The sequence below is a fragment of the Pseudoalteromonas sp. B62 genome (genome assembly GCF_037162565.1).
GTDB lineage: Bacteria > Pseudomonadota > Gammaproteobacteria > Enterobacterales > Alteromonadaceae > Pseudoalteromonas > Pseudoalteromonas fuliginea.
This window is the reverse complement of record NZ_JARLVB010000002.1, coordinates 3,978,116-4,035,786: the sequence shown is the minus strand read 5'-3', so window position 1 is coordinate 4,035,786 and position 57,671 is coordinate 3,978,116. Positions and strand designations below refer to the sequence as shown.

The window sequence follows — 57,671 nt, the reverse complement described above, 5'->3', positions numbered from 1 at the left end:
AGCTCAGCACGGCCGATAAGCGCGCTTTATGGGCTTTAATGAGTGAACACCTTGATAAACTTTAAACCAGTAGACGAAACCGCAATACCTCAATTAATGGCAATAGAAACAGCATGCCATAGCCATCCGTGGACGTTAAATACAATGAGTTCGTGTTTAGGTGGGCGCTATTTTAATGTGGCCGCGTTTGAAAATGAGAATATGGTTGGTTTTTATATTGGTGAAAAAGCAGGTCCTGATTTTACGCTCATGGATATTTGCGTAACACCAAGTTATCAAGGCAAGGGCATTGCTAAGCAGTTGTTAGCTCAGTTTATTGAATACGGTGAGCAACAAAACGCTGAAAACTTATTTTTAGAGGTACGCGAATCTAACTCGCGAGCAATTGCGTTGTATGAGTACGCTGGCTTTATAGAAATGTCAGTGCGTAAAAACTACTACCCAAGCGACAACCCAGCTAAAAATGGCTTTGAAGATGCTATTTTAATGGGGATGGCATTAAGTTTAGGTTTCCAATAACAGCGAGCATGTGTTGTTTATACTTGCTTATTATTTATAGAGTTTTCAATAGCGGTAATTAAATCGGCTATAAGATCATCGCGAACTATTTTGTTATCATTTTTTAATGAATCTTCCAGTGCGCCTGCGCTGTGGTAAATATCGTCAAAGTTAAAGCACCCAGCACTTCCTTTAATACTGTGGGCAACATTTCGTAGTGCTTCCCAGTCATCAGAACGTTGATATGTTTTTACCTCATCTAAGTAAGTCGGCAAATTAGCTAAGTAGTTGTCTGCAATTTGTTGGAATTTTTCACTTTTTAATAAGTTATCCCATTTATTTTGGTTATCTTTTTCAAGGTGTAAATAACTCACTAGTACGTTTTCTAATGCGTCTTTATCAATCGGCTTACCAAGTGCTTTATCACAACCAGCCTCTAAATAAGTGCCTATATCATGGTTCATTACGTTTGCGGTTAATGCGATGATAGGGCCGTCGTACGCAGCGTGGCGTAGCATTTTAGTTGCTTCTAACCCGCCCATAACCGGCATTTGCATATCCATAATAATTAACTGATAGTCGTTAACTAGCGCCATTTCTACTGCTTGTGCGCCATTACTTGCTATATCGGGTTCTAGGCCCCACGTTTGCAGAAGCAGTTTTATTAGTAGTTGATTATCAGGGTTGTCTTCAGCCACTAAAATATTGGCATCAAAGTGGTTGGTTGCAAACGATAGTAGTGGATCTCTTTCTGGCGTTAATTGACTTTTATCTGTAAGTAATTGTAGTGCGGGTTTTCTGCCTGTTAAATGACACGACACGCTAATAGAAAACTTACTTCCTTTACCTATTTCACTTTTTAGTACTACATCACCACCGAGTAGTTGCGCCAAGTTTTTGGAAATACATAAACCAAGCCCTGTACCGCCAAATCGACGGGTAGTCGTTGCATCAGCTTGCTCAAATGGTTTAAATACACGCTTTATTTGATTTTCAGACATTCCGATGCCGGTGTCTGTGACAACAAATTCAAGCATTTTTCTTTTTTGATGAAAGTGTACACAAATAGAAACGCTGCCTTGCTCTGTAAATTTAACTGCATTATTCGCAACGTTAATTAATATTTGTTTTAAACGCGTAATATCACTGTATATGGTACGAGGCAGTGGTAATTCATAGTTTATATTTAAAGTAAGCTGTTTCTCTTTTGCTAAGGGTTCAATAATAGATTCAATATCATGTACGAGCTGTACTACATTGATAGGCGCTTGATCTACTGCAAGCTTTTCGGCCTCAATTTTAGATAAGTCCAAAATGTTATTGATTAGTTCTAGCAAGTGTTTTGAATTTCGTAAAATAGTACTGAGGTGCTGTTTATCGTTCGCTATTTTATCGTTGTGTAGTAATTGTTCTGTAAAGCCCATAATAGCAGTGAGCGGTGTACGTATTTCGTGACTCATATTTGCTAAAAAACGACTTTTAAGTTGATTCGCTTGTTCAGCTTGAGCAATCGCCAGCTCTAGTTGGCTGTTCATTGCCTCAAGTGCTTTGGTACGGCTTTCTACTTTATCTTCTAAGTGATGTTTATAATCTTCCAGCTGTTGTTGGTAGTGTCTTATCTGGTTAACCATGTGATTAAAATCGTTAAATAAAATGCCTACTTCATCATTTGTATGCGCAGGTAAATTCACCGATAAATCACCATCCCCAACGCGGTGGCTTGCTGCACCTAATAACTCGATAGGGTTGAGTAGTAAGTTACGCACAACCACAAAAATTAATATAGGCAGGGTGATCACCGAAATAAGAACAATTAAGCCTGTTATTAAACTAATAGCCTTACCAGATTGATAAAGTACAGCTTTAGGAATAGTAGAAACATAATAATAACCGCCACTCATTTGCACCGCAAAAATCATGCGCTCTATTTTATCTATACTTGATAGTTCGATAGTCGACAAGGTGCCAATATCAGCTAAATCATGTATTCGGTTTAGTTCGTATTCGCTAATGTATTGGCCGCGCATACTGTAATCGGAACTAAATAAAATTTTACCATCTTTGGTGAGTAGTAAATTAAGTGTATTGTTATAAGGCGCCTCTAAAATACTGGTATTGAGTATTGAAGGCTCAACATGGACAACGATAAAGCCTAACTGTTGAGGGCGTTTTAAATAGTAGTCAACACTATAAATTCGCTGAATAAAATACAAACTGGTTGTTCCGTCTGATTTTTGATCCATGAACTGTTGCTGGCTTAAATTACTTTGCAGTACTTTATTTAAAAAGGGATAACTTTTAGGGGCTGTAGTCAGATTGTTTGAATAATAAGCGTCGCTTTTTCCGCTTTCAGAGACTAAATTAATACTGACTATATCTGGATAGGCTTCGCTATAACTGGCAAATACATCCATTAAGGCACCTAGTTGGCGTGTATAACTGCCATTAGCTCGTACATCATTTGCTAAAAAGTCACTCAGTACGGGAGAAGTCGAGAGCAGCTTTGTAGTTGAGTGAAAAGAGTCTATATAGTTAAATACTTTTTGTTGTTGTTGCTCAACAAAACGACTCATTATTAGATCGGCTTGTTTTTGAGTGGAGTTAGTTACATTCGTGAGCGTGAAGCCCCCTAAAAATAATAGAGGCAATATAACAAGCGGCGTTATATACCATAATAATCGAATGCTTAACTTACTGGTTTTCATGACCAAACTACTTATCCTCCATGCAATTTATCAATAATATGCGTAACCGCTATATTACACAAGCCTGTAGGTGTCTTGATGGCTAATTTCTGTAACCAACCAAAGAAACTTACGTAAAATAATAAGGGGATGGGGAGGCGAGCTTTGCATTTTATTTTAGAACTCAACGGCCTTTAATAAAAAGATCAGTTAATAACTAACCATTGATTGTTTATAAGGCCAAGATCAGCGAAAATAGTTTTCAATTACGATTAACATAACGGATCGCATGTGAAGAGCCAATTTAGGGCTTTTCTGATGGTGTGTTGAGCTTTCGAGGTTGCTTTATACCAATTTTATTAAAAACATGATCATTCTAGCGTATTGAATAACTCACTAACTAGGTTAAAAAATTATTCATAGAGAACAACTCTATGTGATAATTTTCGCCTTGTTATTGCACTATTTACTTATCGCTATAATAGATCACCAATTTAATGCAATTGTTATTATTTAAGCCTTGAAAGCTCAGCATACTTAAAGTGGATAATATCCGTATACAAACTAAAAGAACTTTTTAATGGCAGATCAAAATCTCCTTAGCGAAATTAATAAACGACGAACCTTTGCTATCATCTCTCACCCAGATGCTGGTAAAACAACCATCACCGAAAAAGTATTGTTATTCGGACAAGCTATTCAACGAGCTGGTACTGTAAAAGGCCGTGGTTCTAACCAGCATGCTAAGTCTGACTGGATGGAAATGGAAAAAGAGCGTGGTATATCTGTTACTACCTCTGTAATGCAGTTTCCATATAACAACGCACTTGTTAACTTACTTGATACTCCAGGGCACGAAGACTTCTCTGAAGATACTTACCGCACATTAACAGCGGTAGATTCGTGTTTAATGGTTATTGATGCAGCAAAAGGTGTAGAAGACCGTACCCGCAAGTTAATGGAAGTTACACGCCTGCGTACCACGCCTATTGTTACCTTTATGAACAAATGTGATCGTGATATTCGCGACCCAATGGAAGTGCTGGACGAAGTTGAAACAGAGCTAAATATTGCCTGTGCCCCCATCACTTGGCCAATTGGCTGTGGTAAAGAGTTCAAAGGTGTTTACCACATTCATAATGACGAAGCTGTTTTATACAAAACAGGTCAGGGTCATAAAATTCAAGAAGTTCGTACCATTAAAGGTCTTGATAACCCAGAGCTTGATATTGCCATTGGTGAAGATTTAGCTGCGCAATTACGCGATGAGCTTGAGCTTGTTATTGGCGCATCAAACGAATTTGATTTAGATCTGTTTTTAGCCGGTGAGCTTTCGCCAGTTTATTACGGTACAGCACTTGGTAACTTTGGTGTTGACCACGTGTTAGATGGTTTAACTAAATGGGCGCCAACGCCATTACCACGCGAAACAGAAGACAGACTTATTGTTGCAACTGAAGAAAACTTTACTGGTTTTGTATTTAAAATTCAGGCCAACATGGATCCAAAGCACCGTGACCGTATTGCATTTATGCGTATTGTATCGGGTAAGTACAGCCAAGGCATGAAGATGAATCACGTGCGAATTGGCAAGCAAGTGAGCATTTCTGATGCGGTAACCTTTATGGCGGGCGACCGCGAGCGCGCAGCTGACGCTTACGCCGGCGACATTATTGGTTTGCATAACCACGGAACTATTCAAATTGGTGATACATTCACGCAAGGCGAAAAACTTAAATTTAGTGGTATCCCTAACTTTGCGCCTGAATTATTCCGCCGTATTCGTCTTCGCGATCCGCTTAAGCAAAAGCAATTATTAAAAGGCTTAGTACAGCTTTCTGAAGAAGGTGCTGTGCAAGTATTTAGACCGCTTATAAACAACGATTTAATTGTGGGCGCGGTAGGTGTACTTCAGTTTGATGTAGTTGTAGCGCGCTTAAAAGCCGAATATAACGTAGATGCTATTTACGAAGGTGTAAACGTAAATACAGCGCGTTGGGTAAGTAGCGACGATGTGAAAAAGTTTGAAGACTTTAAGCGCAAGTGCGAAAGTAATTTAGCACTCGATGGCGGTGATAACTTAACTTACATTGCGCCTAGCCGTGTAAATCTTAACTTATCGGTAGAGCGATACCCTGAAGTAACGTTTAGCCATACACGCGAAAACTAGAATCGACTGACTACAGTTAACTGAAAGCCTGCTTTGGCGGGCTTACAAAGGTAAAAAAATATGAATATTCGTACTATTTTAATCGAAAAAGCCGTTGCAGCTATGGTTGGTGCAGGCTTACCTGAAGATACAAACCCAGCAGTAACGCAAAGCACACGTCCACAATTTGGTGATTACCAAATTAATGCAGCAATGGGCGCGGCTAAAAAAATGAAAAGCAACCCACGTGAGCTTGCGCAAAAAATTATAGATAACCTTGATGTAAGCGATATTGCTCAAAAGACTGAAATTGCAGGCCCAGGTTTTATTAATATTCATTTAAAGCCTGAGTTTTTAGCGCAAAGCGTACAAGCCGCTAACAGTGATGCAAAGCTTGCTGTAAACGAGCACGCTAAGCCACAAAAAGTGGTTGTTGATTACTCATCACCAAACCTAGCTAAAGAAATGCACGTAGGCCATTTACGTTCAACCATTATTGGTGACTCAATTGTGCGTGCGCTTGAATTTAGAGGCGATACGGTTGTACGTCAAAATCACATGGGTGATTGGGGCACGCAATTTGGTATGTTAATCGCGCATTTAGAAGATCAAATTAGCCAAGGTGTTGATTTAGATTCTGTAGCACTTGCTGATTTAGAAACCTTTTATCGCGATGCTAAAAAACGTTTTGACGATGAAGAAGGCTTTGCAGATAAAGCACGTGACTATGTTGTTAAACTACAAGGCGGCGATACGCACTGTGAAAAGCTTTGGAAACTATTTATAGCCACCTCAGTTAAACACTCTGAAGAAGTATACAAGCGCTTAAATGTAACGCTTACTCAAGCCGATATTATGGCTGAAAGCGCATATAACGCAGAGCTTAACGATATTATTAGCCTACTTAAAGATAAAAATATTGCCGTTGAGTCGCAAGGCGCGCAAGTGGTATTTTTAGATGAGCTTGCCAACAAAGATGGCGAGCCATCAGCGTTTATCGTACAAAAATCTGGCGGTGGTTTTTTATATGCAACAACAGATTTAGCTGCATGTGACTACCGTTCAAATAAATTAGGTGCTGATCGCATCTTAATTTTTGTAGATGCACGTCAAAATCTACACTTTAACCAAGTAGAGCTAACAGCGCGTAAAGCTGGTTTATTACGAGACGAAACAAGCTACGAGTTTTGCCCGTTTGGCACCATGATGGGCGCCGATAACAAACCATTTAAAACACGTACTGGCGGCACAGTAAAACTTGCTGATTTATTAGAAGAGTCAATTAACCGTGCAGCCGCAAAACTAGCTGAACGTGAGTCTGATTTAAGTGATTCTGAGCGCAGCGAGATTGCCCGTAAAGTAGGTATTGGTGCAGTTAAATACGCCGATCTTTCTAAGCATCGCACCAGCGATTACATTTTTAACTGGGACAGCATGCTAAGCTTTGAAGGCGCAACCGCTCCTTACTTACAATATGCTTATACACGTATACGCAGTATTTTTCGTAAATCAGGCGTTGATGCAGCTACATTAAATTCAGATGTTGCAATTGTTGAGCCTCAAGAAAAAGCACTAGCACTTAAGCTACTACAGCTTGAAGAAGTCCTTGATTTAATGATCAGCGAAGCAACACCGCACGTACTATGTGGTTACTTATATGAGCTTGCAAGCTTATACATGACATTTTACGAAGCCTGCCCAGTACTTAAAGAAGGCGTAGAGCCAAGCGTGCGCGATAGCCGTTTAGTGCTGTGTAATTTGGTTTCAAGAACATTAGAAACGGGATTGGATTTGCTAGGTATTGAAGTTATGGAGCAAATGTAATCTGCTGCGTGTAGTTCGCTTTAGCTGCGTTGGTAAAACTATTTAGCCTAAGTCACATACAACAAACCGTATGCTCCTTGGCATAAATAGTTTTACCGCCTTGCTAGCACTCCTACACTTGCAGATATCTGAGTTGTGTAGTTTACGTTGTAGGTTGGGTTGAGTGAAACCCAACCCAACGATACACCTGAATCTTAATATTTGTTACTGCTCAACATCTAATGTTTTAAGCTCGCTACTCTAAGCTCTTTTCTAAGGCTTTATTTAAAGGATTTGTTATGAAACTCGAAGATATCCGCCGTGAATACCTGCAAGACGCGTTAAGCGAAGATAACTTGCAAGATGACCCATTCAAGCAGTTTGAAACATGGCTTGAGCATGCAGTAGCAAGCCAATTACCTGATCCAACAGCGATGGTTGTAGCAACTGTTGATGAAACCGGTCAACCTTCACAGCGCATAGTGCTTTTAAAGCATTTGGATGATAACGGCTTTGTGTTTTTTACCAATACAGGTTCGCGTAAAGCGCAAGAGCTTAAAGGTAATAATAAGATATCGCTGCACTTTCCGTGGCATCACATGGAACGCCAAGTTATTGTATATGGCGAGGCTAAACCATTACCAACTTCTGCTGTGGCTAAGTACTTTTTATCTCGTCCTAAAGAAAGCCAATTAGCCGCGTGGGCATCAGCGCAAAGTCGTCCGGTGTCATCACGAAAAGTACTCATGGAAACCTTTGCCAATATGAAAAACAAGTTTGCTAAAGGTGAAATTCCACTTCCCGATTTTTGGGGCGGATATTGTGTAGTGCCCACTAAAATTGAGTTTTGGCAAGGTGGAGCACATCGTTTGCATGACCGCTTTATATATCAGCGCCAAGCAGATAATAGCTGGCAAATTACGCGCTTAAATCCTTAATAAATAGATGAGTAAGTAACTGTGCAATTTATTGACTCTCATTGCCATCTCGATTTTAGTGAGTTTGATTCAAATCGTGAATCTCTCATAAGAGAGTGTGTAGCAAAGGGAGTTAATCAGTTTATTGTGCCAGGCATTACCCTTGCTCAATCGCATGCCCTCATAGAGCTCAAAGCAACCTATCCAAGTATAAAAATAGCGGCAGGGCTCCATCCTTATTTTTTAAAACAGCATGAAGAATCTCACATTGAAGCGTTGTTTGAGTTTGCAACTACAAATACGCATCAGCTGGTGGCCATTGGTGAGTGTGGGCTTGATAGAAGTATTGAAAACCTCTGCAAACAAACTTATTTATTTGAACAGCAAATAGAGCTATCAAACAAGCTTAACTTGCCGCTCATTGTGCATCATAGGCAAAGCCATGATTTAATTGCGCAATCGTTTAAACGTTGTAAGCCAAAAAATGGGGGGTAATTCATGCATTTTCAGGTTCAATCCAACAAGCGCAGTACTATATCAAACAGGGCTTTAAGCTAGGAGTAGGTGGTGTTATTACCTATGAGCGCGCAGTTAAAACACGCGCCGTTATTGCTGCTATCGAGCCAGAAAATTTAGTGCTAGAAACAGATTCTCCCTCAATGCCTTTAAGCGGCTATCAAGGTGAAGTTAACACGCCATTGCATATACCCGATGTATTTAATGCATTGTGTGATTTAAAGCCACACAGTAAGAGAGAGACGCTTGCTAAGCTACTTTATGATTCTTGCTCAGATGTTTTTTGCATGTAGCGATTAACCTGCCAACGTTTTAAGCCTCGCCCTAATTGCCACGTGAAAATGCAGGCAATCACTAGCATTAAAAGTACTTGGCGACCTAAATCATGAAAATGATTATGACTGTCGGCAATTGCTGCTCGTGTTAAATACGTAACTGACACAAACCCAAGTGGACGATCATCATCACTTATCACAGGCTCTACAAAGGGGGTTTTTAATTTGCTAATACCTGGTGTTGAATCAGGAAGTTGGCCAAAAATATGATGCGATTGCCAGTTATCGCTACTGGCTATTAAAATACCTTGTTGATCGTAAATAGTTGCCGAAAGTACAAATTCATCTTTGCTTATATCGTTACAAATTGTATTTAGCTGTGGTTTGTTTTTTTCGATTAAAGGTGTTTTTACATTCAAAGCCATAAACTTAGTTAAACTTTTTGCAGTGCTATCGGCACTATCATAAAGCAGTTGGTGGCTTTGGAAACTGCTACTGACAGCAACCCAACTTAGCAACACAAAACAGGCAGCCGCAAGTAACAGGCGCACAAGCCGCTTTCTTTGAGAAGCCGATATAGGATTTTTAAGATGGTTATTTTTCATAGTCACCGTATATGCTGCTGACAGGATTTTGATTTGATGTTACAACTAGCACTATAACCTTAAACCTCACCTGATGGCGAATTTAGCGCTAATAATACCTACATCAATTAGTTTATATCAGGAAAATAAAAATAAATACGGAGATCTCATGGCGCAAACGAGCATGGCACAGCTTAATACTGATCAATCATTATCAATGTTAACTTTAAATCAATGGTTTAGTTATCAGGATTGTACTTTTTTACCGCTTAATAATGTTCCAAATAAACAGCTGGGATTATTTAGTATCGCATTTGCAGGTGACTTTAACACAAGCCATGTGACTAGCATTATTGATTTTTTAGCTAAGCATAACCAAATAGTTACAGCTATATGCCAGTATCAACCTGATTTAGGGCTAGCCCCCGCACTGTGCTTTTATACGCAAAATGCAGAGCAAGCTATAAACCCGTTAGAGCTTCAAACGTTTTCAAGTACGCTTGATTGCCAGTTAGTACAAGTAGCCACACCTCCTAACCTTTATGAGCCTGGTTTGTTGGTTATGGATATGGACTCAACGGCGATTACCATTGAATGTATTGATGAAATAGCGCGTTTGGCCAATGTGTATGACGAAGTAGCGTCGGTTACAGCACTCGCGATGGCAGGTAAACTCGACTTTAGCGAAAGCTTAAATCAACGTGTCGCTAAACTGGCTGGTATTGAAAAAAGCTTGATTGAAGAGCTTAAAAATACATTACCACTCATGCCAGGTATTAAAGTGCTTTGCCAAATTTTAAAACAACATAACTGGTACTTAGCTATCGCATCAGGTGGTTTTGTACCGTTTGCAGAACGTGTACAAGCGCTTATTCATTTAGATGAAGTTCATGCTAATGTACTTGAATTTGAAGGCGATAAACTAACGGGTAAAGTACTGGGTACAATTGTCGATGCACAGCAAAAAGCGGTTGTTTTAGAGATGCTTCAACAAAAGCTAGGACTTGAAAAAATACAAACGGTTGCTATCGGTGATGGTGCAAATGATTTAGTCATGATGGCTAAAGCAGGCCTAGGTGTTGCTGTACATGGTAAACCTAAAGTAGTTGAGCAGGCACAAGCTGCTATTTGCCAAGGATCATTATTGCAATTGTTGTATATGTTGGCTATTCCGTTAGGAGAAGAGCCTACTTTTTAAATAGATTAGGTTAAACCGGTTAACGTAAGCGGTTTAACCAAATAAGTTTACGACGTCCCATTTGCTCAATTTGTTGTTGATTGAGGTCTAGGTGGCTAAGCGCTTCTTCAGTAATATCTACTACGTCACCTACGCCTGCTACAGACCATAATGCTTTTTCCAAATCTTTTGCTTTATGCATAGCGTATTGGCTTACATATTTTAATTCGTTAGATAAGTAATCGGTATCAGGACGTCCCGTACGTGATAAATATAAACGCATCACAAAAATTAGATCCGATTTAATACCTTGGCTAATTTGTTTCTCAAAGCCGCTGTAGTCTTCACCTAGAACACATTGGCTTGTAATAGCCTCTTTGATATCTCCTTTGCGGGGATCAAAATTAATAGCGATTGTAAATGCCAGAGGAGGATCTTGGCGGCTTCTATCTTTAATATGCGGCGAAATTACATTAATTATTTGCTCATCTGTCAATATACTAGATAAGTCTGTTTTATTACTCAGCAGCCCAAAGTTTTGTAAAATCACATGTAACGGGCTAGCGTATAAACCAAAACCAATGGCTCCCGTTTTAAAATGAGCAGCTTCTTTATGTAAGTATAATGGAAATTGACATACGCTTTTTGTAACCATGTTTCTAAGCGCGGTAGATAAGCCTTCTACTTTAGGTGCTTCTTCAGATACTTTAAGTTTGTCTTTGTTGTTTTCAATTAACTGAGTGAAAAAGGTAACGCCAGCATGAGGGAAGTCAGATACCCGACTTGCTTTTAAGTTAATGGTAGTAAACGATTTACCAATTGCCATTACTTCATATTTTAATTCACTAAGTTGGTGCTTTTTAGTTATTTTTTGCAAGTCAGGAAATGATAATAAAATAATGTCACCTTTTTTAAAGGTGATGGGTTGCTCGCACTCAAGTTGTAAGCCCATTACAGAAAAGTCACGCGTGTAGCCACTAAAGGTAATGTCACCTAAGGTTACTTTTGCTGCTGTTTTATATAGATAGCGCTTATGCGAACGTAAATTTACATATTCAAGTGCAACAATATCTAAATAAGGTGGTGTTTGATGTTTAGCATGACCAAAATGTTTAAGCTGATTAACAAGTGCTTTATCATAATTTAATTTTTTATACTGCTCTTGTTCTACAGCATTACCAATACTTGTTAAAACAACAATGTACTTTACATCTTTTACTAGCCCTTCAACGCGAGGCGAAGGCGGCTTATTAAGCTTTTCAATGTTTTCACCAGCACTATTGGGTAAAGAAAGTGGAATGTACGAATCGTCTGGGTGAGTAGGCATGATTTGAAGTTTAAAACATTGCCAACTTTCTTTTTGACTGCCAAAACTTAAAAATAAACTGCTCAACTCAGGCGTTTTTTCAAGTTCACTACGTGTTGCAGAATAATAGTAAATTTTACCTGAGGATACATGCGTAAAAGTATATAGATAATCTTCTTTAACGGCCGTTGTTTGCGTTAGCAATTGGGTTATACGCTGGTGATTGAGTACATTGTACAAGCAAGGGATTGCTCTTTCGTCAGTAAAATAGCGCTGAATAAAAATATTATTTTCTGTTGTTAAGCTCAAGCTTGGGTAATAGTGATCATCTTTTTTGCTTAAAAATACATATAAAGAAGTTACTCGCGGAATGTAATATTGCTCATAGCCTTTTGAAACGACAGCATCAAGAGTGTTATCAAGGTTGACTTTATAACGGCGTTTATTGCCATGAATAAAGCTCTTTAAAAAGCGATCAAATGCTTCATTATTTTCTACATAAGTACGCTTTAAACGAATGTGGTTGTATTCACGAGATATATTTTCCACAGCCACTACTTCGTATTGAATACCGTTTTTTAAGCCTAGCTCAAAGTCTTGCTCAAGCCCGACTAAACGCATTGCGATGAGTTGACCTTTCTTTAAAATATGGCGGGTAACGAGCTTTACTTTACAGCCACTAAGAGAAATGTCAGAGGTACTTGCCGCAATGTTTTTCTTGTCATCGTAGGTAATAGTGACTTTTATTGAGTAGTTCATCCGCTCTTCACGGCGACTCTCATAAGAGGCAAATTTAATGACATCTGTATCTAACGAGTCATCTAGTTCTGGTAATTCAGCCTTTTCTATAGCCTTTTTTTGTAACACACGATGATTATTCTCAGTATTCATTACTGCTTCGTAAACGGCTAACGTGTACTCACCATGTTGTTCTAAAGCTTTTTCAAAAACCTCAATGGCAGTATCATCCATAAAGTGCTGTTTGCCATTGTGCTCATAGGGCTTTACATGTCCGGTAACTAAACCGCGTAAATCAACAAATCGGGCAACAGGCTGAGATAAGCGTGACATCTCCATTTTCATCAAAAATTGTTCAGGCTTTGTAAGCTCTGCCGTTTTTGATTTGAAAATCATGTCAAACTTGGTGTTACCTAAATATTGTTTTAGCTCATTCACGAGGTCTTCGTGTTTGAGCATTATGTCATCAGCCATTTATAAAACCATCACCGTCTAATTGAAAAAGTAGGTATACTGTTGAGTCTATTTATTAAAAAAATAAACGTTAAACCATTCTATGTTATTAATATAGGTACGGTTATTTGAGTAACTACAGTTTAGCTCTTGTTATTATGTGTTAAATGCCATTTTTTTGGCAAGTTACTTTAAATTATTTCAAAGCAAAAAGTATGCCCTAAATTACAGGGAATAAAAACAGAATTGTATTTAATGATTGTGATGCTAGGTTTTTCACAGGTAAAAATCGTTGCTGAGAAAAAGCGTGGAATGGCAAGATAATCATTTAATAGTAAGTATTTTAAAAATTAAAGAATAGTAGGTAAGGTTATTAATGGCAAAAGCGGCAAAAGTAGAGTTTGTTTGTACTGAATGTGGCATGAACTACCAACGTTGGCAAGGTCAATGCCGCTGCGGTGCATGGAACACATTAGCAGAATTTAAACCTTCAGCAGGGCATAGTAAAAAAGCGGCAGTGCGAGCAAGTGTAGGCGGTTATGCTGGTGGTATTGGTGGCGGCTCTAAAAAAATTAATGACATTACTACAACAGAGGCTGAAAAACAGCTAACTGAAATCGGCGAACTCGATCGTGTGCTAAGCGGTGGTGTCACAACTGGGTCGGTTAATATAATCTCTGGCGACCCTGGCGCTGGTAAAACTACATTGCTGTCTGATTTAGTGGCTAGGATGTCACAGCGTATGCCATCACTTTACTGTACGGCAGAGGAGTCTTTATCACAGTTTAAAAACAGGGTTAACCGTTTAAAGTTAAACTACAACCCGGACGAGCTTTATTTACTTTCAGAAACAAGCGTTGAAACAATTATTGATGAGCTTGAGAAGAATAAAATTAAGTTTGCTGTAATCGACTCTATTCAAGCTGTTGTAACCGATACCGCTAATGGTAGCCCAGGCTCGCCTTCGCAAGTAAAGAGTGCCGCACAAGCATTGACTCAATATTGTAAGCAAAATGATGTCACCATGTTCATTATTGCTCATGTAAATAAGAATAACGAAATAGCTGGCCCGCAGACTTTGGTGCATATAGTGGATGCGCTTTTACATATTGACACCAACGATGGGCAAATTCGTACTTTGCGAGCCAATAAAAATCGCTTTGGTGATATTGATACTGTGGGCATTTTTAAAATGTGCGAACGCGGTATGTTAAGTGTTGATAACCCAAGCGAAATATTTTTATCGGGTTCAACCACCGATTCCCCTGGGTCTACAATTACTTGTATTCGTAAAGGAAATCGTAATTTATTACTCGAAATTCAATGTTTAACCACCGAAACTGAGGCGGAATTTCCGCAGCGTGTTTGCGTTGGTTTAAATATGAATCGTATAAAAATGCTGACCGGTATATTGCGCAAGCACACTAAAACTAAAATATTTCACGATACGTTTTTCAATATAGTAGGTGGTTTAAGAATTGATGAGTCAGAAACCTGTATTGATTTGGCGTTAGTTACCGCATTACTTAGTAGTTTAAATGAATTTGTTGTACCTCGTACCACGTGTATTATGGGGGAACTTAGCTTGAACGGCGATGTACGTCCAATTGATAGTGGTGTACCGCGCGTTAAAGAAGCAGCACAACATGGTTTTACTGAAATATTTATTCCATTTCGTAATTATCATAAATCCATGGAAGGGTTGGGTGCTAAAATTACCCCAGTAAAAACAGTGCATGAGTTACTTAGTTTAATTAACTAGCCAGCAAAAACGCTTAACCGGTAATGTTCATCAGTGTTACTCTTGAGTTAAGACCATTTTATATTAAGAATTAAATAAGGAGATAACATGAAAAAATTAGTTATAGTTGCCGCTATTGTTGCAGCAGGTGTTGGTGGTGTAAGTTATGCAAATTACGTAGCAACACAAGAAGTGCGTGCAGAAGTAGATAAGCAACTTGCTTTAGTAAGTGAGCAAACGGGCGCTATATTTAAATATGCTGGTTTATCAGCAAGTGTTATTTCAAAAAGCGTAGAAATAACAAATATGGAAGTAATAAGCCCTGAGGGTGACAATGTTGCTAAGATTCAAAGTATTGAAATAACGGGTTACGATCCGGATAATATTTCGCCTCATACATCGTTTGATGTAAAAAGCTTCCAGTTTGATAAAGACTTTGCCGCAAAATTACCAGCAGATACGAACGAAATGTTAGCATCGGCAAGCTATGACTTACACTCATCGCTTGATTACGACGAACAGTCGGGCAACAGTGATGTGGTTGTTAAATTAGATGCAAAAGATATTGTTAGTTTTAATATGGATATGGGCTTAGCTAATTCAAAAGCATTAATGGATGCGTCATTGGCTATTAGTAAGGCGCAACAAGAAGCCGGTAATCAACCTCTGACTTACGAGCAAGAGTTACAGCAGCAAACACTTGTTATGCAAGCAATGAGCAAACTGGAGCCGCGCAATGTTAGTTTTGCCTTAAATAATCAAGGTAAGCTAAAAGATTTATTATCAAGTGAGCTTGAAAAGCAAGGTATGACGTTAGAGAAAATGGAACTTATGCTACAGCAGCAGTTACAACAAGCTCCCGTAACGCAAGACATAGCTGAGGCTTTAACTAGCTTTGCTAAAGGTTTGAATTCATTTAGCGTATCTGCAAAATTACCTGAAGGTAAAACCATGATGGAAGTTAATCAACACATTATGATGCTAGTAGGGCAACCTGAAGAGCTCGTTAAGTTTATTAATTTAGAAGTAAAAGGTGATTAATAATCGCGTTGAGCTGTCAGTGAAGCGAAAAGGTGTTGATAGTTCAATTTAAATGATTTAAGCGTGAGTTTTACTCGCGCTTTTTTGTGCCTTGAGGTTTTTATTTTAAACGGTGTTATTTAATATATTTAGATATGTAAAGCGAGGTATAAAACCTCACCTACAAAATTATATATACCCAAGCGGTAGGTGCGATTTTACATCGCGCTCATGTAACGTGTTTTTAATATGTAAAAGCGAGGTATAAAACCTCACCTACAAAATTATATATACCCAAGCGGTAGGTGCGATTTTACATCGCGCACATGTAACGCGTGTTTTTAATATGCAAAAGCGAGGTGTAAAACCTCACCTACACACCTATATACACTCAAACAGTAGGTGCGATTTCACATCGCGCACATGTAACGTGTTTTTAATATGTAAAAGCGAGGTATAAAACCTCACCTACAAAATTATATATACCCAAGCGGTAGGTGCGATTTTACATCGCGCACATGTAACTTATGAGAAATACACCGCTTATAAAAAAACACCGCGCTTAAATTAAGTGCGGTGTTTTTATAAAACTGTAGTTATTGCTCAAAGAGCCAATCTCATTATTAATGAAGAATACGTGCTCTAATTGTACCCTCAACAGCGCTTAGCTCTTTAAGTGCAACTTCAGAGTGATCAGTATCTACATCAATAACAACATAACCAATTGCTGAATCTGTTTGCAGATATTGCGCGGCAATATTAATACCGTGCTGTGCAAACGCTTGGTTAATTTGTGTTAGTACGCCAGGACGATTGTGGTGCACGTGTAATAAACGGCTACGATTAGCAAGCTCTGGTAGCGATACCTCGGGGAAGTTAACCGCAGTAATCGTTGAGCCGTTATCTGAGTATTTAGCCAGTTTACCTGCTACTTCAATGCCAATATTTTCTTGTGCTTCTTGTGTCGAGCCACCAATGTGTGGTGTTAAAATAACATTGTCGAATTGACGCAGTGGCGATACAAATTCTTCATCGTTAGATTTAGGCTCAGTAGGGAACACATCGATTGCTGCACCACTTAGCTTTTTCTCGGTAAGCGCTTCTGCAAGTGCATCAATATCAACAACAGTTCCGCGAGAAGCGTTGATCAAAATAGATCCCTGCTTCATAACAGCAAGTTCAGCTGTGCCGATTAGGTTTTTAGTTTGCGGCGTTTCTGGTACGTGTAAGCTAATAATATCAGAGCGTTGTAATAGCTGAGTTAGGTTATGAACTTGTTTGGCATTACCCAGTGATAACTTATCTTCGATATCGTAAAACTCCACGTTCATACCGATATTTTCAGCCATAATACCCAGCTGAGTACCAATGTGACCGTAGCCAATAATACCTAATGTTTTACCACGTGCTTCAAACGAACCATTTGCTGTTTTTAACCAGCCACCACGATGAGCCGCTGCATTACGCTCTGGAATACCACGTAGTAAAAGCAGAATTTCGCCAAGTACAAGCTCTGCAACAGAACGAGTGTTAGAAAACGGTGCGTTAAATACAGCAATACCACGTTCGCGTGCGCTGTCTAGGTCAACTTGGTTTGTGCCAATACAAAAACAACCAACTGCAACGAGCTTTTCAGCGGCATCTAATACCGCTTCGCTTATATGAGTGCGAGAACGAAGGCCTACAAAATGTACATCTTTAATGCGTTCTTTTAGTTCGTCCTCAGGTAAGGATGTTTTAACGTAATCGATGTTGCTGTAACCGTTACGTTTTAGCGTTTCAACAGCGCTTTGGTGAACACCTTCAAGCAAGAGAATTTTAATTTTGTCTTTTGCTAACGATACCTTACTCATAACCTCATCCTATTTAATTTGAGGCCCATTTTTAGTGCCGATTATCACTTTATCAGCACCACGCATCGCAAATAGGCCGTTGGTAACTACGCCAACAATTGAGTTAATTTGTGTTTCAAGTTGTTTGGCATTGGTAATTTTTAAGTTAAATACATCTAATATAACGTTACCATTATCGGTAACTACGCCTTGACGGTAAACAGGGTCACCACCAAGTTTTAATAATTCTCGTGCAACGTAACTGCGCGCCATAGGGATAACTTCTACCGGAAGCGGGAAGTCACCTAACGTTTCTACTAATTTGGTGTCATCTACAATACACACAAATTGTTTAGCTACTGCCGCTACTATTTTTTCACGTGTTAGCGCTGCGCCGCCGCCTTTAATCATTTCGTTTTGAGCGTTTATTTCGTCAGCGCCGTCAACGTATACATCTAAAGCATCAACGTTATTAAGTTCAAACACTTCAATACCTAACGCTTCCAAACGTGCAGTTGAAGCTTCTGAGCTTGATACAGCGCCTACAATAGTGTCTTTTACTGAGCCAAGTGCATCAATAAAATGGTTAACCGTTGAACCTGTACCCACGCCTACTATGGTGTCTTTTTTTACAAACTCGAGTGCAGCCCAGGCAGCTGCTTTTTTTAATTCATCTTGTGTCATTAATGTGTGCTCATCTATATCAAAAGTATGCTGCTAGTATACAAGTTAACGTATTACCAGCAGTAGGTTTTATCTGGAGTGATAATAGTTTTAAGTGGTACATCCCACGACTCAATGGGTAACACGTCTACTTTTTGACATTCATGTGCTAAGCCAATAAGTTGTGGTTTTTGCCAATTTTGTTCGTGTAAACGCGCCAGTGTTCTATCATAAAACCCGCCTCCCATTCCTAGGCGATTACCTTGTTTATCAAATGCAACTAACGGCATAAGGAGGTAATCAAGCGCTGCTAATGGGCATATTTGAGAGCAGTTGAGCTTAGGTTCAAAGATACCATAGCGGTTTGCCTTCATGGGTGAGTTTTTTTCATAGCGCTGAAAGAGTAAATTAGTCCCATTGAAGGGGTGAATTACTGGTAGGTAAATGTGGTGATTTAGATTCCATAACTCTTTAATTAACAGTGAGGTATCTAGTTCTCCATCATTACTTAAGTAGATTGCTATATGCTCTGTTTTATTCGTTTTTTTACTTTTTAAATATTGAATAAAATTCATATATAGCGATTGCGCCGCTAAATTTTGTTGATTTTTTGACAAGTTATTACGTATTTCACGGATAGATTTTCTTATCTGCGCACGGTTATTATTCATTTGATGATTTCACTATGCAATTATAAAGAAAATAAGCTAGGAAATGCCAAATATACAGCCAATATAATAAGTAACGTCACGGCTGTTGCTATTAAAGAATATAAAAGCACATTACTGCGTTTTTTAGGTGTGCTTACTGACTCTTCATCAAGCAATAAATCGTCGTCTTGCCAATCGTCATCCTCATCTATTTCAGGATTTTTTGATTGCTCTTCTGGTAAGCGTTGTTCAAGTTCTTCGAGTTTTTCTTCAAGGCGAATTAAGCTACTGGTGATGTAATCAAGGGCATCAAAAATACGTTCATCACGTTGACTGTTTTGAGGCTGCTCAGTTGAGGTATTAGCTGCATTTGAAACTGCCTGCAACTTACTTTTAATGCCCAAACTAGCCAATAGTTTGGCTTGTTTTAGTGCTTTGTCTTTATGGCTCGGTGCAAACAGTGGCTTTCCTTTAAAAAAAGAGCTACTTTTTCTTCTGAGGTTTTTAGTTTATCTGCAAGGTTGATAGATGCAGCGTTACTGTCTATTCCATCAGCAAGTCCAGCAAATATAACGCGAAAATTGTCGGCCATTTAAGTACCCCTAAAGCTTTTTAATAAAAAGAGTATAAACCGAACTCCTTTATAAAGGCATCCATATGTAAAATTAAATTATTTTAACTTATGAGCTACTTTCTGTGCGATCACAAAATAAAGTCTGTGGATTAGGGCTTGTTGGCCTTTCAGGATTGAAATTTGTTCAATCTAGGGGCTGTTTAATCGCGGCGTGAGGTTTGTAAGCTAGTGGGCTCGGTAACGGCTCCTGCGCTGCGCTACTGGCTTACATCCATGTAAGAATAAGTAAAAACCGAGCAACAAAGAGTAAATTGCCTTAATATTTTTATTAATGTACCGTTATTTTAATTAAGTTTGAATTTATTCTGCTATTTATAATACATAAAAAAAGCGCCAATTGGCGCTTTTTTTGTATTTAGATAGTTACCTAACCAATTAAAGGCCAGCTGCTGCGCGAAGTGCTTCAGCTTTATCTGTACGTTCCCAAGGGAATTCGTCACGACCAAAGTGGCCGTAAGCCGCTGTAGGAAGGTAGATAGGGCGCTCTAAATCAAGCATTTGAATTAAGCCGTAAGGGCGCAGGTCAAAATGTTCACGAATAAGCTCAATTAAACGGCTTTCTTCCAGCTTGCTTGTACCAAACGTTTCAACGCTAATAGATGTAGGCTCTGCAACACCAATTGCGTAAGAAACCTGTAGCTCACACTTGTCAGCAAGACCAGCAGCAACAATGTTTTTAGCAACGTAACGTGCAGCGTATGCCGCGCTACGGTCAACTTTTGATGGATCTTTACCAGAGAAAGCACCACCACCGTGACGAGCCATACCACCGTATGTATCTACAATGATTTTACGACCAGTTAAACCACAATCGCCCATTGGTCCGCCAATAACAAAGCGACCTGTTGGGTTAATGAAAAATTTAGTTGCACTAGTAACAAGCTCTGCAGGAAGTACCGGCTTGATGATTGTTTCCATCACAGCTTCTACTAAATCTTTTTGCGAAATGTCTTCGCTGTGCTGAGTAGAAAGCACTACAGCATCAATACCTACAGGTTTGCCATTTTCGTATGCAAAAGTAACTTGAGATTTTGCATCTGGACGTAACCAGTTAAGCTCGCCGCTTTTACGAACCTCAGCTTGGCGCTGTACTAAACGGTGTGAGTAAGTAATTGGAGCAGGCATTAGTACTTCTGTTTCGTTACATGCGTAACCAAACATTAAGCCTTGGTCGCCAGCGCCTTGCTCTTCTGGGCTAGTACGGTCAACACCTTGGTTAATGTCAGGAGACTGTTTACCAATAGTGTTTAAAATTGCACATGAATCGGCATCAAAGCCCATGTCTGAATTTGTGTAGCCAATGTCACGAATTGTTTTACGTGTAATTTCTTCGATATCAACCCATGCGCTAGTCGTGATTTCACCACCAACCATAACCATACCGGTTTTCACGTACGTTTCACACGCTACGCGAGCATGAGAGTCTTGCTCTAGGATAGCATCAAGTACCGCATCAGAGATTTGATCGGCGATTTTATCCGGATGACCTTCAGAAACTGATTCAGAAGTAAATAAATGTTTTGCCATTGTATTTCTGCTCACAAATATTGCGCTTCACAAACGTCGGTATTAGCGCTAAAAAATTAAGGGGCGTATTTTATCGAAAACAAAACACCTTGCATAGTGTTTTTACGCCTAGACGTCTAAATAAAATTACGAATGTCGTTCTGGTCTTAAAAAATATTCATAATGCTCCCTTTTATGGGGTTTTTAATTGCACACCGCCCCCACAATAAGTAAGAATGGTCGGTATAACAGTATTCAATAAACTTGGATACATAAACGAATAATAAATACCCGTGCAAATACACATATAAAGGTAGGAGAATTCATGCCATCTCGCAAAGAACTTGCAAATGCTATTCGCGTCTTGTCAATGGACGCAGTACAAAAGGCCAAATCTGGTCACCCTGGAGCCCCTATGGGCATGGCTGATATCGCAGAAGTATTATGGCGCGATTATCTAAAACACAACCCAACAAATCCAGAGTGGGCTGACCGTGACAGATTTATTCTTTCAAATGGCCACGGTTCAATGCTTATCTATTCTCTATTGCACCTAAGTGGTTACGACTTACCACTGGACGAAATTAAAAACTTCCGTCAAATGCATTCTAAAACACCAGGTCACCCTGAATATGGCTATGCACCAGGAATCGAAACTACTACGGGTCCATTAGGTCAAGGGATCACAAATGCCGTAGGTATGGCCATTGCTGAAAAAGCGCTAGCTGCACAGTTTAACCGTGAAGGTCACGATATTGTTGATCACTTTACCTATGCATTTATGGGCGATGGCTGCCTTATGGAAGGTATTTCTCATGAAGCAGGTTCACTTGCAGGCACATTAGGTCTGGGTAAACTTGTTGCATTTTGGGATGACAACGGCATCTCAATCGATGGCGAAGTTGAAGGTTGGTTTACAGATGACACGCCAGCTCGTTTTAAAGCCTACGGTTGGCATGTAATTAGTGGTGTTGATGGTCACGACAGTGATGCAGTAAGTGCTGCAATTGCAGAAGCAAAAAGCGTTACCGATAAGCCATCACTAATTTGCTGTAAAACAATTATTGGTTACGGCTCACCTAATAAATCTGGTAGCCACGACTGTCACGGTGCACCACTGGGTGATGACGAAATTAAAGCGTCTCGCGAATTTTTAGGTTGGACTGGCGATGCGTTCGAAATTCCTGATGATATTTATGCACAGTGGGATGGCAAAGAAAAAGGTCAACAGCTTGAATCAAGCTGGGACGAAAAATTTGCAGCATACGCAAAAGCATATCCAGAGCTTGCAGCAGAGTACAAACGTCGTATTAATAACGAACTGCCTGGCGATTGGGCTGAAAAATCTCAAGCGTATATTGAGCAATTGCAAGCAAACCCAGCAAACCCAGCGTCTCGTAAAGCATCGCAAAATGCATTAAATGCGTTTGGTCCGTTATTACCAGAATTTATGGGTGGCTCAGCCGATTTAGCAGGCTCAAACCTAACAATTTGGGATGGTTCTAAAGGTTTAACACGCGATGATGCAAGCGGTAACTACATTTATTACGGTGTACGTGAGTTTGGTATGTCGGCCATCATGAATGGTATTGCCCTTCATAAAGGCTTTATTCCTTACGGTGCTACGTTCTTAATGTTTGTTGAATACGCAAAAAATGCCGTACGTATGGCTGCATTAATGAAGCAACCAAGCATTTTTGTATACACGCACGATTCAATTGGTTTAGGTGAAGATGGTCCAACTCACCAACCAGTAGAGCAAATTGCAAGCATGCGTTTAACGCCTAACTTATACAACTGGCGCCCGTGTGACCAAGTTGAGTCGGCAATTGCATGGCAACAAGCTATTGAGCGTAAAGACGGTCCTACATCGTTAATCTTTACTCGCCAAGGTCTTGAGCAACAAGCCCGTGACGCACAGCAATTAAGCGATGTTAAAAAGGGTGGTTACATCCTTAGCTGTGACGGCAACCCTGAGATTATTTTTATTGCAACGGGTTCTGAAGTGCAACTAGCACAAGATTCAGCAAGCGAACTACGCAGCCAAGGTAAAAAGGTACGTGTTGTATCTATGCCATGTACTGATGCCTTTGAAGATCAAAGCGCAGCATACAAAGAAAGCGTATTACCTGCATCAGTTTCACGCCGCGTAGCAGTAGAAGCAGGTATTGCTGACTACTGGTACAAGTACGTTGGTCTAAACGGCGCAGTAGTAGGTATGACGACCTTTGGTGAGTCAGCACCAGCTAATGAGTTGTTTGAACACTTTGGTTTTACAGTGGCAAACATTGTAAGCAAAGCAAACGCGCTTTTTTAATAGTATTTGATTAAATAAAGTAAGTAATTGAAAAGCCCGCACTGTGAAAAAACAGCGCGGGCTTTTTTGTTTGTAGGTCGTGTTTTAGCGCGTTAAAGGTATATCAAAAATATGACGCCATAAATGACGACCTACAATGGAGCAAAAAAGGTGCAATTCAACATTATAATACTGCGTTAAAAACTTTTGCTCTAACAAATAATTTAACGTAGTATTTTAACCCAGACTCATTTACAAGGAAGCAATATGTCTTGGTCTAAACTCAATAAAACTATCAACGCTCATTCTGTTATCCCTCTTGACGCGCTTAGCTGTCGAGATTTTGGTGTTAAACTCCCTATTAACTTCCCATTTAGTAAAGCTAAATTTACCTGCCAAGCTCTCGCTATGCTATCGCAGCTCAATGACTATGATTTAAAAATGGTGTGCGCCGATATCATTCAAATATGCGCTAATCCAAATGCTACAAACTCAATTAAGCATAGCCGTAACCCGTTACGCCGTTTATGGCGGACAAAATATCCATTTCGTAATTATCACTTTTTAATAGAGTACTCGCTTAAAAATAATTTTATAAATTTAGAAGATATACTTTTCGATAGGCAATTGCAGGGAGCAAAAAGTAACTTTGCTGCAGAGCGCACCATGCTTTATGAGGTAAAAAGACGAAGTAACCATACTTATGATAGGGCTATGGGTGAAGAAGAGATAGAAGAAGTCAAAGGTGCATGGGGAAATGTTCCAACAGCGACTACGCAAGTTAATACGCAGCATGCGGCGGTCAATGGTATGCAAAATGAGCTTACCAAAGCCACATGGCTAATGGGCACCCACCTTGATAGAGCCTATGAGGGCGATGGCATAAAAGCTTATACGCTGTTTCATAACCCAACAGATCGACCAAAGCTAGATTTGGTGGAATGTGCGTTTGATAAACGCTTAGGTACTAAATCCCATAACGCTCAACATTTAGCAGCTGTGCTGGCACAAAATAACCAGCAAGGTAAGCAGGTTAAATGGTTAGCACACAGTCAAGGGGCAATCATTTTTTGCGCGGCCCTAGAACACTATCGTATATATTATGGTAAGTCACTTACAGGCCAGCAACTCGCGGTGCATGGCTCAGGCTCAAATATCGAGCGTTTAAAACGCATTGCCCATAGTACCGGATTAAAAGTTGTTGCGGTGCGTAACAATCCCTATGACTTAGTGCCTAACCTAGCTGGCCGTAATGACTTATCGTCAAGCAGTCTTGTACGTTCGATGAAATTTAAGGGCTTAGTTACAGGAGATGATGCTGCAGCAAGCCCACACACTTTGCCATTTTTAGGTCTAGTCACTTACGCTGACCAACTGCAAATGCTTGGCTATAATGACAAGGCCGATGTAGTAAGAAATTTTATTAAAACTCTACCTCATACGGATGCACGGTTATGATCAAATTAGCTAAAGCTTTTTATCGTGGCTTTGTCGGTGGGCCCAACTTTGAAAATTGCGTCCACCATCGCCTCATTTTAGAAGATAAGCTACTTACAATTGATGTACCCAACAGTAATGTTGCCGCAGTTCAAAAGCCTATGGATATTTCATTTCCATATAATTCAAAGGTTTGGTTTAACCAGCATAAAAAAATTATCTATATCATGAATACGTTCATATGCTTACTAAAAATTGGATGTACTTACCGCCAGTAAGCTATTTGCCCAGTAATGAGTATGGCATGCTTAGTTGCCAACTAAGGATTAAACAAACCCAAAAAATAAATGTACAGGACTTTGAGCAACTCAAGCATTTTGTAATTGAATCATACGATAACTTCCATTGGGGACCTGATGGTGACAACACTAAAATTAAAAATGATACTACGTTAGAATCGAGTAAAAGAGCAAACCCATGGGTAGGTGAAGCTCTGAAAGAAGAAATATCAGGGCGGATTGAGGTTTACGGTCAACCGCCATTACCGGCGGCTAAAGAGATAATTATTAATAATCGCCAGTGGGTGTTTTACAAAGAGTGCAGAGGTAATGTTCTTTCTCGCCACGATTTTTATTGTTTACCATTAAGTGAACATGCTTTTTTAGAGATAAAATTTAACCATCGTGTTGATCGCTCTGATAAGCATAAAAAATGGGCTAAGCATGCACTTGAATCACAACAGCGGATTATGGAATCAATTAAGCTCAGTAATTTACCCCCGATCACGATAATTTAATTGCTGATAATTCTAAAAGTGTTTAATTTAGCTAAGGCTTTTTACCGTGGCTTTATTGGCGGGCCCAATTTTGAAAATTGTGTTCACCATCGCCTTATTTTAGAAGACAGACTACTCACTCTCGATGTACCGGATAGCAATGTCGCAGCTGTACCATCTACCATTGATGTGTCGTTTCCCTATAATTCAACCAGCTGGTTTAAACAACATAAAAAAAACTATTTACACCATGAATACGTGCATATGCTTACTGAAAACTGGATGTACTTGCCACCAGTAAGCTATTTGCCAAGTAGTGAGTATGGCATGCTTAGTTGTCAACTAAGGATTAAACAAACCAATAAAATCAATGTGCTTGATATCAGCCTATTAAAACATTTTGTAATTGATGAGTACGATGACTTTCATTGGGCCCCAGATGGAAAAAACACTAAAATCAAAAATGATACCACCTTAGAATCGAGTAAGAGAGCAAATCCTTGGCAGGGGGAAGCTTTAAAAGAAGAAATTTTAGGTCGTATTGAATCTTATGGAAAGCCGCCATTGCCTGCCGCTAAAGAGGCTGTGATTAATAACTGCCAATGGGTGTTTTATCAAGTAAAAAGGAATAATGCTCTCTCTCGCCATGATTTTTATTGCTTGCCACTGAGTGAACATGCTTTTTTGGAAGTAAAGTTTAATCATCGCGTTGACCGCTCAGATAAACATAAAAAATGGGCTAAGCATGCGCTTGAATCACAACAGCGAATTATGGAATCAATAAAGCTCAGTGATTTACCTCCAGATCACGATAATTTAATTGCTGATAATTCTAAAAGTGTTTAATTTAGCTAAGGCTTTTTACCGTGGTTTTATTGGCGGGCCCAATTTTGAAAATTGCATCTACTATCGCTTTATTTTAGAAGGTAAGCTATTAACCCTTGATATGCCTAGTAGTAATGTTGCTGCTGTACCTTCTACAATTGATGTCTCATTTCCCTATAATTCAACAAGTTGGTTTAATCAGCACAAGGAAGATTATTTCCACCACGTATATGTACATATGCTTACTAAAAACTGGATGTACTTGCCACCAGTAAGCTATTTACCAAGTAGTGAGTATGGCATGCTTAGTTGCCAACTAAGGATTAAACAAACTAATGAAATCAATGTACTGGATACCGTGCAATTAAAGCGTTTTGTGATTGAATCATACGATAACTTCCATTGGGGACCTGATGGCAGAAATACCGAAGTTAAAAATGATACCACGTTAGAATCCAGTAAAAGAGCAAACCCTTGGGAAGGTGAGGCACTGAAAGAAGAAATTTTAGGGCGTATTGAGACTCGAGGATATCCACCACTACCAGCAGCCAAAGAAGTTATATTTAACAATTGCCAGTGGGTGTTCTACCAAGTAAAAAGAAATAATAGCCTCTCTCGTCAAGATTTTTATTGTTTGCCATTAAGTGAACATGCTTTTTTAGAGGTTGAATTTAATCATCGTATTGATCGCTCTGATAAGCATAAAAAATGGGCTAAGCATGCACTTGAATCACAACAGCGGATTATGGAATCAATAAAGCTCAGTGATTTACCTCCAGAACACGATAATTTAATTACTGATAACTCGCAGGGTTTTTAACTTTCTCAAAGCCCGCCTTTAATAAAAGAGTTACTTTTAAAAGCCAGAAATATGCACACCTACAAGTAGTTGTTCCCAAAGTTAAGGAGCGTTATTTGTAGACGTAGAGCTTGCTCACGTGAGAGGCGTAGCTTCTAATTATTTAACATATCCTCTAAAAGCTAATATTCAATAAAAATAAGTTGTTGTTTGCCGTTATGATATTTTGACTTAATGTTTTTCGCTCCACTTCCTTGCAAGCTCATTATGTATCAGGCAATGTGACCGCAATTAAATATAAAAATTAGCAGGAGCTAAAAATGCCAAAGTTCGATAACGTAAGTGTAGTAAAAAAAGCCAATGTATATTTTGACGGAAAAGTATCGAGCCGCACCGTTATTTTAGGTGATGGCGAAGCGAAAACGTTAGGCTTTATGCAACCAGGTGAGTTTGTTTTTGATACAAACCAAAAAGAGTGCATGGAGCTTTTAGCGGGCCAATGGGATATTTTATTACCAGGTGCAAGTGAGTGGAAAACATTTAACGCGGGTGAATCGTTTAATGTTGATGCAAATGTAAGCTTTAAAGTAAAAGTATCTGATTTTGCTGACTACTGTTGTTCGTACACAGATTAACCAATCTTAGTTTAAGTTAAGTAGACGTCTGAAAGCCCATGTACAATGGGCTTTGCATAAACTTTGCACAACGCATGATTTAAATCACCAAAAGCCGCAAATAAACCTCAAATATCTCTCTTTTTCCTTGTGTTAATCTAAATAGCCCCCAATACTATTTATGAGGTAACAAATAAAAGGATACCCTATGAAAATTAATCTTTCTGGTCACCATGTTGAAGTTACTGACTCTATTAGAGAGCACATCAACGAAAAATTTTCAAAAATCGAGAGCCACTTTCCATCGCTTATTGCACTCGATATTATTTTGTCTAAAGAGCATCATAAAATCCAAGCTGAAATTAGCACTAATTACGAAGGCACGCGCATATCGGTAAAAGGGGAAAACGAAGTTATGTACCCTGCCATTGCAAGTGCAGCTAAAAAACTCGATGCGGCACTAAAACATCGAAAAGGGCAGATAAAAGCAAACCTACACGAAAAGCCTGTTAGCACGACACCTGAAATCGCACACGAGATCATCCAAGAGATGGATCTTAAATAAAATTTAGTTCCAAAGTATTATAAAAAAGAGCCGTATGGCTCTTTTTTATTGCCTGTAATTTAGGTAAGTTATGCGTTCTTGCAGTTTATTAATCAAAAGAATTAATAAAAGCAGCGTACAACACACATATTTTGAGAAATTAATGCACACAACAAAAGCAGTATGGAAGTCTCGACTAGGTGCGCTTGGACCTGGAATACTCATGGCAACAGCCGCTATTGGCGGTTCTCACTTAGTTGCCTCTACGCAAGCTGGAGCAATATTTGGTTGGCAACTATTTTGGCTAATCCTTGTTGTTAATGTTTTAAAGTACCCGTTTTTTCGCTTTGGTATGGAATACACACTCGCGACTAAAAATAGCCTAGTGGAAGGGTATAAAAGCAAAGGCCCGTTTTATTTTTACAGCTTTATCGGTTTAAACATTGTAGCTGCTGTAGTTAATACCGCCGGTGTATTGCTGCTTACAGCAAGTTTGCTACATTACGCTCTACCTGTGGTTATTGAAGTAACCTTGCTTTGTTGGATGCTGCTAGGCGTATGTTTAGTTATATTGCTACTTGGGCACTTTAAAGCGCTAGATAACGTTGCCAAAGGCATTATGGGGCTGCTGACGCTCGCTACTTTGATTGCCCTTGCCATTGCATTTAGTAACGGCCCAATGGCACCTGCTGATTACATAGGGCCTTCACCGTATGAACTTGCCATGCTTAGCTTTATGGTGGCTTTAATGGGCTGGATGCCAGCCCCTATCGAAATATCTGCATTAAGTTCTTTATGGCTAAAAGAAAAACAAGCGCAACAAACAGTGTCTAAAAGCCAAGGCTTGTTCGATTTTAACGTAGGTTACTGGCTTACAGCAGGCTTAGCCTTAGTATTTTTTAGCTTAGGTGTATTAGTGCAGTACGGGCAAACCAGTAGTATAGAACTCGGTGGTGTCGCGTTTGCCAAGCAGCTTATTGATATGTACGCATTAACAATAGGCGAGTGGGCAAGGCCGTTTGTATCAGCAATCGCCTTTTTATGTATGTTTGGCACTACACTCACCGTGCTAGATGGCTACGCCCGCACGCTTAACGAGTCTCATAAGCTACTTGGATTTAAGCAATCAAAACACAGTCTAAATATTTGGTTAATACTGCAAGCACTTGCCGGTATGGCGGTTATTTTATTTTTTAAATCAGCCCTTGGCCCTATGCTTACGTTTGCGATGACGCTTTCATTTGTTACAACACCTGTTTTTGCATGGCTTAACTTTAGCTTAGTGCGCTCAGAGCCAGCTATAAAGCACAGCGTGTTACTGCGCAGCTTAACGTGGCTAGGCTTAGTGTATTTAATAGGCTTTGCTGTTGCGTTTGTAGTATGGAAACTAGCGGCCTAAATATAGCTATTTACTTTAGGGTTTTAAATAAAGCCTAAAGCATTAAATTCTAGAATTAAACGAGGTATAAATGGATATTCGAGTAGGTGAGCTTTCAAACCCAGAAGTTATAAAATTACTACAAGCGCATCATAACGATATGTTAAAACACTCACCCGTTGAGAGCGTACATGCACTTGATGTGAGCAAACTCACTCAGCCCGATATAACTTTTTATAGCTTATGGATTGATAATAATTTAGCGGGTGTTGGCGCTTTAAATGCACTAAATGCGACCGAAGGCGAAATTAAATCAATGCGCACCTCAAGCAACTATTTACGCCAAGGCATAGCGGCTAAGTTACTTACGCACATTATTGAGCAATCAACACTGCGAGGTTACAAAAAGCTAAGTTTAGAGACCGGCACGGCAAAGGCATTTTTGCCCGCACAAAAGCTTTACACTCAGTTTGGTTTTAAAAAATGCGAACCCTTTGGTGATTATGAGTTAGATCCTTACAGCTTGTTTATGAGTAAAGCGCTTTAGCTAAAGCAAGAGATACCTGCGCCAATCGTTTAAAATCTTTAATTGAATTTATACGCTATCTGCGTATACTTTAATGTATGAAAAGCCTATTTGTTGAATCAAACATATTCGAAAAGTACCGAGAGTTGTACTTGAGTGATGACGAGTATCGTTTATTTCAAGCAGATCTAATGGTTAACCCAAAACAGGGCGATGTTATTCAAGGAACAGGCGGCTTACGTAAAATACGAGTTGCGAGCAAAGGAAAGGGTAAGCGTGGTGGTTCAAGAGTTATATATTATTACTTGGACGATAAAAGACGTTTTTATTTGCTCACTATTTACAGTAAAAACGAAGTCACCGATTTAACAGCAGATCAGAAAAAGCAATTAAAAGAATTCTTAGAGGTGTGGCGCAATGAGCAAACGTGATTTATTTTCAGAATTAACTACAGCACTTGTGGACGCTAAAGCGCATTCACAAGGTAAGCTTACGTTACGTTCTCATGCAGTAAAGGATATCAACGATCTTGCTATCTCACCTGATGAAATAGTAAATATTCGAGAAACATTTAATATGTCGCGCGGTGTATTTGCAAACATTCTACATACATCAGCAAGAACGCTCGAAAACTGGGAACAAGGACGCAGCGCACCGAATGGGCAAGCGATAACTTTGCTAAAGCTTGTACAGCGTCATCCTGAGACATTGAACCATATAGCTGAGTTATAGAGCTTCGCACACTTTGAGATATGAAATAGATTTGAACAAGAGGGTAGGCAATAAATGGATGTTTCTGGCTTTTTAACTTTATTCGCGGTGCTAGCTGCAATAATCACCTTATTACCTGAAGATAAAAAATTAGAATTATCACTTAATCTTAAATCAAAAGTTACGTGTTCCATTTTTCTATTATTTTGTTCGTTTTCTACTTATTTCCTGCTTTATGATGTTTTTTCTGCTTGGGGAATAATAATACCTTTAAAATGGATAAAAGGCTTTGATCAAGAAAGTGCTTTACTGCTTATTTCGATTCTTTTTCTGGGGTATATCTTTAAATTGATTTTAGCTAAATCAATCAGAGAAAATCAGATACCTCACCTTATTGATGCAATTTCAAATGATATTAAATACGAACAAAAAATGAGCCTCATTGACTCCTTATTAAATAGAAATCTTTGTACTTTGAAACGTTATTTGATTAAGGAAACTTTATTTAAATCACTAAGGGTAAAGTTATTAAATCAAGATATATCAAACTACTTTAACGAACCATTGATTGCCCTCACCAATGAGCAGCCTAAACAAGAGTCATTGAGTGCCAAAAACTTTTTCAAGTACCACTTTCTTATAGTTCCCTTAACTAAATTTGAGCAACTTAGTAGATTAAGCAGCAGGCAAGAAAAATTAATTGAAGTACTGAAAAAAGAATTTTTCACCTCTAGAGTTAAAGCTCATATCCTGAAAAATAATCCTAGAGTTGCATTCGAACTCATTTCACTTACTGGAAATGACTTTTCAGAAGAGGATATTGAAATATTAATAAGTTCTTCACACTTTAAACATGAGTTAGAGACTTTCTTTGAAGATTACTATTTTTATGAAAATATTCTTGGATTTTCTCCTTTATTAGATGAGTCTATTGGAAATGCTGGTTTTATTGATAAATCTAAGTTTTTTGATCGGCTAGAAAGTATAGTAAAAACGTATATTTTAAATAACAAAAATCAACTTGTTGAGGCACATGAGTACATACCAAATGACTCATTTATAAAGCAAACACGATTAAATTTTTATATAGACTGCGTATTCCATTCTTCAGTTGAAGTAAGCAAAAAAGAACAATCATTTTCTTCTCGACATCCTAGCTGGGTACTAACAAAAATTGTAGAGCAATTGATTGAACTCTCTAACGAAAATGCAGCGAAGGTTCAAAAAATTGTGAATTCGAAAGCAGAGCTGGCTATTTCATATTTGAGATATTAAATAGCCAAATTAAAGTATTTGAACATATTTTTGAAAGCAAAAGCACTCAAAGCTACGATAATATACTGGAATCTATGGGGCATTCGTTTTATAAAATTTTCAAAGATTCTAATTCAGAAGTAATAAAAACATTTTCATTTGAACTTTTAGCAAGGGTATTTGTTAAATCCGAACAAAATGTTCAAATACTAGAAAGCTCGATTTATGGAGTTTATGGAAATGGCTTTAAATCATGTTTATTAGATTTTAGTATTTTAAAACCACTTTCCGTAAATAGTGGGAAAGGTTTTAACTGGGATATACTATCTAATAATCTGGTGAATTATTACTCAGAAAACGAATGTGTATAACAAAATCATATAGCTCAACTACTTCTAAGCACTATAGATTTAGAAGTAGTTGCTAATTTATTTTAACTCAGCTCTTTTATCGCTCTACTTATCCCATCTAAGCTCAGTGCATACATGCGGTTGTTCATTAACTCTTTTATAAAGCCAATCGATTGATAGTACGGCCAGTGTTCAACGGGTTGTGGGTTGAGCCAGGCGACTTTATCAAAGTGGTTTGTTATACGTTGTAACCATGCACTGCCGGGCTCTTCATTGTAGTGTTCTACGGAGCCGCCAGGGTAGGCTATTTCGTATGGGCCCATAGTGGCATCGCCAACAAATATTACTTTATAGTCGCTGGTAAATTTATTAATCAGCGTCATGGTGTCAATCACGTTTGAATGGCGGCGTGCGTTGTCTTGCCAAACGTGCTCGTATAAACAGTTATGAAAGTAGTAAAACTCTAGGTGTTTAAATTCGCTGTGAGCGGCGCTAAATAGCTCTTCGCAGGTGTGGATATAGTCATCCATTGAGCCGCCAATATCAAACAGCATCAATACTTTTACTGCATTGTGGCGTTCGGGTGCCATTTTTACATCAAGCATGCCGCCTTGCTTTGCAGTAGCGCGAATAGTCTCGTTTAAATCAAGCGTGTCGCTTGCGCCAGTGCGGGCAAACTTTCGTAACTTTTTAAGGGCGAGTTTAACTGTGCGCGAACTAATTTCTCTGTCGGTGTCGAGGTTTTTGTATTCTCGTTTATCCCACACTTTTACCGCTTGGCGGTTACGGTTGCCGTCTTGTCCTATACGCACGCCTTCTGGGTTATAGCCGTAGGCGCCAAAAGGTGATGTGCCACCAGTGCCCACCCATTTATTGCCGCCAGCGTGGCGTTTTTGTTGCTCTTCTAATCGCTCTTTTAGGGTTTTCATAAGCTCATCGAGCCCGCCCATAGCTTTAAGTTGGGCTTTTTCTTCATCGCTTAGGTTTTTTTCAAACTCTTTACGTAGCCAGTCTTCAGGTAAGTTGTGCTGTTGCTTTAAACTTTCGAGTAAATCAAGGTCGGCAATACCGCTAAAGTAGTCACTAAAGGCTTTGTCGAAACGGTCAAAGTGCGTTTCGTCTTTTACCATTATGGTGCGCGCTAAATGGTAAAACGCGTCTACGTCGGCAAATATAACGCCTTTTTTTAAGGCGTTAATTAAATCGAGTAACTCACGCAGGCTTACCGGTAAGCGGTATTCACGCAGTTTGAAAAAAACTGTACTAACATGTTAGCGACGACTCATAAACGCGAGTTTTTCGATTAGGCTTATGTCTTGCTCATTTTTGAGTAATGCGCCAAACATTGGCATTAAACCGCCTTTTTTAGCTTTATCGTGCAGTGTTTTGGCGTCTATGTCTTCAGCCATTAAAAGCTTTAACCAGTCGAGTAATTCGCTGGTGGATGGCTTTTTTAAGGCCGTTTGCTTCGCGCAGGTTAAAAAACACCTCAAGTGCTTGGCGTACTAAATCTTGTTTAACGTTAGGGTAGTGCACGTCAATAATTTGCTGCATTTCGTCGCTGCTAGGAAAATCAATATAATGAAAAAGCAGCGGCGTAAAAATGCGTCCGGCAATTCTTTTTCGTTATTTGATGTGATGATTACAATAGGGCGCTCTTTTGCGACAATGCGCTCGTTAGTTTCGTAAACATGAAACTCCATTTTATCAAGCTCAAGTAGTAAGTCGTTTGGAAACTCTATGTCGGCTTTGTCTATTTCATCAATTAAAAGCACTGGGCGTTTACCGTTGAGCTCTGCATATGTAAATGCCTGCCAAAGCTTACCTTTAACGATGTAGTTACTAATGTTGTGTACGCGCTCGTCACCTAGTTGGCTGTCGCGCAGGCGCGAAACCGCGTCGTACTCGTATAAACCTTGCTGCGCTTTAGTGGTCGATTTTATATGCCACTGAATAAGTGTGGTATCTAAACTTTTAGCCAACTCCTCAGCCAGCATGGTTTTACCTGTGCCAGGTTCTCCTTTAATTAAAAGTGGTTTTTCGAGCATAATGGCAGCATTTACAGCTTGTTTAAGCGCGCTACTCGCTATGTAATTGTCAGTTGAATTAAATTGCACGGTGTACCCTTGTCTGGTCTGAGCAGTAAGTTATTTTGTTATAATGCCATAGTTAAGCAGCAGGTCCAATATAAGCAAAACGCGGTATAGTTTTACCGTCTTTTTCAACAGTTTCTAAAAACATGCTTAATGGGCGCGCCCATATACCAAATTCACCATAAAGTGCTTGGTAAATAACAAGATGCTCCTCAGTTTCGCTATGTGTGGCAACGTGAGTAACTTTATATTGCGGGCCTTTGTAGTGTTGGTATATGCCTGGTTTTAGGGAAAGTGGTTTTATTGCTGTAGTCATGTTTTGATCTCTTGTATAATTTGGCTTTGCACTTTTAATGTTAACTAATTTGCCAATACTATGAACTATATTTCTTTAGATGATTACAAAAAGGCGTGGGTTTTTCGCCACAAAGATTTACCTGTATCTGATGAAGACGCAGCAAAAATAAAGCCTATGAGCGACGAGCGCGCAGCCGTACTTTGGACAACCATGGTAAGCCGTGAGTTTGATCATCCTGACTTTTTTGAGGACACCGATTGGTGTGGCCAAGAAAAAGCTTTAGCCAAGAAGTAGATTGGCAAGATGCGTGGGAAAATGGTGATGCGCTACCACCAGAAGCAATCTTAACGTTTTTAGATTGGGAAGCTAACACCACGGTTTATTTTTGTATGGCGCGCGATAATATTATCGAAACAACGTTTGATGTATTTAAACGCAATTGGCAAAACTTTATGTTTTTAGCTGATGGCAGTTTATTAATTGGTAAAAAGCGTAATACGGTTGTGCAATTTTTAGAATCAGGTAAAGCTAAATTAGGTGAAAAGCCAAGCGCTTAAATTAGTATGTAATGCTTAAAAAGCATTCAGTACTGTGCTATAAAACATTTACCTAAATGTTTTTGAGTAGAGCTATTGGTAGCGAAAAATCAGTCACTTGGTGCTCTGCAACAAGTTGAAATTTGGCAAACTGATGCGCAAAAAGTGTTATATGCACAATTGTGCAATGCATTTTATCAGCGTGAGGTTTTGCGTTTAGTCGCAGAGCCTAATGCTGATAAGCTACGTCGGCAGTTAAAAAGCCTACCCTATTATATTGAGCGAGCGGCAACGTTAGTTGCCAATGGTGACACACCTTTTACGTTGGACTCGCAAAATGGGTCTTGGCTTGAAAAGCAAAAACCGACACCACCCGATGTGAATGTTCAAGCTAATGAACTTTTTTATCAAACACATGCCAAAGTGGGGTTAATAGTGCCTGTTATATTGCATGGCTACGATCAGGTGCGCCTGAGAATAGACAGTATCGATCAGTTAGACGAAAATAAGCTGCATTGTAACGAGCTAGGTTGGTTTGATTTTTTAGGTAATGGGCTTGAGCAACAAAACGCTCAGTTAATAAAGCCAAGTAAGGTAAGTTTTACCGCAGCTTGTTGTGGGCATCAATGGCAGTTTTCAAAGCGCTGCTCACCACGGCTCTTATCACTACGCGAAATGCTTTTAGCGGGTAGTATTAATTGGCGCAATTTAAAGCGCCCTTTAGCTTAATAAAGTTAAGGTATTCGGGATTTAAAATAAGGAGTGTTAAATGCGATTTTTTCAAGCTTGCTTATTGTGCTTAGCACTGTTTGTGCAATATAGATTATGGTTTGGTCATAATGGCGTACAAGACTACACGCGATTAAAAGGTGCTGTCGCATCACACCAACACACTAACGAAAAGCTTATTAAACGAAATAAAGTGCTTACAGCTGATATAGAAGATTTAAAGCTTGGCCAAGAAGGTATTGAAGAGCGTGCACGCAACGAATTGGGAATGATTAAACCGGACGAAACATTTATTCGTGTTTTACCGGGCAAACAATATGACAAATAAACAGACTATTGCAGCAATTGTACCTGCTGCAGGTGTTGGCAGTAGAATGCAGCACAATGCGCCTAAGCAATACATACAATTAGCGGGTAAAACCATTTTAGAACACACCTTAGCTAAACTTTCTCAATTACCTAAATTAAGCACTATTGTTGTTGCTCTTAGCGACAGCGACCCCTATTTTGACGAGCTTTCATTCGTTGATAAACGCATTGTTCGCGCCAGTGGCGGAAATGAACGAGCCGACTCAGTGCTCAATAGCTTACTTTTTTAGCGCCCAACCCTCCAGCATGGGTGCTGGTACATGATGCTGCACGCCCGTTAGTTAATATTAGTGATATAGAACGCTTAATTGATGAATGCATGTGTGCTGACGAAGGTGGTATTTTAGCTAGCAAAGTAAAAGACACCATAAAACGTGGCCGCACACATGCCCTACAAACTGTGCCACGAGACGATTTATGGCAAGCACTTACCCCACAATTTTTTAAATATGACGAGCTTAAAAATGCACTTCAAAACGCATTAGCAAGTGGGGCAACTATTACCGATGAAGCCAGTGCTATTGAATGGGTGGGCAAACCGGTAAAGCTTGTGGCAGGGCGCAGCGACAATATTAAAATAACCACACCAGAGGATTTAGATTTAGCTGGGTTTTTATTACATAAACAACAAAACGAGAGTGCATTATGATACGAATTGGCCATGGTTTTGACGTACATAAATTTGGCGGCGAAGGCCCGTTAACTATTTGTGGTGAAAAAATTGATTACCCACAGGGCTTTTTAGCGCACTCCGATGGCGATGTTGCTATTCATGCATTATGTGATGCTATTTTAGGCTCCCTTGCTATGGGTGATATTGGTAAGCACTTTCCCGATACAGCTAGTGAGTATGAAAATATCGACAGTCGTATTTTACTTCGCCATGTGGTGGGCTTAGCTAAAGAGCAAGGTTATGTACTTGGCAATGGCGATGTGACTATTGTTGCGCAAGCGCCAAAAATGCTGCCACATATTCAAGCTATGCGTGCTAATTTAGCCAGTGATTTAAATTGTGACCTTTGCCAAATTAACGTCAAAGCCACTACCACCGAAAAGCTAGGCTTTGAAGGGCGCAAAGAAGGTATTTCGAGCCATGCGGTGGTTATTATGAGTAAAGAGCTTGCGAGTACAAAAAACGCATGAGCGATTTAAATTATTTATACGGTGCACCGCTTTCTAAAGCTGATTTTAAAACCACAGCTGAAGACTTTATGGTTGATGAAGACTTAGGTATAGAATTTACCGGCAGTGGCGAACACGTGTGTTTGCAGGTGGTTAAAAAGGCGAAAACACGCAATACGTTGCAAAGCTAATTGCGCAGCGTGCGGGTGTTTCACCGCGAGACGTAAGTTACGCAGGCATGAAAGATCGCCACGGTGTGTGCTCGCAGTGGTTTAGTGTAAAAGTACCGATTAAAAAGCCTATCGATTTTAGCGACTTGAATAGCGAGAGTATTTTTATTGTTTCGCAACAGCGCCACGACCGTAAGTTACGTACGGGCTGCCACAAAGGTAATAAATTTACTATTACGCTTCGTAATGTAACCAAGCCTCTTGATATTCTATGCCGTATTAACGCAGTACGCGCAGGTGTACCTAATTACTTTGGCGAACAGCGCTTTGGTCATGGTGGTCATAACTTAGTTATGGCTGAAAAAATGTTTGCCGGTGAGCGTATTCGCGATAAAAAGTTGCGCGGTATTATTATTTCAGCAGCACGATCGCATGTATTTAATCAGTTAGTGAGCCTGCGTGTAAAAGAGCATGGTTTAGCTAAAACAATGCACCGTGAAGTATTTATGCTCAGCGGCAGTAATGCATTTTTTGAAGATGCGATTAACGATGAAAACATTGAGCGATTAGCCACTGGCGATATTATTATGTCGGCACCTATGGTGGGTAAAAGTGAAAAAGGCTTAACCGAGCAAGAAAAAGTATGGCTTGCACCTTACCAAGCATGGTGCGATGGCTTGGGTGAACTCGGCCTTAAAAATGAGCGCAGAATGCTGCGTTTAATTCCGCAAAACTTAACGGTTGAGACCATAGATGAAACGAGTTTAAAACTGAGTTTTGGTTTGCCAAAAGGGTGTTTTGCAACCGCATTATTACGCGAGCTGGTGGATTATACAGATGCAAGCCCACGAGAGCGCAAAGAAAAGGATAATGGCATAAATGAAGATACTGTTAAGTAACGATGATGGCGTAAATGCCAAAGGCATTGCGGTTTTATATCAGGCGCTTATACAAATTGCAGAGGTAACCCTTGTTGCACCTGATCGCAACTGTAGTGGCGCGAGTAATTCTTTAACATTAATGAACCCGCTACGAGCGACGACACTCGAAAATGGTTTTATGTCGGTTAATGGCACACCTACAGATTGTGTACATTTAGGTGTAAATCAGTTGGTTGATGAAAAACCAGATCTAGTTGTTGCTGGTATTAATCATGGTGCCAACTTAGGTGACGACACGCTGTATTCTGGCACAGTGGCTGCCGCGACTGAAGGACGTCATTTGGGCTTACCTGCAATTGCGGTATCGCTTTGCTCACATAAAGGCGAGCATTTTGAAACAGCCGCTGCTGTTACCGTCAATATTATTAAGGGCTTGGCTTCGCATCCGCTTCCAAAAGATCAAATAATAAATATTAATGTGCCAGATATTCCACTAAGTGAATTAAAAGGGGTGCAAGTAACACGTTTAGGCGCTCGTCATAAAGCCGAAACCATGACCAAACAAACGGATCCCTGGGGTCGTGATATTTATTGGTATGGATCGCTTGGCACCGAAAGTGATGCAGGTGAAGGCACCGACTTTTACGCAATCAATAATGGCTATGCCTCAGTTACGCCATTAAGTGTTGATATGACCGCTAAAGATAGCTTAGAAGCGGTAGGAGACTGGCTTGCCGATTTGGAGATAAACCGTGCTCGCTAATTATACGCGCAGCGCCAAAGCGTTATCTGATTTACTACAGCGCGAAGGCGTAGAAGATACCCAAGTGCTTAGTGCTATTGCGAATATTCCGCGCCATGTTTTTATTGATGACGTGTTGCAACATAAAGCGTATGAGAATACAGCGTTACCCATCGGGCAGGGGCAAACTATATCGCAGCCTTATATTGTTGCCCGTATGACTGAGCTACTTCGCCTTGCGGGTGTTCGCAATAAAGTACTGGAAATTGGTACTGGGTCTGGTTACCAAACTGCAATTTTAGCTAAAACGTTCACTAAAATTTATTCAGTTGAGCGTATCAAAGCCTTGCAATGGCAAGCTAAACGCCGGTTACATCAACTCGATTTATATAATGTGTCGATGAAGCATGGTGATGGCTGGCAAGGTTGGCAGTCACAAGCGCCGTTTGACGGTATTATAGTGACGGCTGCGGCCTCTAAAGTGCCAAAAGATTTACTTGCTCAATTGGCTGATGGTGGCGTGTTATTAGCCCCTATTGGTGAAAGTGATCAAAAATTAATAATGGTTATTCGCAACGGCGACGATTACACAGAACATGTTATTGCACCAGTTAGGTTTGTACCACTGGTACCTGGCGATATTGAATAGGAATTCATTTTGAAGTTGTTTACTAAGTTATATGATATGGCCCTTGTATGGGCCAAGCATCGCCATGCCGAGCGTTATTTGGCTGCAATGAGCTTTGCTGAGTCTGTTTTTTTCCAATCCCACCTGATGTTATGCTTGCGCCTATGTCGCTTGCTCAACCTAAAAAAGCATGGCGCTTTGCAAGTTTTGCCACAATCGCATCGGTTGTTGGCGGAATAATTGGGTATTTACTCGGCTTTTGGTTATTTGAACCCGTTGTTGAGCCATTAATTGCACAAATGCACTGGCAAGAAAAGTTTGATGTCGCATTAAACTGGTTTAAAGATTACGGTGTTTGGGTTGTTTTTTTAGCTGGTTTTTCACCTATACCTTATAAAGTATTTACGATTGGCGCGGGTGTTTTACAAATGGCCTTTTTGCCTTTTTTAATTGCATCTGCCATCGGGCGCGGTGCGCGATTCTTTTTAGTTTCAGCTTTAATGAAGTGGGGCGGAGCTAAGATGGAGCAAAAATTACGTCAATATATTGAAACACTTGGTTGGGGATTAGTCGTATTAATTGCAGTAGCGTACTTTTTGTTGCGTTAAGCTTTATAAAATAACTTTTTTACATAAGGAGCTAAATACAATGAATAAACAATTTATGCGTTATGTTGCTTTATTTATTAGTATTTTGCTTTTTGGCTGCTCGTCTCGTCATGTTCCAGCACCAGTCAGCAGCCTAAATAATAATGTTAACTATTTAGATCATAAAATTAACATTAGTGGTAATAAGTATAAAGTTCAAAAAGGAGATACTTTATATTCAATTGCTTTTAGTGCAGGTCAAGATTTTCGTAAATTAGCAAAAAACAATTCTATTTCATCACCTTATGTAATATATCCTGGGCAAGATATCTCTTTAATACCATTGCAGTCAGAAAATAAAAAGTCGAAAAAATATACGAATTCGAGTAAAAAGTCTAGAAAAAGCATACAAAAAAATAACAAAAAATTAAAGAAAGAGCTTGATCAGCCAAAACAACGAGAGTATGTTCAAAAACAAGCCAGTAACAAAGTTAGTAATAAAAAGTATTTGTCGAGTAGTAAGGTGAAGTGGTTTTGGCCAGCAAAAGGTAAAATTACTAAACGCTTTTCTAATAAGGAAAACGGATACAAAGGCTTACAGATTACTAATAAAAAAGGGGCTTCAGTATTAGCCGCGGCACAAGGAACGGTGGTGTACGCGGGTAACGCACTTCGAGGTTATGGTAGTTTAATCATATTGAAACATAATGATGATTACCTAAGTGCTTATGCACATAACTCGAAATTACTTGTTAAAGAAAAGCAGAAAATTAAGGCTGGACAAAAAATAGCAGAAATTGGTAATTCAGAATCTTCGGTTACGGCACTTCGTTTTGAAATTCGCTACCGAGGGCAAGCTGTCAATCCTGCTAAATACCTACCCTAATTTTAAGGTATTGATAATTGCTCGGGAGAAGGCTTATGGCTAACGCAGCAAAATTTGACAAAAACATCACGAATGATGACAAGTTCGATGATACCACCGTTGAAGAAAACACATCGTTACTTGAAAAAGTAGATGACGAAGATATATTTGCCAAAGAAGAAGTAACAAAAAACCTTGACGCCACTCAGCTTTATCTTGGTGAAATAGGTTTCTCTCCATTACTGAGTGCAGAAGAAGAAGTCTTTTTTGCACGAAAATCACTTAAAGGTTGTGACGCCTCTCGTAAACGCATGATTGAAAGCAATTTACGCTTGGTTGTTAAAATAGCTCGCCGATATAATAACCGTGGACTTGCCTTACTTGATTTAATTGAAGAGGGTAATTTAGGTTTAATCCGCGCTGTTGAAAAATTTGATCCTGAGCGTGGCTTTAGATTCTCAACTTACGCGACATGGTGGATACGCCAAACAATTGAACGTGCCATTATGAATCAAACACGTACGATACGTTTACCTATTCATGTGGTTAAAGAGCTTAATGTTTATTTACGTACTGCTCGTGAATTAACTCAAAAGTTAGATCATGAACCCACTGCTGAAGAAATTGCTGAGAGCTTAGATAGACCCGTTGAAGACGTAACAAAAATGCTACGTCTAAACGAAAAAATAGCCTCTGTTGATATGCCAATCGGCGGCGAAAATGACAGTGTATTATTAGATATTATTCCTGATGAAAAAAGTGCAGGCCCTGAAGGCCAAGTACAAACGAATGATATAAATAAACACATTGTAGATTGGTTAGGTGAGTTAAATCCTAAACAACGCGAAGTGTTAGCACGTCGATTTGGATTACTTGGCTATGAGCCATCTACACTTGAAGATGTAGGCCGAGAAATAGGCTTAACACGTGAACGTGTAAGACAAATTCAGGTAGAAGCATTGCGTCGTTTAAAAGACATTTTGCAACAAGAAGGTTTAAGTACAGACAGCTTATTTAATCAGTTTTCGTAGCTAGTTAAATAGTTTAAGAGACTATTATGTGTGTTAAAAAGCCGAAGAATTTATTCTTCGGCTTTTTTTATGCTTGTAAATTAGATGACATAAATTACAACAATGCTTTTAGTTTATATAACAAATCGTGTGCTTGGCGTGGCGATAAGTTATCAGGGTCAATAGCTCCCAACTGCTCTTCCACTTCTGAAGATATATTTTGTGCAACTTCATTATTAAAAGTAAATGCTTGTTGCTCTGTATTTGGTGCAGTAACGCTTTGATGATTTTCGAGTAACTTAAGTTTTTGCTTTGCTTGTGCAATAACAGCTTTTGGCACACCCGCAAGAGCTGCTACTTGCAAGCCAAAGCTTTTACTTGCTGCGCCATCAAGTACTGTGTGCATAAATGCAATCGTGTCGTTATGCTCTATTGCATCAAGGTGCACATTTACCAGGCCTGTTGTTTGTTCAGCAAGTTCTGTTAACTCAAAGTAGTGAGTAGCAAATAATGTTTTAGCTGATATTTTTGACGCTAAATGATCGGCTGTTGCATACGCAAGCGAGAGCCCATCGTAGGTACTTGTACCGCGACCAATTTCATCCATTAATACCAAAGACTGCGCCGTGGCATTATTTAAAATAGTCGCTGTTTCGGTCATTTCTACCATGAAGGTTGAGCGACCTGATGCTAAATCATCGCTAGCACCAATACGTGTAAATATGCGATCGATATTACCAATTTTAGCGCTGTCAGCGGGTACATAACTGCCAATGTGAGCCATTAGTACAATGAGTGCTGTTTGGCGCATATAGGTTGATTTACCGCCCATGTTTGGACCGGTAATAATTAACATTTTACGCTGAGAATTTAATTCAACAGGATTAGCAATAAATGGTTCTTTCATTACTTGTTCAACAACAGGGTGACGACCTTGCTTAATGCTTATATTGTCGTTATCGCACAGTTCTGGTTTTGCATAATTGAGTGCAAATGCACGTTCGGCCAGATTATTTAATACGTCTAAATCAGCCAGTGCTGCTGCCATCATTTGTAACTGTTCAATATGTGGAGCAATAAATCTAAACAACTCCTCGTATAGCTGCTTTTCAAGCGCTAAGGCTTTTGATTGGCTACCAAGCACTTTATCTTCGTGCTCTTTAAGCTCTGGAATAATGTAGCGCTCGTTATTTTTAAGCGTTTGACGACGAATGTAGTCGGCTGGTACTAAGTGCGCGTTGGCGCGGCTTACTTCAATAAAAAAGCCATGTACGCGGTTGTAACCAATTTTAAGCGTACTAATACCCGTACGTTCTCGTTCTCGCAGTTCTAGTTGATCAAGAACATCGGTTGCACCTTTGCTTAAGTTACGCCATTCATCAAGTTCACTGTTGTAACCCGGGGCAATAACGCCACCATCGCGAATAAGTACTGGTGGGTTTTCTATTACAGCTTGCTCTAACAATGCTTGTAAATCAGGGAGTTCAGGCGAGTGCTTGATAATATCTGTTATACGAGGATCATTAGCATCACCTAACAAAGTATGCAGTGGTGCAAGTGCTTGTAGTGCACTGCGCAGACGCGTTAAATCGCGTGGGCGAGCAGTACATAAAGCTAGGCGGGCAATAACACGCTCTACATCACCAATCTCTTTTAATGATTCGTGTAATTCACCGCACAGTTGTACATCTAAAATAGCGCTAATTGCATTTAAGCGAGAATTTAGCTCGTCTTTATTGCGTATAGGTGTATGGATACGGCGCTTAAGTAAACGAGAACCCATTGGCGTTGCTGTTTTATCAAGTACCTGGGCAAGTGTATTTTCAAACCCGCCCGATAGATTAACGGTAAGTTCTAAATTTTTACGTGTTGCGGCATCTAAAATAACGGCGTGCTCGTTGTGCTCAAGCGTAATTGCACGGATATGCGGCAATGCAATACGTTGTGTATCTTTTACGTATTGCATTAGGCAACCTGCAGCAACAAGTGCGCTGTGGGCTTTATCAACACCAAAGCCGACTAAATCTTTAGTACCAAACTGATCGCATAATAAGTGTTGGGCCGTATCTAAGTCGAATTCCCACTCTGGGCGACGACGAGCGCCTTTTATATGCTCAATTAAATGAAAGTTTTCAAAGCTTTCGCTATACAGAAGTTCTGCTGGTGATAGGCGCTGAATAGTTGAGCTAAAGGCTTCGTCGGTGTTTACTTCAACTATGTTGAAACGACCTGAATTAATATCAAGGTAGGCAATACCGTATAAGCCTTTTTTACTTTGCCAAACACTGGTAAGGAGGTTGTCTTGTCGTTCTTGTAAAAGCGCTTCGTCAGAAATTGTACCGGGTGTAACTATACGTACAACTTTACGATCAACGGGACCTTTACTGGTTGCAGGGTCGCCAACTTGTTCGCAAATAGCGACTGATTCGCCCATTTGGACTAGGCGTGCTAAGTAGTTTTCTACTGCATGATAAGGTACGCCCGCCATAGGGATAGGATCGCCACCGGCTTTACCGCGATGTGTTTGCGAAATATCGAGTAATTGAGCGGCGCGTTTAGCGTCATCAAAAAAGAGTTCGTAAAAATCGCCCATACGATAAAACAATAAAATATCGCGATGCTCTGATTTTATTTTTAGATACTGCTGCATCATAGGGGTTTGTTGTTTTATAGTGTGTGGTGCATAAAGATCAAACGACATGTATTTACCCAAAGGCTGAATATGGAATTACATCAAGAGATTAAAACACTTGCTGCGCAATTAGGCGCTATTTTAACGGATAAATGCTTATGGATCACTAGTGCTGAGTCATGTACTGGTGGCGGAGTGAGTTATGCCCTTACCGATACCCCTGGGAGCTCGGCTTATATTGACCGTGCATTTGTCACTTATAGCAACCAAGCAAAGCAAGACTTATTAAATGTAAGTGCAAGTACATTAGCAAAGTATGGTGCTGTAAGCGAACAAACAGTGCGAGAAATGGCAGTAGGTGCTATTAAAGCAACAAACGCTAATATTGCGATAGCTGTATCGGGCATTGCCGGGCCTGGTGGTGCAACTGAAGGTAAACCTGTTGGACTTGTGTGGTTTGGCATACAAATTAATGATAAGTTGCTTACATTTAAACAAGTATTTATTGGTGATAGAGCTCAGGTTAGGTTACAAGCTATTGTATTTGCATTAAAAAATGTAATAGATGAGATAAAATAAAAAAATTAGCTTGATACTGTGATTTCATACAGTATACTTGGTTCCATTAGCTGGATTTGGAGAACAAAATGAACGATAACAAACAAAAAGCGTTAGACGCAGCACTATCACAAATTGAACGTCAATTTGGTAAAGGCTCAATTATGAAATTGGGTGATAACAAAGCGTTAAACATTGAATCTGTATCTACAGGCTCATTAGGTATTGATATTGCCTTAGGCATAGGTGGTTTACCTATGGGACGTATTGTTGAAGTGTACGGTCCTGAATCATCTGGTAAAACAACGCTTACTTTACAAGTTATCGCAGAAGCTCAAAAAGAAGGCAAAACATGTGCCTTTATCGATGCTGAGCATGCTCTAGATCCAATTTATGCACAAAAACTTGGTGTTAACATTGACGATCTTTTTGTATCGCAACCAGATACAGGTGAGCAAGCGCTAGAGATTTGTGACATGTTAGTACGTTCAAGCGCGGTAGACGTTGTTATTATTGACTCGGTTGCTGCACTTACACCAAAAGCTGAGATTGAAGGCGACATGGGCGACTCGCACATGGGCCTACAAGCACGTTTAATGTCACAAGCATTACGTAAGCTTACTGGTAATATTAAACGCTCTAACACGTTATGTATCTTCATTAACCAAATCCGTATGAAGATTGGTGTTATGTTTGGTAACCCAGAAACAACAACGGGTGGTAATGCACTTAAGTTTTACGCATCGGTACGTATTGATATTCGTCGTATTGGTTCTGTGAAAGAAGGTGATGAAGTTGTTGGTAACGAAACCCGCGTTAAAATTGTTAAAAACAAAGTAGCGCCGCCATTTAAACAAGCTGAATTTATCATCATGTACGGTGAAGGTATTTCTAAGCAAGGCGAGTTAATTGACTTAGGTGTTAAGCACAAAATTGTTGAAAAAGCAGGTGCTTGGTATAGTTACTGTGGCAACAAAGTAGGCCAAGGTAAATCTAACTCAATTAAATTTTTGAAAGAAAATCCAGAAATTGCAGATGAGATTGAAGGTAAGTTACGCGAAATGCTTTTACTAAAAGCAACTATTGAACCAGAAGATGGTGAAGATAAGTTAGGCGACGACGCAGACCTTTAAGCTGTATCAAAATGAGTTTCTAAGCTTGATTTGACCCGAGCTTTAAAAAAGCGCTAACCAGTAACGGGTGGCGCTTTTTTGTTATTAAAAACTTAAAGTATATAAGATAAAAACGACACATAGAAACGTGTCGTTTTTAATTCAGCTACAATAATTTGTTGTATTAACCAAATATACTTATAACTGCCAATTTACAGAAAGCGCGTAGTTACGTGGTGCGCCATAGTAACCTTGAGCCCAAAACAGGCTGTGTAAATACTTTTCACTCGTAGTGTTATTTACGTTGAAAGTGACTCCTACGTTTTCTGTAATCTTATAGTTAGCCATTAAGTCAAGCAAACCATAAGCATCTTGATTTGTTGTCACTGTAGCAAGGCCATTTGCATCACTTACTTGTACTCGGCTTATAGAACCTTGCCAGCGATAATTAGCACCAAATGTTAAGCCATCAATCATTGGTACTTGATAGGTTGCAGCCACTTTGAGCTGGTTTTCAGGTGTGTAATCTTTAACTAAATCATCACCGTCAATATTTAGATTACTAAAGCTAATACTTGCACTTAGATCGTCAGTAAGTCTTCCGCTAAGCTCTATTTCAAACCCGTCACTATCTATACCATCTGCAGCATAATAGCGCGTATCACTCGGTAATGAATTAGGAAGTGCTATAGCGAGGCCTTCTTGTTTTGCATCAAAATAAGCAAAAGTTACAAAAATTTGATCATCAAGTAATTGAGCCTTTACGCCAACTTCACTGCTTTTTCCTATTACAGGAGCTAATTGGTTCGCATTAATATCAAGCTCTGTTTGCGGAACAAATGTTTCTGTGTAACTTGCATAAGCCGATAATGATTCATTAAACTCATATACAGTACCGATGTATGGGATAACTTCAGAATCATTTCTAGTTTGAGCAACACCATAAGCAGCACCCTTTGTTTTCCAATCTGTGTAACGCACGCCAGCAAGTATACTTAGAGGTTCACTTAATTTAAGGCGAGTAGATATGTAAGCTGATTTTTGATCATGGGTTACTTCACTGCCATTAGGAGCATCAGCTAGCGTTGCTTCAGGGATTACACCATTCCAAACTTTAAGAGAAGGCATTTCTGGAAAGCCATTACCTGTAGTGTAATCGTAGAGAGATTGCTCTGTGTAATCCATCTTAGCTTGGCTAACACCAAAAGAAAGGTCATGTTCTTGGCCAAATAAGTCAAATTTACCCGTAGCGTATAAATCAAATAAGTCATGTTTATCGCTGTAATCATAACGGCTAGCATAACCAGTTAAACCAAGTTCTGTGTCTTTATCTGGAGTACCGAATACGTAAAATAACTCTGAATCTTGTTCGTTTTCGATGTGAGCATAACGCGCTCTAGCAACCCATGTTGCTGATAAATTTTGTTCAAGCGTTACATATACTTGCTCTGCGCTATTATCCCAGTAAGACCAGTCAGCAGCCGTGCTGGTTGATTCGTCGTAATCGGTTGCTGTGCCATCAGTATAAAATAGTGGTAAAGCACCCCAAAGTGGGCTTTTAGCATCTTTTTGTTGGTTAACGTAATTAACACTAAGTGATGTGCTATCGGTTAATTTACCTTCGTACGCTAAGTAAATAATTGTTTTATCTGTTTCGTAACGATCTAGGTATGAATCAGCTTTTTGTTTTGTAAATACGGCACGTACAGCGTGTTCGTCATTTATTGGTGTAGATACATCTAAATCTAAACGTTTTTTATCCCACGAACCATATGAGGCTGATGCATTCGCTTGTGTTGTATAAGTCGGCTTTTTTAAAACCATATTTACGGTGGCTGAAGGGTTACCAGCGCCCGTCATTAAGCCATTAGCACCGCGGACGATTTCTACTCGATCGTAAATTGAAGTATCAAGACTACCTTGAATTGACCCTGAGCTTTTAGGAATGCCTAAACCATCAACTAAAAAATTAGTAATTTCAAAACCACGGGCTTTAAAGTAGGTACGGTCGGTTTCTATTTGTTCTACCGTTACACCAGGTGTGCTCTCAAGCACTGAGTTTATATCATCTAATGAAAAGTCATCCATTAAAGCACGTGAAATCACAGAGATTGATTGCGGTGTTTCTTTAATAGTTAGGCCTAGCTTAGTCGCAGATTGTGCTTCTTCTGTTATGTAGTTCTTATGATGTTGGCCATAAACAGCTATTTTTTCGAGAGGTTCATCATTTGTAGTTGATTCATCTGCAAATGCATAACCAGATAAAATTAAAGAAGTAGCAAAGCTCAGCTTAGATAAACGCAAAATTTGAGGGGACGACATGGGTGTTTCCATTTGGTTCAAAAAGAAGTGCGTAATTTAATCTAAATGATATTGATTTGCAATTGCGTCAATGGTTTTTAACTATAATTATTCCGTTTTTTGGATTTTAGCGCCATAAATAAGGATTATAGGTACGGATTAATGAATTATTTAGAACTTAGTTGTACTTATTAAAAAAGCGGCCAAGGCCGCTTAAGGAAGTAATTAGATTTTTAGCTATTAAAAAGAGTATTTAACAGAAAATTGTAAACGGTCTAAATCACCATCAACGCCGCTTTCAGTTTCTCGCTCAGCATGCTTTAGTTCAGCGCCAAATGTTAAGCGTTTAACGGGGGAGTATAAGATATTTGCGCTGTAGCTTTGGCTTGATTCTGTAGGATCACCAGAGATAGCGAGTAAATCGGTATTGTTATCAGCAGAGAAGAAAGAGTATAAGAACGTTGAACGCCACTGACTGTTCCATTTATGCTGGTAAGCTACAAAACCTGATGTAGAATCAATAGCATCAAGATCATCACCATCAAGAACAGCTCCATGTGCTACGTTTAAGCCTACATAACGGCCTAAACCTTGCCCTTGGGTAAGCATAAATTTAAGGTTGTCTTCACCTAACTTAACCATACCTGATGCGCTAATGCCAAATGATGTTTCATCAGCGTCAATTTCACCGACTTTATAAGTAAGTTGACGTGCTAGTGCTGCAACAACGATGTTACCCCAATCAGCTTTGTGAGTATAACGTGCTGTAAAATCAGGTAGTGATGCATCATCAGTGGCAACACGTGTGCCGCCCGCTGTCGTAATTGTACTTTCTGGATTTTCTAATGAAAAAGACCATGCGCCAGTTGTGTATTTAATTTGAGATTGACGAACAAACACAGTGCCTTCAGCTGGGCCTACAAAGTCGAGTGTTTCTGCAAGAGCACCTACGTTTTGAAAGTTTGACCAAGTTTGACCAAATAACCAACCGTCATAAGTGATGAATGCATGTCTAATGCGTGGTGCGTATGAATTTGAAACGCGCTCGTTTCCACCGGCTGCAGACGCTAAAAAGTCAATTTCAATTTTAGTTTTTACCGTTTTACCGTTATCTAATAACGTGGCTGTACCAAAATTAAAACGAGATTGACGTGCGTGCATATCAAAAACTGCATCAGAGCTATTATCATCGCCAACTGTAAGTGTACTTGGTACGTAAAAATCACGACCAACACTTGTGCCTGCTGGTGCACCGGCTGAATAATCACTCCACATAGAGTCAAGTTTAATGTATCCGCCGTAAGTAAATTCGGTATCACCAACCTTTGCAACAGTTGCTGCGTATGTTGTGCTTGAAAGCGCGCAAAGAACAGCACTTGCTGCGAGTGTTTTTAATGGAGTAAATTTCATTTTGGTGTCCTTTATAGGCTACTTGTTTATTACTTTTTATTCATTTATTTTGTATTACTTGCTAAAGGTATTACTTACGAATAAAAAGTGCTTTTTTGCGTGACTTGTCATTACTAATACACATTCTATTTTTATTTGTTAAATAATAGATTAGTTAAGTTTTAGCAAAATTGTTTTATTATTGTACGGCAACACTGTTAAATATGTACGAGATATACTCAATTACCTATTGGTCTATAAGACTAAGGTTTAAGGTATAAGTAGTTTGCATTTACTTATATTTAACATCTTGTATTATTTATGTAAAATAATTAAACCAAGCCAATTATAAACTACAACTGAAGAATTTAAAGGTGTGTACAACTAAGGTCTAATACTTAATAAAGCACTGCTGAGTAATCCTTGATAAGAGCCCAAGGCAAGTAATTTAAATGGAGACTAAGATGTCACAAAGTATCTATCCAGTTCCTGCGCACATTAAAGACGCAACACTCATTGATAAAAATAAATATAATACGCTTTATAAGCAATCTATTGACGATCCAGAAAGTTTTTGGGATGAGCACGGCAAACGCCTCGATTGGTCTACTCCTTACACTAAAGTTAAAAACACCTCATTTGATAAAGGCCATATCAGCATTAAATGGTATGAAGATGGCTACCTTAACGCTTCTTATAACTGTATTGACCGCCACTTAAAGACAAAAGCCGATAAAGTGGCGCTGATTTGGGAAGGTGATGATCCTTCTCAAAGTGAGCACATTACTTATCAAAAACTTCATGATGAAGTGGCTAAATTTGCCAATGGCTTAAAAAAGTTAGGTGTTAAAAAAGGTGACCGTGTAGCTATTTATATGCCAATGACGCCTCAGGCCATTTACGCAATGCAAGCTTGTGCACGAATTGGTGCTATTCACTCTGTTGTATTTGGTGGCTTTTCACCATCAGCGATTGCCGACCGTATTAGGGATTCGGGCGCTAAAGTCGTTATTACTTCTGATGAAGGTCGACGTGCAGGTAATTGCGTACCATTAAAAGCAAACGTTGATGAAGCGGTAGCGCAAGATTCTGTAACCACAATTGAACATGTTATTGTGCACCAATTAACCGGTGGTGAAGTTGATTGGAATAAGCACGATATATGGTGGCACGAGCTAGTTGCTGACTTACCAGCACAGTGTGAGCCAGAACCAATGAATGCTGAAGATCCTTTGTTTATATTGTATACATCAGGTTCTACTGGTCAGCCTAAAGGTGTTGTGCATACCACCGGTGGTTACTTAGTTTACTCATCAATGACACATGAATACGTATTTGATTTAAAAGAAGATGATGTGTATTGGTGTAGTGCCGATGTAGGTTGGATCACAGGCCACAGTTACATAGCGTACGGGCCATTAGTAAACGGTTGTACTCAAGTTGTATTTGAAGGTGTACCTACCTATCCAACAGCTGGGCGTATGGGCGAAGTAGTTGATAAACACGGTGTGACTATTTTATATACCGCTCCTACAGCAATTAGAGCACTAATGGCCAAAGGTGATGAGCCAACAGCTTCGTCAAATCGCGATAGTTTACGTATTTTAGGTTCAGTAGGTGAGCCAATTAATCCAGAAGCGTGGACATGGTATTACGAGAGTATTGGTAAATCTAATTGCCCGATTGTTGATACATGGTGGCAAACAGAAACCGGTGGCATAATGATCACACCACTTCCAGGCGCTACTGATACAAAACCAGGTTCTGCAACACATCCATTTTTTGGTATTGCGCCTGCATTATTTGATGCCGAAGGTAGTACACTCGAAGGTGCTGTAGATGGTAATTTAGTTATTTTAGATAGCTGGCCATCGCAAGCGCGAACTGTTTATGGCGACCATGAACGTTTTGAACAAACTTATTTTAGCGCCTACCCAGGAGTGTACTTTACAGGCGATGGTTGTCGTCGTGATGAGGATGGTTATTACTGGATCACAGGTCGTGTGGACGATGTATTAAACGTATCGGGTCATCGCTTAGGGACTGCCGAAATTGAAAGTGCACTTGTATCGCATGAAGCTGTAGCTGAAGCAGCTGTAGTGGGTTACCCGCATGATATTAAAGGCCAAGGTATTTATGTATATATTACGCCTAACGAAGGTGTAGCGGTAAGCGATGAGTTAACCAAAGAGGTACGTAACTGGGTTCGTAAAGAGCTAAGCCCAATAGCATCTCCAGATATGATTCAGTGGTCACCTGGATTGCCAAAAACACGATCAGGTAAGATTATGCGTCGTATTTTACGTAAAATCGCTGCAAATGAGCACCAACAACTCGGTGATACGTCAACGCTTGCGGATCCTTCAGTTGTCGATGAACTAATCGAGAACAGATTAAATCGTTAAATGTGCGTTAAAAACTTGATTACAAGTTGATTCTAAACGTAGTATATCGGCTGTCAGTAAGGGTTTTAAACCTAACTGGCAGCCGAATTTATTAGGAGTGAACCATGAGTCAGTTTTTAATAGCGGACGACCATCCGTTATTTCGTGAAGCACTAAAAGGCGCACTGAGCGCAAAATTTGAAGGTTTAGCCGTTTTTGAATCATCCGATTTTGACAGCACATTGCAAGTGTTAAGCGAGCAAGAGGATCTTGATATATTACTGCTAGACCTTCACATGCCAGGTAATGGTGATTTATATGGCCTTATTCGTATTCGAGAAGAATACCCAAGCTTACCTATAGCCGTTGTTTCGGGTAGTGAAGACGTGAATATCGTTTCAAAAGTAATGGGTTACGGCGCTATGGGTTTTATTCCTAAATCGTCATCGTCTGATGATATTGCCAGTGCAATTAACCAAATACTTGAAGGTGATACATGGCTACCAAAAGAGTTAAAAAACAAAGTAGCTGAAATTGAAGGTGAAGATAGAGAAATAGCAGCGCAAGTTGCCTCATTAACGCCTCAACAATACCGAGTGCTGCAATATCTGCACGAAGGTTTACTTAATAAGCAAATTGCTTATGAACTACACATATCAGAAGCGACAGTAAAAGCACACATTACAGCCATATTTAGAAAACTTGGTGTGTACAATCGTACCCAAGCCGTTTTAATTGCCGCTAAATTAAAGCTCGAACCAATAGAGCAGGCATAATTTACATTTAAAAAGTTATTAGCTTATTTATGAGCAAAAAAATGCCAGCAACAATGCTGGCATTTTTTATATGTAGAATAATTAAGCAGTTGGAATAATGCTAAGAAAACACCACGGTTTTATTACCATTAATAAATAGCTTATGTTCTGAGGCAAGTTGAAGTGCTTTACAAAACACAGTCTTTTCAACATCTTTGCCCATTTTAGCCATCATTTCAGCGGTATTCGCATGTGTAACGCTGGTTACATCTTGCAAAATAATAGGACCTTCATCAAGCTCATTATTAACAAAGTGAGCGGTAGCACCAATAATTTTTACGCCACGCTCAAATGCTTGATGATAAGGTTTAGCACCTATAAATGCTGGCAAAAATGAGTGATGAATATTAATTATTTTACCTTCAAATCGACCCACAAATTCAGGACTTAAAATACGCATGTATTTGGCAAGGCCAATAATGTCAGGGTTGTAGCTGGCAATTAAATCGCCTACCTTTTCATCATGCTCGCTACGGGTTAACCCTTCGTGCGATACAACATGAAATGGCACACCAAACCCTTTAGCTAGCGGCTCTAAATCAGCATAGTTAGCAATTACAGCGAGTACTTCAATATTAAGAGTTTGTTCAAATTGCTTTAACAGCATACCACCTAAACAATGAGCTTCTTTAGTTGCCAATAAAACTACTTTAGTTTTTGCGCCGCAATGTAGCGCAAGTTTAGCCCCATCTGGCAACAATGCGCGTAGTTGATCTAAAAAGTCGCTTTGTGGCTCGCCTGTAAGCTCTGTACGCATAAAAAATCGCTGCGCGTCTTTATCTACAAATTCGTTGTTACGCGTAATGTTTAAATTATTTTTATGGCAAAGCCCTGTGATTTTAGCTATTAAGCCTACATCATCAGCACATTGGGTGGTTAGTATATAGCTCATTGTCCTCATTCTTACCCTGTAATTAATCCTTTCATTATTTGTGTTTTGGCACATAAAGCAAGGGCTTTGTGAACTAATCCAATATTAATCATGTTGTTGAGTGCAAAAGAGGTAATAAAGTTAAAAAGTATTGAATAGAGGGTAAAAAAATGCCACCTAAGTTACCAAGGTGGCATTAATAAAAATTATCTAGGTTTCAGGTTAATTAACTCTTGGGCTCGGGAGATAAGTTTTTTTCTTGTCTTAAATACCCGGCAGCTTCTTCATCATCTTTCGCTATCGCTTGCTGAGTAGGTATAGCGCGCGTTTGTTGGTTTAGTTGATGTATTTGTGACGCATTACCTAAATCGCGCTCACTGGTGATTGAGGCGATAGATTCGCGGTCTTTTAAGAACGCAATAACGTCTTTTTTGATTGCTTGTAATTGTCCTTCGTCTTTATGCATTTCCATAATATGGCGAGGATGCTCAAGGTTTTTCATACCTGTTGCAGCAAACGTAGTAGAAATAACACGAGAAACAATAATCCAAGGCGTTATGCTACTGCGTACTAAAGTATTTTCTGAGCGGGTGCTATCGTGAATACCAGTACCTGTTGATATTTTAGACTCAGTAAAGGTACCTTCGCATTTAAAGTACACAAGCAGTGATTCAAATTGCATTTCGGCAAAAAACAGATGAGCCGTGTTTGTTAGCAATTGTGCAAATGCTTTAATAAGTATACCTATTAGCAATAAGTGAAAGCTTGTCATTAATAGTTCACTAAATTGAATAACATGTTGGTTATTAAATGCTTGTTTAAAGCTATTGATATTTGCCGCATCAATGTAATGGTAAATATTAATAAACGAATACGCTAAAAACACAGTAAATGCTAACGCTACAATATAAAGTAAGTTACCGCTCACCAAAGCAAGTAATCTCGCGAGTGTAAAGTTTTTACCTAAGTCCATTGAGTGCAGTTTAGGCTGAATCTCTTGGATCATTTCACCTTTAAAACCGCCTTTACCTTCTATTTGTTCTTGAAGCTTAGGGTCTAATTCTCTGTAAACTCTGTTAGGTACTTCTTTATAGCGACGATTAGCCATTACTAGGTTATCGAGGTTTATGAAAATCTCGTCTGGATGAACAGACTCTTGCCAGTTTTCACGTAGTTCAGATACTTCAGCTGAAGGGGTAACTGAATTTAAACGCGCTTTGATCATGATAAAAGCAAGCGCACAGCTTAGAGTCGCTAATATAATAATTGCAATTAAGTACATTCCAGCATGAAGACTAGGCAGTTGCTCAAGCCAGCTATCTATTTCTTGTTTACTAATACGTTGCTCTTTCATCAACCATGACATAGAAAGACCAATAGCGATGGGTAAAATAAAAGATAACGAAATAATTTTTGCAAGCGCACCAGTTCCAAGTGATTCAATATTCTTTTCTGCATTTCGAGAGATAGGTTTACCTGTAGAACGCCACGAAAAAAGCACGTAAAACATTAATATTGCACTATAAACCGGAAATGCTAATTCCCCAGCTTCACCGGTAAAGCCCGACAAAGACACAAATGCAACAAGGCCATAAGCAATAAGAGCGACAAAGGTGCTTACCCATGAGCCAAATAATCGCTGGGCAACATTACGAATAGGATATGGTAGAAACAATAACTTAGGGATTAAGCTGTGAAGTAAGCGTGATAAAAACCATTAGGCTCTTTAAATGTACTGTTTTTACGACCAACCAGCATTTCTTCAAGTGATTGCGCTGTATAGGCTACTTCTTTTTGTTCTTCTTGAGCGGTTGATGCTTGCGATTTGCTGTAATTATAAGCAAGTGAAGTTGGGTGGTTTCTACCTACAAAGTATTTAAGTGTTGCATAAATACCTGCCGATAGTGAGCGAATGCCGAATGCTAAAATAAGCATGCCAAACACCATTAAAATCCAACCTGCGGTTGTATCTTCTTTCACAGAGCCTGCAGCAATAACAAGTAAACTAATACCAGCTATAGACTCAATGAGTCCTCTTAATGCTGTTACTTTACCTTCCAGTTTGAAGGGGTTTTTAGTCCAAGATCAATCGATCCATAATCAAAAGCCATTGAATTCTCCATTTAAACAGCACCCCAATTGCAGGGGACAAAGTGTAATTAATCTGAACTTAGGATAATAAATCTACCTCAAGTAGCTATTTTTAGCGCTAGGTGCATTGAGTTTAATCGTAATAGACTTGTTGCTGGCGCGTAAGTTAGACCTACTTTACGAAAACCTAAATAGAATTATTAATATATATTAAGTATTTATAATTGTTGTTGGTTTTTTATTATATATCAATAATCTTGTTCAGTTTAAGGTTATTTTAAAGTGATACATTTTATATTTCGACACATGCTTAAATATAACTGGAGGGTTAGTGAAGCTAATTTATGTAGACGATAATTTACCAGGGATCACTCGTAAACTTAAACATAAAAGTTGGCTTTACTTTGATCCAATCGGTAAGCAAATAAAAGAGCAAAATGTGATTGATCGTTTGAATGGATTGGCGTTTCCGCCTGCCTATAAAAACGCCTGGTTTTGCTCAGAAGAAAACGGGCATATTTTAGCGATAGGATTTGATAGTAAGGGGCGAAAGCAATACCGCTACCATCCTGAATTTAGGGCACAGCAAGAAGCAAAAAAATACCAAGCATGTGGAGTATTTGGTAATAAACTCCCTTTGTTAAGAGCGCGTTTAGAAACAGACTTACAAGGCGATGAGCTTAATATTGAACGTACTTTAGCGGCAGTTGTAAGACTTATGGATTTAGGTGCGTTGAGGGTAGGTAACGAGCGTAACGTAAAGCAAAATAAAAGTTTTGGCGCTACAACACTACGCACACGCCATGCAAAACTCACGGGTAAAAATATTCAGC

49 protein-coding genes and 7 pseudogenes (2 of these 56 running past the window's edge) are annotated in these 57,671 nt (G+C 39.3%); 39 read left to right on the top strand and 17 right to left on the bottom strand.

The genetic code is table 11. From position 1 onward, the window contains the following. Positions 1-65, top strand: partial view of a hypothetical protein gene (locus P4S71_RS22785; RefSeq protein WP_337151586.1) — the 3' end only. It extends 301 nt beyond the left edge of the window; 65 of the gene's 366 nt are visible here — the last part of the coding sequence; the start codon falls outside the window, past its left edge; its stop codon occupies positions 63-65. After that, entirely contained in the window at positions 52-519 is a 468-nt protein-coding gene (rimI, locus tag P4S71_RS22780; protein WP_337120782.1) for a ribosomal protein S18-alanine N-acetyltransferase, read from the top strand. The genes P4S71_RS22785 and rimI overlap by 14 nt, the downstream gene beginning before the upstream one ends. A 17-nt stretch (positions 520-536) precedes the next feature. Here the strand turns inward: rimI and P4S71_RS22775 are convergent, their stop codons facing one another. Next, the gene (locus P4S71_RS22775; protein WP_337151585.1) at positions 537-3,203 is read right to left on the bottom strand and encodes an ATP-binding protein; all 2,667 of its coding nucleotides are present in this window, start codon (positions 3,201-3,203) and stop codon (positions 537-539) included. 559 nt (positions 3,204-3,762) lie between these two features. Here P4S71_RS22775 and prfC point away from each other — a divergent pair. The 4 genes and pseudogenes from prfC to P4S71_RS22755 all read left to right on the top strand — a co-directional run bounded on the left by prfC (position 3,763) and on the right by P4S71_RS22755 (position 8,860). Continuing rightward, positions 3,763-5,352, top strand: coding sequence for a peptide chain release factor 3 (gene prfC / locus P4S71_RS22770; RefSeq protein ID WP_007377813.1), 1,590 nt, complete (start codon positions 3,763-3,765; stop codon positions 5,350-5,352). A gap of 60 nt (positions 5,353-5,412) precedes the next feature. After that, a complete protein-coding gene (argS, locus tag P4S71_RS22765; protein ID WP_337151584.1) occupies positions 5,413-7,155 on the top strand; it encodes an arginine--tRNA ligase in 1,743 nt (580 codons plus the stop codon). A gap of 278 nt (positions 7,156-7,433) precedes the next feature. Continuing rightward, the gene (pdxH, locus tag P4S71_RS22760) at positions 7,434-8,072 is read left to right on the top strand and encodes a pyridoxamine 5'-phosphate oxidase (protein ID WP_010553172.1); all 639 of its coding nucleotides are present in this window, start codon (positions 7,434-7,436) and stop codon (positions 8,070-8,072) included. 21 nt (positions 8,073-8,093) lie between these two features. Then, positions 8,094-8,860, top strand: a pseudogene (locus P4S71_RS22755) (TatD family hydrolase). On the opposite strand, the gene P4S71_RS22750 reads toward P4S71_RS22755, so the two are convergent. After that, positions 8,827-9,447 (bottom strand): AhpA/YtjB family protein, encoded by a 621-nt coding sequence (locus P4S71_RS22750; RefSeq protein WP_008137440.1) that lies wholly within the window; start codon positions 9,445-9,447, stop codon positions 8,827-8,829. The pseudogene P4S71_RS22755 and the gene P4S71_RS22750 sit on opposite strands and share 34 nt — an antisense overlap. 148 nt (positions 9,448-9,595) lie before the next feature. On the opposite strand from P4S71_RS22750, the gene serB reads away from it, so the two are divergent. Then, on the top strand, positions 9,596-10,624 hold the full coding sequence (gene serB, locus P4S71_RS22745) for a phosphoserine phosphatase SerB (RefSeq protein WP_007377808.1): 1,029 nt from the start codon (positions 9,596-9,598) through the stop codon (positions 10,622-10,624). A 19-nt stretch (positions 10,625-10,643) separates the two neighbouring features. Here serB and P4S71_RS22740 read toward each other — a convergent pair whose 3' ends face one another. Next, the gene (locus P4S71_RS22740) at positions 10,644-13,121 is read right to left on the bottom strand and encodes a PilZ domain-containing protein (protein ID WP_096793602.1); all 2,478 of its coding nucleotides are present in this window, start codon (positions 13,119-13,121) and stop codon (positions 10,644-10,646) included. Between the two features lie 355 nt (positions 13,122-13,476). Between P4S71_RS22740 and radA the strand changes: the two genes are divergently transcribed. Together radA and P4S71_RS22730 are read left to right on the top strand one after the other, a co-directional pair. Next, positions 13,477-14,862, top strand: coding sequence for a DNA repair protein RadA (gene radA / locus P4S71_RS22735; RefSeq protein ID WP_008137434.1), 1,386 nt, complete (start codon positions 13,477-13,479; stop codon positions 14,860-14,862). A gap of 87 nt (positions 14,863-14,949) precedes the next feature. Beyond that, the gene (locus tag P4S71_RS22730) at positions 14,950-15,882 is read left to right on the top strand and encodes a hypothetical protein (RefSeq protein WP_008137433.1); all 933 of its coding nucleotides are present in this window, start codon (positions 14,950-14,952) and stop codon (positions 15,880-15,882) included. A 602-nt stretch (positions 15,883-16,484) separates the two neighbouring features. Here the strand turns inward: P4S71_RS22730 and serA are convergent. The 5 genes and pseudogenes from serA to metK all read right to left on the bottom strand — a co-directional run bounded on the left by serA (position 16,485) and on the right by metK (position 21,167). Next, positions 16,485-17,714: a phosphoglycerate dehydrogenase gene (gene serA, locus P4S71_RS22725; protein WP_007377804.1), complete on the bottom strand. Its 1,230-nt coding sequence runs from the start codon at positions 17,712-17,714 to the stop codon at positions 16,485-16,487. 9 nt (positions 17,715-17,723) lie between these two features. After that, positions 17,724-18,377, bottom strand: a complete 654-nt coding sequence (gene rpiA / locus P4S71_RS22720) for a ribose-5-phosphate isomerase RpiA (protein WP_337151583.1) — start codon at positions 18,375-18,377, stop codon at positions 17,724-17,726. A 53-nt stretch (positions 18,378-18,430) separates the two neighbouring features. After that, positions 18,431-19,027, bottom strand: a complete 597-nt coding sequence (locus P4S71_RS22715; RefSeq protein ID WP_337151582.1) for a 5-formyltetrahydrofolate cyclo-ligase — start codon at positions 19,025-19,027, stop codon at positions 18,431-18,433. A 20-nt stretch (positions 19,028-19,047) separates the two neighbouring features. After that, a pseudogene (locus P4S71_RS22710) lies at positions 19,048-19,598 on the bottom strand (hypothetical protein). Between the two features lie 417 nt (positions 19,599-20,015). Then, positions 20,016-21,167: a methionine adenosyltransferase gene (metK, locus tag P4S71_RS22705; RefSeq protein WP_337151581.1), complete on the bottom strand. Its 1,152-nt coding sequence runs from the start codon at positions 21,165-21,167 to the stop codon at positions 20,016-20,018. Positions 21,168-21,471: 304 nt separating this feature from the next. Between metK and tkt the strand changes: the two genes are divergently transcribed. From tkt to P4S71_RS22635, 14 genes are all read left to right on the top strand, one after another. After that, positions 21,472-23,463, top strand: coding sequence for a transketolase (gene tkt / locus P4S71_RS22700; RefSeq protein ID WP_337151580.1), 1,992 nt, complete (start codon positions 21,472-21,474; stop codon positions 23,461-23,463). A gap of 246 nt (positions 23,464-23,709) precedes the next feature. Continuing rightward, positions 23,710-24,900, top strand: coding sequence for a hypothetical protein (locus P4S71_RS22695; RefSeq protein ID WP_337151579.1), 1,191 nt, complete (start codon positions 23,710-23,712; stop codon positions 24,898-24,900). Continuing rightward, entirely contained in the window at positions 24,897-25,157 is a 261-nt protein-coding gene (locus P4S71_RS22690) for a hypothetical protein (protein WP_337151578.1), read from the top strand. Before P4S71_RS22695 ends, P4S71_RS22690 begins: the two co-directional genes overlap by 4 nt. After that, positions 25,121-25,675: a hypothetical protein gene (locus tag P4S71_RS22685; protein ID WP_337151577.1), complete on the top strand. Its 555-nt coding sequence runs from the start codon at positions 25,121-25,123 to the stop codon at positions 25,673-25,675. Before P4S71_RS22690 ends, P4S71_RS22685 begins: the two co-directional genes overlap by 37 nt. After that, a complete protein-coding gene (locus tag P4S71_RS22680; protein WP_337151576.1) occupies positions 25,676-26,500 on the top strand; it encodes a hypothetical protein in 825 nt (274 codons plus the stop codon). Further along, a complete protein-coding gene (locus tag P4S71_RS22675; protein ID WP_337151575.1) occupies positions 26,475-27,299 on the top strand; it encodes a hypothetical protein in 825 nt (274 codons plus the stop codon). Before P4S71_RS22680 ends, P4S71_RS22675 begins: the two co-directional genes overlap by 26 nt. Positions 27,300-27,598: 299 nt before the next feature. Further along, complete coding sequence (ppnP, locus tag P4S71_RS22670) at positions 27,599-27,913, top strand: pyrimidine/purine nucleoside phosphorylase (protein ID WP_002958974.1); 315 nt, start codon at positions 27,599-27,601, stop codon at positions 27,911-27,913. A gap of 187 nt (positions 27,914-28,100) precedes the next feature. Further along, complete coding sequence (gene hpf, locus P4S71_RS22665; RefSeq protein WP_007376058.1) at positions 28,101-28,457, top strand: ribosome hibernation-promoting factor, HPF/YfiA family; 357 nt, start codon at positions 28,101-28,103, stop codon at positions 28,455-28,457. A 202-nt stretch (positions 28,458-28,659) separates the two neighbouring features. Then, complete coding sequence (locus P4S71_RS22660) at positions 28,660-29,835, top strand: NRAMP family divalent metal transporter (RefSeq protein WP_337151665.1); 1,176 nt, start codon at positions 28,660-28,662, stop codon at positions 29,833-29,835. Between the two features lie 70 nt (positions 29,836-29,905). Then, positions 29,906-30,361 carry a GNAT family N-acetyltransferase gene (locus P4S71_RS22655; RefSeq protein WP_337151574.1) on the top strand — a complete coding sequence of 152 codons (456 nt, stop codon included), beginning with the start codon at positions 29,906-29,908 and terminating at the stop codon, positions 30,359-30,361. A 77-nt stretch (positions 30,362-30,438) separates the two neighbouring features. Further along, on the top strand, positions 30,439-30,771 hold the full coding sequence (locus tag P4S71_RS22650) for a type II toxin-antitoxin system RelE/ParE family toxin (protein ID WP_039486712.1): 333 nt from the start codon (positions 30,439-30,441) through the stop codon (positions 30,769-30,771). Continuing rightward, on the top strand, positions 30,758-31,072 hold the full coding sequence (locus P4S71_RS22645; RefSeq protein WP_039486714.1) for a helix-turn-helix domain-containing protein: 315 nt from the start codon (positions 30,758-30,760) through the stop codon (positions 31,070-31,072). Before P4S71_RS22650 ends, P4S71_RS22645 begins: the two co-directional genes overlap by 14 nt. A gap of 54 nt (positions 31,073-31,126) precedes the next feature. Continuing rightward, on the top strand, positions 31,127-32,326 hold the full coding sequence (locus P4S71_RS22640) for a hypothetical protein (RefSeq protein WP_337151573.1): 1,200 nt from the start codon (positions 31,127-31,129) through the stop codon (positions 32,324-32,326). Between the two features lie 74 nt (positions 32,327-32,400). Further along, positions 32,401-32,676 (top strand): hypothetical protein, encoded by a 276-nt coding sequence (locus tag P4S71_RS22635; protein WP_337151572.1) that lies wholly within the window; start codon positions 32,401-32,403, stop codon positions 32,674-32,676. A 62-nt stretch (positions 32,677-32,738) separates the two neighbouring features. On the opposite strand, the gene P4S71_RS22630 is transcribed toward P4S71_RS22635, so the two are convergent. From P4S71_RS22630 to P4S71_RS22615, 4 genes are all read right to left on the bottom strand, one after another. After that, complete coding sequence (locus P4S71_RS22630; protein WP_337151664.1) at positions 32,739-33,902, bottom strand: vWA domain-containing protein; 1,164 nt, start codon at positions 33,900-33,902, stop codon at positions 32,739-32,741. Positions 33,903-33,926: 24 nt separating this feature from the next. Further along, positions 33,927-34,064: a hypothetical protein gene (locus P4S71_RS22625; RefSeq protein ID WP_337151571.1), complete on the bottom strand. Its 138-nt coding sequence runs from the start codon at positions 34,062-34,064 to the stop codon at positions 33,927-33,929. A gap of 96 nt (positions 34,065-34,160) precedes the next feature. Next, a complete protein-coding gene (locus P4S71_RS22620; protein WP_337151570.1) occupies positions 34,161-34,772 on the bottom strand; it encodes an AAA family ATPase in 612 nt (203 codons plus the stop codon). A 52-nt stretch (positions 34,773-34,824) separates the two neighbouring features. Continuing rightward, the gene (locus P4S71_RS22615; RefSeq protein WP_337151569.1) at positions 34,825-35,064 is read right to left on the bottom strand and encodes a DUF1653 domain-containing protein; all 240 of its coding nucleotides are present in this window, start codon (positions 35,062-35,064) and stop codon (positions 34,825-34,827) included. Between the two features lie 60 nt (positions 35,065-35,124). Here P4S71_RS22615 and P4S71_RS22610 point away from each other — a divergent pair. The 11 genes and pseudogenes from P4S71_RS22610 (at position 35,125) to rpoS (ending at position 42,706) form a co-directional block, all read left to right on the top strand. Then, a pseudogene (locus P4S71_RS22610) lies at positions 35,125-35,603 on the top strand (DUF2947 domain-containing protein). A 75-nt stretch (positions 35,604-35,678) separates the two neighbouring features. Further along, positions 35,679-36,311, top strand: a complete 633-nt coding sequence (locus tag P4S71_RS22605; protein ID WP_008135292.1) for a hypothetical protein — start codon at positions 35,679-35,681, stop codon at positions 36,309-36,311. Positions 36,312-36,351: 40 nt separating this feature from the next. Continuing rightward, a complete protein-coding gene (gene ftsB / locus P4S71_RS22600; RefSeq protein ID WP_007376067.1) occupies positions 36,352-36,639 on the top strand; it encodes a cell division protein FtsB in 288 nt (95 codons plus the stop codon). Next, a pseudogene (gene ispD, locus P4S71_RS22595) lies at positions 36,629-37,329 on the top strand (2-C-methyl-D-erythritol 4-phosphate cytidylyltransferase). The gene ftsB and the pseudogene ispD overlap by 11 nt, the downstream one beginning before the upstream one ends. Beyond that, complete coding sequence (gene ispF, locus P4S71_RS22590; protein WP_007376069.1) at positions 37,326-37,823, top strand: 2-C-methyl-D-erythritol 2,4-cyclodiphosphate synthase; 498 nt, start codon at positions 37,326-37,328, stop codon at positions 37,821-37,823. The pseudogene ispD and the gene ispF overlap by 4 nt, the downstream one beginning before the upstream one ends. Further along, positions 37,820-38,871 (top strand): annotated as a pseudogene (truD, locus tag P4S71_RS22585) (tRNA pseudouridine(13) synthase TruD). The gene ispF and the pseudogene truD overlap by 4 nt, the downstream one beginning before the upstream one ends. Continuing rightward, positions 38,852-39,616 (top strand): 5'/3'-nucleotidase SurE, encoded by a 765-nt coding sequence (gene surE, locus P4S71_RS22580; protein ID WP_007376071.1) that lies wholly within the window; start codon positions 38,852-38,854, stop codon positions 39,614-39,616. Before truD ends, surE begins: the two are co-directional and overlap by 20 nt. After that, positions 39,606-40,244, top strand: coding sequence for a protein-L-isoaspartate(D-aspartate) O-methyltransferase (locus P4S71_RS22575; protein ID WP_033028946.1), 639 nt, complete (start codon positions 39,606-39,608; stop codon positions 40,242-40,244). Before surE ends, P4S71_RS22575 begins: the two co-directional genes overlap by 11 nt. A 9-nt stretch (positions 40,245-40,253) precedes the next feature. After that, positions 40,254-40,831: pseudogene (locus P4S71_RS22570) on the top strand (YqaA family protein). Positions 40,832-40,871: 40 nt separating this feature from the next. Further along, on the top strand, positions 40,872-41,696 hold the full coding sequence (locus P4S71_RS22565) for a peptidoglycan DD-metalloendopeptidase family protein (protein ID WP_096793584.1): 825 nt from the start codon (positions 40,872-40,874) through the stop codon (positions 41,694-41,696). Between the two features lie 35 nt (positions 41,697-41,731). Continuing rightward, positions 41,732-42,706 (top strand): RNA polymerase sigma factor RpoS, encoded by a 975-nt coding sequence (gene rpoS / locus P4S71_RS22560; protein WP_007376075.1) that lies wholly within the window; start codon positions 41,732-41,734, stop codon positions 42,704-42,706. A gap of 94 nt (positions 42,707-42,800) precedes the next feature. Here rpoS and mutS read toward each other — a convergent pair whose 3' ends face one another. Continuing rightward, complete coding sequence (mutS, locus tag P4S71_RS22555; RefSeq protein ID WP_337151568.1) at positions 42,801-45,386, bottom strand: DNA mismatch repair protein MutS; 2,586 nt, start codon at positions 45,384-45,386, stop codon at positions 42,801-42,803. Between the two features lie 21 nt (positions 45,387-45,407). Between mutS and P4S71_RS22550 the strand changes: the two genes are divergently transcribed. Both P4S71_RS22550 and recA read left to right on the top strand, forming a co-directional pair. After that, the gene (locus P4S71_RS22550; RefSeq protein WP_007376077.1) at positions 45,408-45,896 is read left to right on the top strand and encodes a CinA family protein; all 489 of its coding nucleotides are present in this window, start codon (positions 45,408-45,410) and stop codon (positions 45,894-45,896) included. Positions 45,897-45,964: 68 nt separating this feature from the next. Beyond that, on the top strand, positions 45,965-47,008 hold the full coding sequence (gene recA / locus P4S71_RS22545; protein ID WP_007376078.1) for a recombinase RecA: 1,044 nt from the start codon (positions 45,965-45,967) through the stop codon (positions 47,006-47,008). Between the two features lie 177 nt (positions 47,009-47,185). On the opposite strand, the gene P4S71_RS22540 is transcribed toward recA, so the two are convergent. Continuing rightward, complete coding sequence (locus tag P4S71_RS22540) at positions 47,186-49,309, bottom strand: TonB-dependent siderophore receptor (protein ID WP_337151567.1); 2,124 nt, start codon at positions 49,307-49,309, stop codon at positions 47,186-47,188. Between the two features lie 219 nt (positions 49,310-49,528). Next, a complete protein-coding gene (locus tag P4S71_RS22535; protein WP_337151566.1) occupies positions 49,529-50,698 on the bottom strand; it encodes a DcaP family trimeric outer membrane transporter in 1,170 nt (389 codons plus the stop codon). Positions 50,699-51,141: 443 nt separating this feature from the next. Here P4S71_RS22535 and acs point away from each other — a divergent pair, with 443 nt between their 5' ends. Both acs and P4S71_RS22525 read left to right on the top strand, forming a co-directional pair. Next, the gene (gene acs, locus P4S71_RS22530) at positions 51,142-53,082 is read left to right on the top strand and encodes an acetate--CoA ligase (protein ID WP_096793580.1); all 1,941 of its coding nucleotides are present in this window, start codon (positions 51,142-51,144) and stop codon (positions 53,080-53,082) included. A 104-nt stretch (positions 53,083-53,186) separates the two neighbouring features. Next, entirely contained in the window at positions 53,187-53,837 is a 651-nt protein-coding gene (locus P4S71_RS22525; protein WP_007376082.1) for a response regulator transcription factor, read from the top strand. A 100-nt stretch (positions 53,838-53,937) separates the two neighbouring features. On the opposite strand, the gene purU is transcribed toward P4S71_RS22525, so the two are convergent. Both purU and P4S71_RS22515 read right to left on the bottom strand, forming a co-directional pair. Next, on the bottom strand, positions 53,938-54,768 hold the full coding sequence (purU, locus tag P4S71_RS22520; protein WP_007376083.1) for a formyltetrahydrofolate deformylase: 831 nt from the start codon (positions 54,766-54,768) through the stop codon (positions 53,938-53,940). Positions 54,769-54,973: 205 nt separating this feature from the next. Continuing rightward, a pseudogene (locus P4S71_RS22515) lies at positions 54,974-56,858 on the bottom strand (hypothetical protein). A gap of 311 nt (positions 56,859-57,169) precedes the next feature. On the opposite strand from P4S71_RS22515, the gene P4S71_RS22510 reads away from it, so the two are divergent. After that, positions 57,170-57,671, top strand: the 5' portion of a protein-coding gene (locus P4S71_RS22510) for a DNA topoisomerase IB (protein WP_337151565.1). 467 nt of this gene lie beyond the right edge of the window; the window shows 502 of its 969 coding nt (coding positions 1-502); the start codon lies at positions 57,170-57,172; its stop codon lies beyond the right edge, outside the window.

What these genes read in the sequence shown, in the direction of transcription:
- P4S71_RS22775 (WP_337151585.1), bottom strand. Translation starts at nt 3,203, where the DNA reads ATGAAAACCAGTAAGTTAAGCATTCGATTATTATGGTATATAACGCCG.
- prfC (WP_007377813.1), top strand. Translation starts at nt 3,763, where the DNA reads ATGGCAGATCAAAATCTCCTTAGCGAAATTAATAAACGACGAACCTTT.
- argS (WP_337151584.1), top strand. Translation starts at nt 5,413, where the DNA reads ATGAATATTCGTACTATTTTAATCGAAAAAGCCGTTGCAGCTATGGTT.
- pdxH (WP_010553172.1), top strand. Translation starts at nt 7,434, where the DNA reads ATGAAACTCGAAGATATCCGCCGTGAATACCTGCAAGACGCGTTAAGC.
- P4S71_RS22750 (WP_008137440.1), bottom strand. Translation starts at nt 9,447, where the DNA reads ATGAAAAATAACCATCTTAAAAATCCTATATCGGCTTCTCAAAGAAAG.
- serB (WP_007377808.1), top strand. Translation starts at nt 9,596, where the DNA reads ATGGCGCAAACGAGCATGGCACAGCTTAATACTGATCAATCATTATCA.
- P4S71_RS22740 (WP_096793602.1), bottom strand. Translation starts at nt 13,121, where the DNA reads ATGGCTGATGACATAATGCTCAAACACGAAGACCTCGTGAATGAGCTA.
- radA (WP_008137434.1), top strand. Translation starts at nt 13,477, where the DNA reads ATGGCAAAAGCGGCAAAAGTAGAGTTTGTTTGTACTGAATGTGGCATG.
- P4S71_RS22730 (WP_008137433.1), top strand. Translation starts at nt 14,950, where the DNA reads ATGAAAAAATTAGTTATAGTTGCCGCTATTGTTGCAGCAGGTGTTGGT.
- serA (WP_007377804.1), bottom strand. Translation starts at nt 17,714, where the DNA reads ATGAGTAAGGTATCGTTAGCAAAAGACAAAATTAAAATTCTCTTGCTT.
- rpiA (WP_337151583.1), bottom strand. Translation starts at nt 18,377, where the DNA reads ATGACACAAGATGAATTAAAAAAAGCAGCTGCCTGGGCTGCACTCGAG.
- P4S71_RS22715 (WP_337151582.1), bottom strand. Translation starts at nt 19,027, where the DNA reads ATGAATAATAACCGTGCGCAGATAAGAAAATCTATCCGTGAAATACGT.
- metK (WP_337151581.1), bottom strand. Translation starts at nt 21,167, where the DNA reads ATGGCAAAACATTTATTTACTTCTGAATCAGTTTCTGAAGGTCATCCG.
- tkt (WP_337151580.1), top strand. Translation starts at nt 21,472, where the DNA reads ATGCCATCTCGCAAAGAACTTGCAAATGCTATTCGCGTCTTGTCAATG.
- P4S71_RS22695 (WP_337151579.1), top strand. Translation starts at nt 23,710, where the DNA reads ATGTCTTGGTCTAAACTCAATAAAACTATCAACGCTCATTCTGTTATC.
- P4S71_RS22690 (WP_337151578.1), top strand. Translation starts at nt 24,897, where the DNA reads ATGATCAAATTAGCTAAAGCTTTTTATCGTGGCTTTGTCGGTGGGCCC.
- P4S71_RS22685 (WP_337151577.1), top strand. Translation starts at nt 25,121, where the DNA reads ATGCTTACTAAAAATTGGATGTACTTACCGCCAGTAAGCTATTTGCCC.
- ppnP (WP_002958974.1), top strand. Translation starts at nt 27,599, where the DNA reads ATGCCAAAGTTCGATAACGTAAGTGTAGTAAAAAAAGCCAATGTATAT.
- hpf (WP_007376058.1), top strand. Translation starts at nt 28,101, where the DNA reads ATGAAAATTAATCTTTCTGGTCACCATGTTGAAGTTACTGACTCTATT.
- P4S71_RS22660 (WP_337151665.1), top strand. Translation starts at nt 28,660, where the DNA reads ATGGCAACAGCCGCTATTGGCGGTTCTCACTTAGTTGCCTCTACGCAA.
- P4S71_RS22655 (WP_337151574.1), top strand. Translation starts at nt 29,906, where the DNA reads ATGGATATTCGAGTAGGTGAGCTTTCAAACCCAGAAGTTATAAAATTA.
- P4S71_RS22650 (WP_039486712.1), top strand. Translation starts at nt 30,439, where the DNA reads ATGAAAAGCCTATTTGTTGAATCAAACATATTCGAAAAGTACCGAGAG.
- P4S71_RS22645 (WP_039486714.1), top strand. Translation starts at nt 30,758, where the DNA reads ATGAGCAAACGTGATTTATTTTCAGAATTAACTACAGCACTTGTGGAC.
- P4S71_RS22640 (WP_337151573.1), top strand. Translation starts at nt 31,127, where the DNA reads ATGGATGTTTCTGGCTTTTTAACTTTATTCGCGGTGCTAGCTGCAATA.
- P4S71_RS22635 (WP_337151572.1), top strand. Translation starts at nt 32,401, where the DNA reads ATGGGGCATTCGTTTTATAAAATTTTCAAAGATTCTAATTCAGAAGTA.
- P4S71_RS22625 (WP_337151571.1), bottom strand. Translation starts at nt 34,064, where the DNA reads ATGGCTGAAGACATAGACGCCAAAACACTGCACGATAAAGCTAAAAAA.
- P4S71_RS22615 (WP_337151569.1), bottom strand. Translation starts at nt 35,064, where the DNA reads ATGACTACAGCAATAAAACCACTTTCCCTAAAACCAGGCATATACCAA.
- ftsB (WP_007376067.1), top strand. Translation starts at nt 36,352, where the DNA reads ATGCGATTTTTTCAAGCTTGCTTATTGTGCTTAGCACTGTTTGTGCAA.
- ispF (WP_007376069.1), top strand. Translation starts at nt 37,326, where the DNA reads ATGATACGAATTGGCCATGGTTTTGACGTACATAAATTTGGCGGCGAA.
- surE (WP_007376071.1), top strand. Translation starts at nt 38,852, where the DNA reads ATGAAGATACTGTTAAGTAACGATGATGGCGTAAATGCCAAAGGCATT.
- P4S71_RS22565 (WP_096793584.1), top strand. Translation starts at nt 40,872, where the DNA reads ATGAATAAACAATTTATGCGTTATGTTGCTTTATTTATTAGTATTTTG.
- rpoS (WP_007376075.1), top strand. Translation starts at nt 41,732, where the DNA reads ATGGCTAACGCAGCAAAATTTGACAAAAACATCACGAATGATGACAAG.
- mutS (WP_337151568.1), bottom strand. Translation starts at nt 45,386, where the DNA reads ATGTCGTTTGATCTTTATGCACCACACACTATAAAACAACAAACCCCT.
- P4S71_RS22550 (WP_007376077.1), top strand. Translation starts at nt 45,408, where the DNA reads ATGGAATTACATCAAGAGATTAAAACACTTGCTGCGCAATTAGGCGCT.
- recA (WP_007376078.1), top strand. Translation starts at nt 45,965, where the DNA reads ATGAACGATAACAAACAAAAAGCGTTAGACGCAGCACTATCACAAATT.
- P4S71_RS22540 (WP_337151567.1), bottom strand. Translation starts at nt 49,309, where the DNA reads ATGTCGTCCCCTCAAATTTTGCGTTTATCTAAGCTGAGCTTTGCTACT.
- P4S71_RS22535 (WP_337151566.1), bottom strand. Translation starts at nt 50,698, where the DNA reads ATGAAATTTACTCCATTAAAAACACTCGCAGCAAGTGCTGTTCTTTGC.
- acs (WP_096793580.1), top strand. Translation starts at nt 51,142, where the DNA reads ATGTCACAAAGTATCTATCCAGTTCCTGCGCACATTAAAGACGCAACA.
- P4S71_RS22525 (WP_007376082.1), top strand. Translation starts at nt 53,187, where the DNA reads ATGAGTCAGTTTTTAATAGCGGACGACCATCCGTTATTTCGTGAAGCA.
- purU (WP_007376083.1), bottom strand. Translation starts at nt 54,768, where the DNA reads ATGAGCTATATACTAACCACCCAATGTGCTGATGATGTAGGCTTAATA.